This window comes from Streptomyces sp. NPDC018610 (genome assembly GCF_044391765.1).
In the GTDB taxonomy this organism is placed as follows: Bacteria; Actinomycetota; Actinomycetes; order Streptomycetales; family Streptomycetaceae; genus Streptomyces.
Genome location: NZ_JBISAL010000008.1, coordinates 1 through 57167, shown reverse-complemented (window position 1 = coordinate 57167; position 57167 = coordinate 1). Strand labels below are relative to the sequence as shown.

The window sequence follows — 57167 nt, the reverse complement described above, 5'->3', positions numbered from 1 at the left end:
TGGACTGTGTGCGATCAGGATGAGTTGACGGTGCGTCAGTATGCGGGGGTCCGTCAGAGCAGGGTGCGCTCCCCCACCGGTATCCCGAGGTCAAGGGTGTTGCCCGGCGGCGGGAAGGGGCAGACGAAGTGGTCGGCGAACGCGCACGGCGGCAGCACCGCGCGGTTGAAGTCGACCGTGGTGCGCCCCTCGGCGTCCGGCGCCCCGGGGTGCAGGAACCGGAAGCGGAAACCGCCGTGTCCGCTGGTGGCGTCGGCGAAGACCGCCCACAGCGTGCCGTCCGGCTGCTCGGCCACCTGGAGCGTCAGTTCCCGGTCCACGCGGGGTTCCCCCCGCTCGGGCGAGACCGGGCGCGGAAGGGTGAACGCCAACTCCCCGGCGAGGACGAGGCCGCGTTCCCGGCCGTCCGCGTTCGGCACACGCACGGTCCGGTCCTCGGCGTACCGGGTGAAGCGCCCCGGCACGGACCAGCGCGGATCGTGACCGGCGGCCGCGATGCCGCGGAACGCGCGGCGCGCCGGAGCGGCCGGATCGAAGTCCCGTACGCCCCAGAGGCCTTCGCGGACCAGCACCACCAGCCGGCGTTCGCCCAGCGCGACCCGGGCGTCCGCCGCCGGTCCGCTGTCGGCGCCGAGCCGCACCTCGCCGTCGAGGGGCCGGCCGTCGACGGTCATTCCGTCGGCGGCGGCGATCAGCACGACCTCGTCGCCGTCGGCCGTCCAGATCCCGGGGATGTCCGGAATTCGACCGTCCGGATAGTCCGCGAGCCAGTGGGTGCCGGTCAGCGCGAGCGGGCCGTAGGGCGCCGACACCGTCTCGGTGCGGTGCTCGTGCCACTGCTTCCACTGGTCGGATGCGTCCGTCATGTGATCAACCCTTCCATGTGCGGCCTGGTGGCCAAACCGAGGTACGAGCGCAGAGTGGCGCCCTCGTAACGGGTGCGGAACACGCCCCTGTCCTGGAGCAGCGGCACCACGCGGTCGACGAAGTCGTCCAGGCCGGCGCCCGGGACGGCGTACGGGACCAGGACGAACCCGTCGGCGGTGTCCCGCCGTACGAACGCGTCGAGTTCGGCGGCGACCGCCTCGGGCGTGCCGACGAAGGACAGCCGTCCCTCCGCGCCGGTGAGGGACGGCCGGCCCCCCGCGCCGGTGAGGGACGGCCGGCCCGCCCCGCCGACAGCGGCAGATCCGGCCGCCGCGGGGGCGACGGCGGGTCCGGCCACGTCCGCGCGGGCCCCGGCCGGCCGGGCCGGCGGTCGCTCCGCCCGCGCCTGCCCCGCGCAGCCGGGCGGCCGGCACGGGATCCGGCGCGGGGCCGCGAGCGGAGCCGGAACCGGGAACGGAGGCGGCCCGTGGGGCCCGGATCGAGACGGCCCTCTCCCGGGCCTCGGCGTCACTGTCGCCGAGGACGACGTTCACCTCCTGCAGGACCCTCAGGTCGCCGGGCTCGCGACCGTACCCGGCCGGCCGCCGCTTGGCGTCGGCGTAGAGCGCCCGCGCCTCCCGCGGCGACCGGGACCGGGTGACGACGACGTCGGCCGTCGAGGCGGCGAACTCCCGTTCCTCGTCCGAATCCCCCGCCTGGATGACGACCGGATGGCCCTGCGGCGGGCGCGGCACGGTGAACTCGCCCGCGATGTCGAAGTGCCGCCCCCGGTGCGCGAACGGCCGTGGCTCCCCCTCCGGCGTCCAGGAGTCCCGCAGTGCGCGCGCCGTTTCGACGAACTCGGCGGCCCGGGTGGACCGTCCGGCGCGGTCCGGGCCTGTGCCGGTCGGCCGGGGGCTCGCCGGCCAGGGCGTCGCAGGAGACGTTCCAGGCGGCCCGGCCGGCGCTGAGGTGGTCCAGGGTGGCGATCCGGCGGGCGAGTCCGTAGGGCTCGTCGAAGGCGGTGTCGACCGTGGCGGCGAGCCCGAGCCGCTCGGTGACGCCGGCGAGCGCGCTCACCGGCTCCGGGCGGCCGGCCGCGGCCGGGGCTGCGGTCCGCTCCCGGTACGGGCCTTCGGCGAGGAGGAAGTCGAACAGCCCGCGCTCGGCGGTGCGCGCGAGGACCTCGCAGCCGGAGAACCCGGTCCGGGATCCGGGCGGGGATCCCTGCGGGGTGCGGTGACCGGCGCCCGCCGCCGGGGCGGTGCCGGCGCTCACGCCGGGACAGCGCACGGCGAGGTGCGTCCGTCTGGGGGGCCGTACGGTCATGCCGCTCCCCCGGTCCGCGCGTAGCGGCTCGCGGGCCGGCCGAGTCCCAGGTGCTCGCGCAGGGTGCCGCCCGGATAGAAGGTGCGGAACAGGCCGCGGTGCTGCAGCAGGGCCACGGTGCCGTTGACCAGCCGCTCCAGGTCGCGGAACGGCTCGGCGGGCACCAGGTGGAAGCCGTCGACGGCGCCCGCGCGGTGCCAGGCGGCGATCAGCTCGGCGAGGTCGACGGGGCCGCCCCGGTACAGCGGGCCGCGCTCGCTGGGCCGCGGGCCGCCCCCGCCGTGGCCGCGCTCGGCCGCGTACTCGCCGTCGCCGAGGTCGACGACGAGCGACGCCAGGACCCGCAGTGTGCCGGGGTCTCGGCCGAACCCGGCTGCCGCGGCGCGCAGTTGGTCCCGCAGGGTGGCGGCCTGCGCCGGGCTCGCGGCACGCACGAGCACGACGTCGGCGTACCGCGCCGCCACGCTCCGGGCGTGGCCCTCGGTGGCGTCGACCACCCGCACGGGACGGCCCTGCGGGGGCCGGGGCACCGCCGAGGGGCACCGGACGGAGAGGGCGCCGCCGGTGGGACCGGCGTGGTGCGCCCGGCCGGCCGTGGCCGCGCCCCGGTTCCCGGCGCCGCCCTCCCGGCCGCCCTCCCGGCCGTCCTTCCGGCCGTCCCCCGGGCGTTCGACCGCCTCGGCGGTCGGGTTCCCGGCGCCGTCCGCCCGGCCGTCGTCCCCGCCGTCCCACAGACGTTCGGCCGTCTCGACGGTTTCCGCGGCCCGTCGCCACAACTCCTCGACAGAGGGCGCGGGTCCGCCCTGCCCGGTCGGAGCCGGCAGCCCGGGGAAGGGACGGCGGCCGAAGAGGCGGGCCTCGCCCTCGGTGGCCGACACCTCGATCCGCCAGCCCGCCCGGCCCCGGCTGACCCGGTCGAGGGTGGCCACGGCCGCCTGGACCTGGAACGGCTCGGTGTGCGTGGTGGTGACGGTGGGGACCAGGCCGACGCGGCGGGTGGCGGGCGCCGCCCGGGACAGGACGGTGAGCGCGTCGGGGCCGGGGCGCGCGAAGCCGTCTTCGAGGGTGACGAAGTCGAGTCTGCCGCTCTCGGCGAGCCGTGCCGCCTCGGCGTACGGGCCGGCGTCGTACGACCGCCGGCCGCCGATGTCGGCGGCCAGGTGCAGCAGCGCCCGGCCGTGGGATGAGGTCATCGCGGTAAATCCTTTCGGCGCCGGTCCACGGTCAGACGACCTTGGAGAGGAAGGCCCGGGTCCGCTCGTGCCGCGGGCGGTCGAGCACCGCGTCCGGCGGTCCCTGCTCGACGATCCGGCCGGCGTCCATGAACACCACCGTGTCGGCGACCTCGCGGGCGAAGCCGATCTCGTGGGTGACCACGATCATCGTGGTGCCCTGCCGGGCCAGGTCCCTGATGACGTCGAGGACCTCGCCGACCAGTTCGGGGTCGAGGGCGGAGGTGGGCTCGTCGAACAGCAGCAGCCTCGGTTCCAGGGCGAGGGCGCGGGCGATGGCGACGCGCTGCTGCTGGCCGCCGGAGAGCTGGGCCGGGTAGGCGTCCGCCTTGTCGGCGAGGCCCACCCGCTCCAGCAGCCGCCGCCCGGCCGCCGCCGCCTCGGCGCGGGGCCGCTTGCGCACGGCGACCGGCGCCTCGACGACGTTCTCCAGCGCGGTCAGGTGCGGGAAGAGGTTGAAGTTCTGGAAGACGAAGCCGATCCTGGTGCGCTGCTTGAGCACCTCGCGTTCGGGCAGTTCGTGGAGCCGGTCGCCGGAGCGCCGGTAGCCGATCAGCGTGCCGTCCACGCTGATCGCGCCCCGGTCCACCTTCTCCAGGTGGTTGACGGTGCGCAGCAGCGTCGACTTGCCCGAGCCGGAGGGCCCGAGGAGCACGGTGACCTGGCCGGTGCGGACCTGGAGGTCGATGCCCTTGAGGACTTCCGTGGAGCCGAAGCTCTTGTGGACCGACTTGATGTCGACCATGACGCTCATGGGGGGGTCCTTGACGTAGTGGTGGGCGGAGAGGGGCGTCAGGCGGCGTTCGCGTGCGGGGCGAGCGCCCGCAGGAACGTCAGCGCGGCCCGGGCGGTGGCGTCGTTCTGCCGGAACGCGGGGCCGCCGGTGCGCGGCCTGGTGAACGCTCCGGGCGTACGGGCGTCGGTGAACGGTCCGAGCGCGAAGCGCCGGGGGTGCGGCCGGCCGTCGCCGTCCAGGACGCGGCAGTCGGCGCGGTCCACGCGCAGCAGCCCGTCGGGGGACTCGGCGGCCCCGTCGGCGTGCAGCTCGCGCAGCAGCGGGTCACGGGCGCGCCGGACGGTGGGCTCGGGCAGCCGCGCCTCGACCAGCGCCCGCGCCTCGACGACGTGTCCGGGGACGGTGGGGCTGCTCGCGCGGAACACCCCGTCCTCGGCGGTGACGGTCATGTCCGCGCCGACGAACCTCAGGACGCCCGCCCGGGACAGGGCGAGCATCTGGCGCAGTCTGGGTCCGGGCGGGCCGGATGCGAGGGAGCTGAAGAAGCCGTGCCACCAGGGGCCGATGTCGCCGAGCTTGACCAACTGCCCGTAGACGGACAGCAGTCCGAGGAAGACGGCCAGGTCGGGGCTGTGCTCGGGATCGTGCCGGCGGCGCAGGTCGCTCTCGATCCGTTCGCGCAGCGCCCGCTGGAAGTCCTCGTGCGTGGCGTGGTGCTCACCGGCCAGCGGGCGGTCCAGGGCGGCGAGGTCGAGCCGGTCGGCGGGGTCGGGCACGGCGTCGGCGACGAGGGCGGCCCGTTCGGCCGGGCCGGCGCCCGCGTATCTCTCCTCGAAGTCGGCCCAGGCCATGGCCGTCCGCTCGGGGTGGGCGGTGAACAGCCGGTGGTAGTGGGCGTGTCCGAGCTCCTTCTCGACCAGCGGCCACACTCCCCCGGCCTCTCGGCCGCGATCGAGCAGGGGGGACCCCCCTCGCCGGAAGTCGTGGCCGTCGGGGCGGGCCGACAGCGCCTCGGTCTCGGCGGGGCCGAGGAAGCGGGGCAGCGGCGGGCGCTCGCCGGTGAGGCCGTAACCGATCTTGGAGTGGTACGGCACTCCGCGCCGCGAGCCGACGTACAGCACCGGCTCCTGCCCCGAGGGCAGGTAGACGTCCTGTGCGTGGCGGCCGCCGCGCCCCTCGGTGAGCAGCACCATCAGGTCGACGAAGGCGAGGCCGAAGCCGCGCACGAGGACGGGCTCACCGGCCTTCAGGGCGGACAGGTCGCTGTCGGCGGTGAAGTCGGGCGGCAGGTGGACGAGGCCGTGAGCGCGGGCATAGGCGCCCAACTCGGCCTGCTCCGAGTCGGGTTCGGCGTCGAGGTGGCCGAGGGTGAGGACGACGAGGTCGGCGAGGAGCGGGCGCGGTCGGCCCTCCAGCCACACCTGCTGGCGGCCCTCGCGCGGGCCGCCGACGCGCAGGGCGCGCCGCGGGTGGTGGTGCACGGTGATGCCGGGCGGCAGCGCGGCCACGGCGTCGTCGTACACCCAGCGCAGATAGGCGCCCTGGAGGCGGCGGTCGGCGAAGGTGCTCCCGGCCACGCCGGCCCACTCGTGCAGGGTGGGGCCCTCGCGCACCGGGCCGGCCATGTCCACGGTGTCGTCGGTGAACATGGTGACGTCCTCGGCGTGCGAGTTCATCCACAGCAGCGGCGACTGGGCGTCGCGCCAGATGCGGCCGGAGCCGGGCGGGTGCGGGTCGACCAGGTGGATGTCGAGGCCGGCACCGGCGTACAGCTCGGCCACGTTGGCGGCGATGCGCTCGATCAGACCGGTCCCCCGCGGCCCGGCCCCGACGACGACGAGCGAGGGCCTCATCGGGTGTGCTCCGCACCGCGCGCGTAGTGCCGCTCCACGTAGTGCTGGCCGACGCCGAGCACCGAGGTGACGACGGTGTACCAGAGGGTGGCGACCATCAGCAGCGGGATGACCTGGTAGGTCTGGTGGTAGATGAGCTGTGTGGAGTACAGCAGGTCCTGGACGGCGATGACGCTGACGATGGAGGTGCCCTTGAGGGTGCCGATCAGCATGTTCCCGGCGGGCGGCACGATGGAGCGCATCGCCTGGGGCAGGACGATCCGCCGCAGGCGCCGCCACCGGCTCAGGCCTAGCGCCTGCGCGGCCTCGATCTGGCCGTGGCCGACGGAGAGGATGCCGCCGCGCACCACTTCGGCGGCGTAGGCGGCCTCGTGCAGGGTGAGGCCGATGACCGCGACGGTGACCGGCCCGAACAGGTCGACGGTCCTCACGCCGAGGACGCGCGGGTACAGCGCCCCGATGTTGAACCACAACAGCAGCTGCACCAGGATCGGAATGGACCGGAAGAGCCAGACGTAGCCCCAGCCGACCGCGCGCAGCACGGGGTTGGCGGAGAGCCGGAAGACGGCGAGCAGGGTGCCCAGGGCGAAGCCGAGCGCCATCACCACGGCGGTCAGCCAGAGGGTGAGCCACAGTCCGCGCAGGACGGAGTCCGAGGTGAAGTAGTCGGCGACGACGTCCCATTGGAAGGCGTCGTTGCGGATGACGGAGGTCAGCGCGAGGCCGAGCAGGGCGAGGACGACGAAGGCGGCCGTCCACTGGCCGAGCCGGCGTCGCGGCACGATGAGCGGCACGTCCGCCGGTTCGGGTGTCCCGGGGGCGGTGGCCTTGACGAGGGTGAGGTCGGAGGAGGACATGCGAAGGCTCCGTGATGCGTCGGGTGGAACGCCGGTGATGCCTTCACACGAGCGCGCCGTCGCAACGGCGCGCGGTACGGCCGAGCCCCTCAGCAGGGCCGTTCACACGAGACTACGGCCCCGTTTCCCCCCACTGTCAAGGCTGTCCATCATGTGAGCCGTACGTCTCAAGTCGGTTGACGGGGAACCGGATGCCTGTTCCACTTGGCCCATGCATCCGCAGCAGTGGCTGGTCACGCGCTCCCACATCGACTTCGGTCGTGTGTGGTCCTCTTCCTGTTGAGCCGACCCGCCGCGCGCCGCTGTGAACACGGGCGCCTCCAGCGTCCCGCCTTTCCCACTCGGTGTCTCACCCGCTCCTGACGTCTCGTCCGTCTCCCGGTGCGACACCCGTTTCCCCGACGGCCCACCGTCTTCTTCGCGTTCCCGTCTTCTTCGCGCACCCGTCTTCTCCGACGCTCCACCGTCTTCTTCGCGTTCCCGCCTTCACACGCGCTCCCCTCCCCTCGCGCTTTCCGACGCCCTTTTCCCTTCCAGGAGACCGCACCCATGCGTACGTCCGCGCCGGCCCGCCGGCGGCACTTCCTCTCGTTCGCCCTGATCAGTTCCGCGGCACTGCTGCTCACCTCGTGCGGTTCCGGGTCGGGCGACGCCTCGGCCGGCGGCGGCGCGGGCACCGCGGCCAAGGCCGCCCGCATCCCGACGACGGACGTCGTCTCCGGCGTCCGCGAGGATCCGGCGGCGGCCGGGCTGCTGCCGGCCGGGGTGACCCACCTGACCATCGCCTACAGCGTCGGCGGCACCCCGCCGGGCACCACCTACCTCGCCGACGGCAAGACCCTCACCGGTCAGGACGTCGACTTCGCCGAGGCCGTCGCCAAGGTGCTCGGCATCCGTCTGGACAAGCAGGAGGCGAGCTTCGAGGCGATCCTGCCGGCCCTCGGCAGCGGCAAGTACGACCTCGGCGCGGGCAACTTCGGGGTGACCGACGAGCGGCGCAGGACGATCGACTTCGTCACCTACATCAACGACGGCCAGGGCTTCGCCGCCCGCGAGGACAGCAAGCTCGGCAGGATCACCGGGCTGAAGCAGCTGTGCGGCCTGGACATCGCGACCGGCGCGGGCACCACGTTCGAGGCGACGCTCGCACGGAACGCGCACGTCTGCACGGACGCGGGCGAGAAGGCGTACAAGGTGCAGACCTACAGCGAGTCCGGTGCGCTGTGGTCGTCGCTGCGGCAGGGCCGCAGCGACGTGGTGATGTCCACGATCAACGGTCTGCGGTACGCGGTGGCCCAGCAGCCGGGGCTCGAGTTCCTGGGTGAGTTCCACCGCCTCGACGTCGGCTTCGCCTTCAAGAAGGGCACGAAGCTGGCGCCGGCCTTCCGGGCCGCGGTGAACAAGCTGATCTCCGACGGGACGTACCGCAAGATCCTCGACAAGTGGGGCACGGCCGACTCGGCGATCAAGGAGTCGCGGATCTCCCCGCCGGAACTGAGGAACTGAGGACCCAGGTCACAGCCCGCAGTCGCAGCAGGAGCAGCACTCACAGCACTCGCAGCACTGGCACGCCTCGCAGCACGAGCAGTCGCAGTTCCCGCAGTCGCAACTGCTGCACGCCCCCTCGCGCTTCTTGCGCGACCACGGCCCCTCGAACTCGTCGGCGCAGCACACCTTACAGGTGCAGCACAGCCCGACGGCCGCCGCGCAGCCGGCCCAGAAGCCGCGCTTGCCGGGCTTCGGCGGTTCCCCGCCGAAGGGGCCGTGGCCCCGGGAGGGATCGTAGGGCCGCGCGGGGCCGTGCGGGTGCTGCGGGGCGTAAGGCCCTTGCGGCGGGCCGAAGGCGCCCTGCGGCGCGGTCGCCTCCCGCGGGGCGTGTCCGCAGGAGGCGGTGCCGAAGGCGCGGTCCACGGAGCGCGGAAGTTCGTGCGCGAGCAGCAGATGGGCGAGCCGCCCCTCGACGAACTCCACCTCGCGCAGGGCGAGCCGGATGCCGTGCGCGGCGTCGTCGGCGAGCCTTCGGGCCTCGGTGAGCGGGGTGCCGGTCGCGGTGAGCGGGTTCCATGCGCCCGAGGCGGCGTCGGCCGCGCGGTCCTCCACCGCGTCCAGGAGGTGCGCGAGCCGTCCGAAGAGGCGTCCGGCCTCGGCGAGCGGTGCGGCGTTGGCGGGCTTGCCGGCGAGGACGGCGGTGTGCGCGAAGGCAGCGGCGGTGGCGGTCTCGGTCGGCTCGGTGACGGTGAGGATCGGTGTGCCGGGGCCGGCCAGCGCCTCGATGCCGACCTGCCGGTCCACGGCGTCGACGAGGACGGCGGTGTCGAAGCCGACGTCGGCGCCGGTGCGGGCGCCTGCGCGTCCCCAGCCGTCGGCGACCCGGCGCGCGGCGAGCGCGACCGGCCGGCGGGCCAGCAGCCCGTCGCCGTCGGCGACGTGGTCGCGCACCTTGGCCGAGGCGAGCACCAGCGAGACGGCCGCCGCGAGCCGCGCGCCCTCGCCCTGGGCGACGGACGCGGTGCGCATCCCGCGCAGCGGGCACGGCCCCGCGGTACGCCGGCCACCGCCCTTGCCGCCGGTCTTCTCCGCCTGAGCCTCCGTCAGGACCGATATGAGGAGCCCGTCATAGTTCGTCACGACCCGGGCGAACTGTCCGTGATCACCGCGCAGCGCCAGGCACAGTCCGCACAGGTGCGCCATCCACTGGGCCTTGAGACCCTCACCCAGCCGGTGAGAACACGGCCTGACGATTCCGAACACGACGTTCCCCCGTGGTGTGTACGACGTTGAGCTGCCGCATCGTATCGGCCACGTCGTTCACCCGTACGCACCCCTGGTCACCCGAGTGCCATCGCGCCACATGGACAATCATATTTCACTCCCAGTCAGCAGCCGTGTAGGACACGACCCTTGGGGCACAAGGCTCTCGACGGATCGGGCTGTGCACCAGTACCGTCACAAACCCCCCGCGCGGCGTCTATCCACTTGGCGCACCGTCCGCATCATGGATGACCATAGGGATGCGGAAGTACGAAAGACCGCTGTGAGAGGAGGCGTCCATGGGATCGGTACGCAAGGCGAGTGCGTGGCTCGGCCTCGTCGACGACAACGAAGACGAGCGCTACTACGACGACGACTACTCCGAGGGTGCCGAGTCCGGGGACGCCTGGGTGACCGACCCGCGGGTGAAGGTCGCCACGGACACGGCCGAGGAGAAGGGCCGCCGGATCGGCACGGTGACGCCGGACAGCTTCCGCGACGCCCGTGCCATCGGCGAGCTGTTCCGCGACGGCGTGCCCGTCATCGTGAACCTGACGGCCATGGAGGCGGGCGACGCCAAGCGCGTGGTCGACTTCGCCGCCGGGCTGGTCTTCGGCCTGCGCGGCTCGATCGACCGGGTCTCCACCCGGGTCTTCCTGCTCTCCCCCGCCGACACCGAGATCGTCAGCGGGGACCCCGCGGCGTACCGGTCGGACGGTTTCTTCAACCAGAGCTGAGGCAGGGCCGCACGCCGGCCCTGCCCCGTCCGGGGCTCACCGGAAGGCGTCGAGACCGGTGAGCGCCTTGCCCAGCACGAGCTGGTGCATCTCGACGGTGCCCTCGTAGGTGAGCACCGACTCCAGGTTGGTCGCGTGCCGCATCACGGGGTACTCCAGGGAGATCCCGTTGGCGCCGAGGATCGTGCGCGCCGTGCGGCAGATCTCGATCGCCTCCCGCACGTTGTTGAGCTTGCCGAAGCTGACCTGCTCGGGACGCAGGCGGCCGGCGTCCATGCGCCGCCCCAGGTGATGGGCGAGCAGGATCCCCTTGTGCAGTTCCACCGCCATGTCGGCGAGCTTGGCCTGGGTGAGCTGGAAGCCGCCGATGGGCCTGCCGAACTGCTCACGCGACTTCGCGTACTCCACGGCGGCCTCGAAGCTCGCGCGGGCCGCGCCCATGGCACCCCACACGATGCCGTAGCGGGCGTGGGAGAGGCAGCTGAGCGGGCCGCGGAGCCCGGTGACCTCGGGCAGCACGGCGTCGGCGGGCAGCCGTACGTCGTCGAGGACGAGTTCGCTGGTGACGGAGGCGCGCAGCGACCACTTGTGCTTGATCTCGGGGGCGGAGAAGCCGGGCGTGTCGGTGGGGACGGCGAAGCCGCGGATGCCGTCCTCGGTCTGCGCCCACACCACGGCGACACCGGCCACGGAGCCGTTGGTGATCCACATCTTGCGGCCGCTCAGGACCCAGTCGCCGCCGTCCCGCTTGGCGTGGGTGCGCAGGGAGGCGGGGTCGGAGCCGTGGTCGGGCTCGGTCAGCCCGAAGCAGCCGATCACCTCGCCGGCCGCCATCGCGGGCAGCCACCGCTGCTTCTGCTCCTCGGAGCCGAAGCGGTGGATGGCGTACATGGCGAGCGAGCCCTGCACGGAGACCAGCGACCGGATCCCGGAGTCGGCGGCCTCCAGCTCCAGACAGGCCAGCCCGTACTGGACGGCGGAGGCGCCGGCGCAGCCGTAGCCGGTCAGCGACATCCCGAGCGCCCCGATCGCACCCAGCTCGCGGGCCAGCTCCCGGATGCCGGGCAGCTCGCCCCTCTCGTACCACTCGGCGACGTGCGGCAGCACGCGGTCGGCGGCCCAGGCGCGCACGGTGTCGCGGACGGCGAGGTCCTCCGGCTCCAGCAGGTCGTCGATCCCGAGCGGGTCGGCGGGGTCGAACGGGGGCAGCGACGATTTCGACGACGCCGGCATGGGCACCTCCGACTAGTAAACTAGCACCGCTAGTTAAACGACTCTGGCGCCGACGTTACGACGCGAGGTGCCCCACGTCCAGCGTCCCGGGGCGACGCGCGCCGTGCTCACGCCGAGACGCGGGGCCGCTCGACCTCCCGCTGGGCGGGCAGCTCGACCCCGCCGTCCTCGCCCTCGCACTGCATCACCCGCGGCAGGCGGCACGCGGCGACCGCGCCCAGCAGCAACAGCACGGCGCTCACCAGCAACGTCACGTGCAGCCCGTGCACGAAGGAGTCCCGGGCCGCGCGCCGCAGCGCCTCCCCCGGCGCCCCGCCGAGCCGTCCGGCGACCTCGTAGGCCTCCCCCAGGGAGTGCGACGCCGCCGCCGCGTCCCCGGCCGGCACGCCCGGCACCCGCGCGAGCCCCGGCGCGTACGCCGCGTTCATCACCGTCCCCAGCAGCGCGATGCCCATCCCCGCGCCGAGCTGGTACGAGGTCTCGCCGATCGCCGCTGCGCCACCCGCCCGGGCCGGCGGCGCCTCGCTCAGCATCGACTCGTACGCCCCGAACAGCGTCGTCTCCAGACCGAAGCCGAGCAGCACGAAACCGGACAGCAGCAGCCGTGAGTCGTCCTCGCCGCCCATCGCGGTCAGCACCAGCACCGCGGCGGCCGTCACGCAGAAGCCGGCGCACACCATCCGGCGCGGCCCGAACCGCCGCAGCATCCGCGCCCCCAGCAGCCCGGCCGCCATCGCGGCGAAGGTCAGCGGCAGCAGCCGCAGCCCCGTGCCGAGAGGCGACAGTCCGAGGACCAGCTGGAGGTACTGCGCCGCGATCAGCTCCAGACCGACCAGCGCCAGCATCGCCAGCACGATGCAGCCCACCGCCGTGCTGAACGCGGGCCGCGCGAACATCCCGAGGTCCACCAGCGGATGCGTCCTGCGCCGCTGCCGTCGCACGAACGTCACCAGCAGCACCGCCCCGACCAGCAGCGGGCCCAGGGTGAGCACGCTCAGCACGGGCTCGCCGCCGCCGAGCCGCTTCACGCCGAGCACCGCGCAGAACAGGCCGACCGCCGCCATCAGGGCGCCGGTCACGTCCCAGGGCCCGTCCCGGTCGCCGGTCGACTCGGGCAGCAGCAGCCGGCCCACCGGCAGGCTGACCAGCATCAGCGGGATGTTGACGAGGAAGACCGACCCCCACCAGAAGTGTTCGAGGAGGAAGCCGCCGAGCAGCGGTCCGACGGCCGCGCCGACCGCGGCGACCGCGCTCCAGACGCCGATGGCCAGCGCCCGTTCGCGCCGGTCGGGGAAGACCTGCCGCAGGATCGACAGCGTCGCCGGCATGATCATGGCGCCGCCGACGCCGAGCAGTGCCCGCGCGAGGATCAGGAGCTGCGGATTCGGCGCGAAGGCCGCCACGGCGGAGGCGACGCCGAAGATGCCGTAGCCCAGCAGCAGGATCCGTCTGCGGCCCACCCGGTCGCCCAGCGTGCCGAACAGGATCAGCAGCGAGGCGCAGACCAGCGGATAGGTGTCGACGATCCAGAGCAGTTCGATCGCGCCGGGCCTCAGGTCCTCGGTGACGGCGGGCACCGCCACGTGCAGGACGGTCGCGTCCACCGCGACCAGCAGCAGGCTGACGCAGAGCACGACCAGGACGACCCAGCGGTTCGCACCGGCCCCGGCCGTCCGACGGCGCAGCCGGGCGGAGACCGTGGTCGTCCCGGACATGTGCGTACCTCCCAGATGAGCCCTCGCGTCCGGCGGGCCCACGGGCGGGGACTCCCTGGCTCGGCCGGTGAGGAGCGGCTCCCCCGGCCCACGGCGCGGTGCGCGAGTGACACGTCAGCGTACGCGAGTCCTTCCCGGTCACACGTGGCCGACCTCTCACACTCCGGCGGAACCCGTGTGGCGTACGCCACGCCCCGTACCGGGGGACACGCCCCGGCCGGCGGGCCGGTTCCGGCCCCGGTCGATAATCGAGCCCGTGATCGATCAAGCGACGCGTGCCGCCCCGGCCCGGCCCTCGGCCCTGCGCCGGGCCGCCCCGGCCCTCCTCGGGTACGCGGCCGTGCGCGCCCTGGGCCTGCTGACCCTGGCCGTGTGGAGCGCCGCGCGCGGCAAGAGCGCGTACACGCTGCTCACCGCCCGCTGGGACTCCCTCTGGTACGCCAGGGTGGCCGGCGGCGGTTACGGCTACGAGGTACGACTCGCGAACGGTGACGTCCACTCCGACCTGGCCTTCTTCCCGCTGCTGCCGTGGCTGGAACGGCTGCTCGCCGCGGTGGCCCCGCTGTCGTACGCCGACGCGGGCTTCGTCGTGAGCCTGCTCGCCTCGCTCGCCGCCGCGTGGGGGATCTTCGCGGTGGCCGACCACGTGTACGGCCACCGGGACGAGCTGCCGGGGCCCGGGACCGGCGGCGGGCGGGCCGGGCTCTTCGCGGTGCTGCTGTGGGCGGCGCTGCCGGTCGGGATCGTGCAGTCGATGGCGTACAGCGAATCGCTGTTCACGGCGCTCGCCGCCTGGTCCCTCTACTGCGTGCTCACCGGACGTTGGGCGGGCGCGGGCGCGCTGGCGCTGGCGGCGGGACTGACCCGGCCGGTCGGACTGGCGGTGGTCGCCGCGGTGTGGACGGCGGCCGTCCTCTCTTTCGTGCGCAACCGGAGCACACCCCGGCCGCACGGCGCGCGGACCGGGCCGCACACCCCCGCGTCCGCCCCCCGCTCCCCCGTCCACCGCGTCCTCGGCATGCTGCTCGCCCCGCTCGGCGCCGCCGGGTACGTCCTGTGGGTCGGCCGACGCACCGGCGGGGGCCTCTTCGGCTACCTCGACGTGCAGGCCGGCTGGCGCAACGGCTTCGACGGCGGCTACGCCTTCGCCCGCTTCGTCGCCGACAAGCTCACCTCGTTCCCCTCGGCCCTGGCCGGGCTCGGCCTGATCGCCGGGGTCGGCCTGCTCGTGCGGCTGTACGTCGTCGGGGTGCGGCAGGGGCAGCCGGTGCCGCTGCTGGTGTATTCGGGGGCCATCACCGCGCTGGCGCTGTGCGCGTCGAGCTACTTCGGCTCCAAGCCGCGCCTGCTGCTGCCCGCCTTCCCGCTGCTGCTGCCGCTCGCGGCGGCCCTCGCCCGGACGCGGGCGGCCCGGGCGGCACTGCTGGTGAGCGGCGTCGCGCTCGCCTCGGCGCTCTACGGGGCGTTCTGGCTGAACGGCTCCGGCCCACCATGATCGACTTTCCCGGGCGGCGGCGGTCCCGCCCGACGGCCACCGCCGGGCGTCCGCCGTGTACGGGCGGTGAATTCGGCCCGAGCGTTCGGTCAACGCATTCATAAGCGCGCAATAAGGGTTTGCCGGAATGATCAAAGGAAATGCAGGCCGGCGGGCGCGAGGAATACCGAATCCGGGGAAATAAAGACCCGTTGAGAGCAATCCCACATCACATCGTCATCACAAACCACGTGATTCGTCAGGGAACAGACCTCACTCGCTGTAACGTCGATTAGGTGCGTACCGAAGGAACCGTCACCCGCCTGGACCGGGTGTTCGCCAGGCTGGACCGTGAGCCGCAACGGCCGGCGCACATCGACGTGCCGCGGATGAGCCGGCACCGGGTCGTGCTGTTCTCGGCGATCCTCGCCTTCTACCTGGCGATCGTCTGGGCCGTGGTGACCACTTCCTGGCTGGTCCGCCTCGACTGGCAGGTCATGTTCTTCCGGCCGTACCAGCAGTGGCCGCAGATCCACGCGTTCCTCGACTACTACGTGGTGCTGGGCCAGCGCGGTCCGACCGCGGTGATGATCGCCTCCTGGCTGGGCTGGCGCGCCTGGCGGCAGCACACCCTGCGCCCGCTGCTCGTCCTCGCCACCTCACTGATGCTGCTGAACGTCACGGTCGGCGCCGCCAAGTACGGCATGGGACGCCTCGGTCCGCACTACGCGACCGTCATCGGGTCCAACGAGATGTGGCGCGGCGGCGATATATTCCCCAGCGGCCACACCGCCAACGCGGTGATGACCTGGGGCATCCTGGCCTATCTGGCCTCGACCCCGAGAGCGCGCCGCTGGCTGTCGGCGCTGTCCGCGGTCACCGCGCTCGGCGTCGGCCTCACCACCGTCTACCTGGGCACCCACTGGCTGAGCGACGTGCTCCTCGGCTGGGCGGCAGGCCTGCTGAACCTGCTGGCGCTGCCGTGGTTCGAGCCGCTGATCGCCCGGACCGAGACCTGGCTCTTCGACCTGCGCGACCGCTGGCGCGCCCGGTACGGCCGCGCGGTGCCGGTGCCCGCGCCCGCCGTCCCCGCGGGCGCCCCGGGGATGCTCAAGCCGCGCGCCCCCGCACCGGAGGAGGCCCCGGCGACCAGAGAGGCGGTCGGCGCGGGCCGCGCGCCCCGGGCGCCGGCCTACCACCACGCCCCGGCCCCGCACACGACCCGGGCCGAGCGCACCCCGGTCACCCCGGCCGGCAGCCGCCGGCCGCCGCACTCCGACCGCGTCCCGCGCGGCACCACCTCCGCGGTCCGCCCCTGACGGGCGGGCCGTCGGCCGTTCAGCCCTTCCAGGCGCGGGCCACGCGGCCGCCCTCCACCTCGAAGTTGAGCCGCCCGAACCGGTACTCCATGGTGATGACCGTGCCCGGCGGCAGCGACCGCACGGTGGACCAGCCCCGCTCGCGCGCCAGCCGCTCGGCCTGCCCGGCCTCCAGGCCGACGTACCCTTCGGGACTGTCCTGCGGCTCCGCGGGCGGAGTGGGAATCGGTGCCATACGGCCACGCTAGGCCCTGGCCCGCGGTCGCGGAAGCCCATCCGCCGCCGCGCCCCACGCACCTTCACTGTCACATTTCTGTCACAGGACGACGCCCTTCGGCCGTGGCGAACTCCGTCCGTCGGCACAGCGCCGCGCCGGGCCTCGCGGGGCCATTCGAACGCAATTCCCCATGCTCGGCGCGGCCTCCGCCGGACCTCGGCACGACCGCGGGAAAACCCCGGCGGAAAGGGCGCGGGAATCGCTTCCGGGCCCGGTTCGCGGTCGAGTTCGGCCGGGCATTCACCGCCCGGACCCCACGGTTTCCGCACGACCCGGCAAATCCCGGCGCCGCACAGGAATTTCACCGTTCCGGCACAGAATCCCCTCCGCGCGCCGGGCCGTCCGGGCCGCCGCGGGCCAGCGCGGCGTCCAGCCGGTCCCGGGCGGCCCGGAGCGCCCCGGTCAGCTCGGCGGGCTCCAGCACCTCGAACGGGAGGCCCGTCATCAGCACGTGGACGACCATCGTGTCCAGGTCCGCCGCCCCCGTGCGCAGGATGCAGGCGTCCGGCCCGTCGGGCTCCAGCGTCCCGGCCGAGGGGGAGATCCGTCCGGCCGCCTCCTGCTGCGGCACCAGCAGCCGCACGACGGCACGCTCGGCGTACACGCGCGTGGAGACGCCCTCGGAGACGTAGGCGGCGAGGTCGTCGGCGGGCGGGGTGCGCGGGACGAACCGCGGGCCGTGCGGCGGCCTGGGGGTGATCCGGTCGACGCGGAAGGTGCGCCAGTCCTCGCGGTCGAGGTCCCAGGCGACGAGGTACCAGCGGTGCTCGGTGCACACCAGCCGGTGCGGTTCGACGATCCGCCGGCTCACGGCGCCGTCGTGGCCCCGGTAGGCGAAGCGCAGCCGCTCGGCGTCCCGGCACAGGTGGGCCAGCTCCGTCAGGACGGCGGGGTCGACCGCCGACGGCATGGGCTCGCGCAGCATCGGCACGGTGTAGGCGTTGAGGGCGCTCACCCGGCGGCGCAGCCGGCCCGGCAGCACCTGTTCGAGTTTGGCCAGCGCCCGCACGGAGGTCTCCCCGATGCCCTCGATGCCCTGCCCGGCCGCCGTGCGCAGCCCGACGGCGACGGCGACCGCCTCGTCGTCGTCCAGCACCAGCGGGGGCAGTTCGGCGCCCGCGCCCAGTTGGTAGCCGCCCCCGGTGCCGGGACTGGCGTTGACCGGGTAGCCGAGCTCGCGCAGCCGGTCCACGTCCCGGCGCACCGTGCGCGGGGTGACGCCGAGCCGTTCGGCCAGTTCGGCCCCGGACCACTCGCGGTGGGCCTGGAGCAGTGAGAGCAGACGCAGCAGTCGTGCCGAGGTCTCCAGCATGCGGCGAGTCTGCCAGGCCTCGCGGACAGCTTCTGTCCGCGAGGCGGTTTCCGTCCGCGAGCGGGCTCGCCGCCTCGAGGCGGCTTCCGGCCCGGGGCGGCGAGGCGGCGAACGCCGTGCCCCCGCCCGGTCGGCGGACCGGGCGGGGGCACGGCCGCGCTCCACGGGCGGGAGCGGTGGACCGGGCGGTCAGAGTGCCAGGCGCTGGCCCGGCACGATGAGGTCGGGGTCGCCGCCGATGACGGACGCGTTGGCGGCGTAGAGCCGCTGCCAGCTGCTCCCGTGCCGGGCGGCGATGCCGCTCAGCGTGTCACCGGCGCGCACGGTGTAGGCGCCGTGGGACGCGCTCGACGGCGTACCGCCCGTCCCGCGCGCCGGGGCGGCGTTGCGCTCGGTCCGGGCCTGCTCGTGGGCCGACTCGTAGGAACTGCGGGTCTTGTGGTCCTTGTTCGCCGACCCGCCGGTCCCGGCACCCGAGGACGAGCCGGAACCGGAGCCGGAACCTGAGCCGGCCGCCGGTGCGCCGCCGAAGGCCCCGGCGCGGGCCGAGCACACGGGCCACGCGCCCCAGCCCTGGGCCTGCTGGACCCGGGTGGCGACGGCGATCTGCTGGGCCCTGGAGGCCCGGTCGGCGGTGGGGGCGTAGGCCGTGCCGCCGTAGGCGCGCCAAGTCGAGGCGGCGAACTGCAGCCCGCCGTAGTAGCCGTTGCCGGTGTTGATGTGCCAGTTGCCGCCGCTCTCGCACCGGGCGATGCGGTCCCACACCCCGCCGTCCGCCGCGTGGGCGCCGCCGGCCGTCGCCAGCAGGCCGAGCGGGGCGAGCAGGGCCGCCCCGGCCAGGACGGCGGTGGTCCGCGCCCTACGGGCGCCGTGGTGCTGGGAGTCGGCGTGAGTATCGGCACATTCGGACATGTGGATCCCTCTCGGACGACCCGGGGTACCCCGTGGCGTGGGCGCTCCGCCGCGCGGGAACGCGGTCGAGGCGCCCGCCCCGTCCGCCGGGCGGGGTCGTGCTGGGCGGTGCTGGGCGGTGCGGTCGGCGGACGTACCCGGGCGGTGCTCGGTGCACACGGCGGAGGAATGTAGGGAGCGCGGCCCGCGCAGATCAACCAAAGGCCCGTTCCGGCAGGCCAGTTGCGGGTTACCAAAGGTATCGGCTTTTTTCGGCCACCCACTTCATTCGCTGATTTCCTGATTTGTCGACCAGCGGCACGGTATTCCTGTGACCCACTTCACCCGGCCAAGCCCCTTTACAGAACGACGAGTTGACGATGAGTGGCGGATTCCGCACCAGTGGTGACCGTGGGCGCAGGATGGTTCGATTCGGTTCGCCTGAGTGCGTGACTCCCGCCACAGATCGTCCGTTGTCTTCTTCATGAGCCGGGGGCCCTCCCGGTTCCTGGGCCGGGAGCCACCCGGTCCCGCCACGCACCGCATCCCGAGGGAGCCACCCGTGCCGCGCATGCTCGACGTCAGCGACGCCGTACGCGCCGAGATCGGCGACGAAGAGGCCGACCGGCTGCTCGCCGGAGACAACGCCCCGGGCAGTTACGACTGCACGTCCTGCCGCACCCCCGGCGACTCCGCGCAGGAGCGCACCAGCACCGTCCTGTTCGTCGGGGACGAGACCGCCGTCCTCGCCTTCGCCCACGCCACCTGCCTGCCCTCGCAGGTCGTCCAGGTCACCGAGGAGCAGCTGCGCGGCGCGGTCCGCTCCATCAACGCCGACACGGGCGCCCACGGCGGCGTACCGGCCCAGGGCGTGCCGCCGCAGGCCGCGCCCCAGCAGGTCCCGGCGCACGCCGCCGCCCCGGAACAGGCCGTGCTCGGGGTGACCAGCGGCCTGGTCCTGATCGCCGGGGAGCTGCACCCCGCGCTCGTGGTCGAGCCGACCGCGCCCATCGTGCGCCCGGGCACGACCGGCCCCGGCGACGAGTTCCTGCAGCTGCTCGTGGAGCAGGGCTACCAGCCGGCGCCCTCCCTCGACGCCGTGCCGCCCGTGCTGCACGGCTGGTCGGTGCTGCTCGCCATGGGGCAGTTGCACGCCGTCCTCCAGCCCGGGACGGACGGCGGCCGGCCGGTTGCCTGGTGGCAGGCGCACCAGCCGCTCCAGGTCACCGAGGGCTGGCGGGCCGCCGCCAACAAGCACCAGCAGGTGCTGCTCTACGCGGCGCCGGTCGGGTCCATCGGCCGCCAGCCGCGCGAGGACCTGCTGCGCGACGCCCTGGACAAGGCGGCGGTCCGCGGCAGGCTGGTCGCGGCCACGCTGCCGCTGGCCGGTACCTGAGCCCGCATCCCTTCCGGCCCGGGGTCGTTTGGACATACGTGCACGCATACGACGTTCCCCGCCGCCAGCCCTACCCGCCGATCCGGTCCGCCCGCTCCGCCCAGGATCCGCACGGCGGCCCCTCGGCCACGCCGATCTACGACGCGCTCTACGCCGAGTACGTCAAGACCTACCGCGCCCTGCCGGGTGACCGCAGCGGCGAGGAGGAGCTGGGTTTCGTCGCGTTCGGCAACCTGTCGCACGGCGCGGGCTCGAACGCGTACGTGGCCTACGGCGGAGGGGCGTACGGCGTCCGGCACGGCACGGGACAGCAGCAGGCGCAGTGGCAGCGCGTCGGGACGCTGGGACGGCAGGAGCCCGCGGCGCACCACGTCCCGGCGGCGCTCCCACCCGCCCCGCGCCGCGGCGACTGACCGTGGACGACGAGAGAGGGCGGCTCCCGCGGGAGGCCGGCCACCAACGGCTCCGGGCGACAACTGGTTGGCGGCCCCCAGCTCGCGCCCCCGGACCGAGCAGTGGTTTGGGGGGGGCGCGCCGGCCCCCCCCCGCGCGGGGGCCCCCCCCCCCCCCCCCGCGCGGGGCCGCCGCCGGGGGCCCCCCGCGGGGGGGGGCCCCCGGGGGCCCCCCCCCTCTCTCGTCGTCCGTGCTACTTCTTCTTGGCGCCGCGCTTCTCGCGCACCCGCACCGAGATATGGATCGGCGTGCCCTCGAAGCCGAACTCCTCGCGCAGCCGGCGCTCGATGAAGCGCCGGTAGCCGGCCTCGATGAAGCCGGAGGCGAACAGGACGAACCGCGGCGGCTTGGTGCCGGCCTGGGTGCCGAAGAGGATGCGCGGCTGCTTGCCGCCCCGGATCGGGTGCGGGTGGGCCGCGACCAGCTCGCCGAGGAAGGCGTTGAGGCGGCCGGTCGGCACCCGGGTCTCCCAGCCGGCCAGCGCCGTCTCGATCGCCGGGACCAGCTTCTCCATGTGCCGTCCGGTGCGCGCCGAGACGTTCACCCGCGGCGCCCACGCGATCTGCGCGAGGTCGGTCTCGATCTCCCGCTCCAGGTAGAAGCGGCGCTCCTCGTCGAGGGTGTCCCACTTGTTGTAGGCGACGACGAGCGCGCGGCCCGCCTCGACCGCCATGGTGATGATGCGCTGGTCCTGCACCGAGACGGACTCGGAGGCGTCGATCAGGACGACGGCCACCTCGGCCTTCTCCACGGCGGCGGCGGTGCGCAGCGAGGCGTAGTAGTCGGCGCCCTGCTGGAGGTGGACGCGCTTGCGGATGCCCGCGGTGTCCACGAACTTCCAGGTGATCCCGCCCAGCTCGATCAGCTCGTCGACCGGGTCGCGGGTGGTGCCGGCCAGTTCGTTGACGACGACCCGCTCCTCGCCCGCGACCTTGTTCAGCAGCGAGGACTTGCCGACGTTGGGGCGGCCGATCAGGGCCACCCGGCGCGGGCCGCCGACGCCCGTGCCGCCGAACGTCTCGCGCGGCGCCTCGGGCAGCACCTCCAGGACACGGTCCAGCATGTCGCCGGTGCCGCGGCCGTGCAGCGCCGAGACCGGGTGCGGCTCGCCGAGGCCCAGCGACCACAGGTAGGCGGCGTCGGCCTCGCCGCTGGGGCCGTCCACCTTGTTGGCGCACAGCACCACGGGCTTGCCGGCCTTGCGCAGCAGCCGGACGACCGCCTCGTCGGTGTCGGTGGCGCCGACCTTGGCGTCGACGACGAAGACGACCGCGTCGGCGGCTTCGATGGCGTACTCGGCCTGGACGGCCACGGAGGCGTCGATGCCAAGGACGTCCTGCTCCCAGCCGCCGGTGTCGACGACCTTGAAGCGGCGGCCCGCCCACTCGGCCTCGTAGGTGACGCGGTCGCGGGTGACGCCCGGCTTGTCCTCCACGACGGCCTCGCGGCGGCCGATGATCCGGTTCACCAGGGTCGACTTGCCGACATTGGGGCGGCCGACGACGGCGAGCACGGGCAGCGGGCCGTGTCCGGCCTCCTCGATGGCGCCCTCGACGTCCTCGACGTCGAAGCCCTCTTCCGCGGCGAGCTCCATGAACTCCGCGTACTCGGCGTCGCCGAGCGCCCCGTGCTCGTACTCGTGCGCGGCCGAGCCGTCGGGCTGGATGTCGTCGTTCATGAAGTCCGTACCTCGTAGTTCATCGTGGTGGTCGGTGGGGCACCGCCGGTTCGCGGTGATCCACTACTCAAGTGTCGCCTAGCGGCTGGTCAGCCGCCTGGCGTTTTCCAGGTGGGCGGTCAGCTGCTTCTGGATGCGCTCGGTGGCCTCGTCCAGCGCCCTGCGGGTGCGCCGCCCCGAGCCGTCGCCCGCCTGGAACGGGGCGCCGAAGACGACGTCCACGCGGGAGCGCAGCGGAGGCAGCGCCTTTACCAGTGTGCCGCCGCGCTCCGCGCTTCCCAGCACCGCCACCGGGACGACGGGCGCCCCGCTGCGGACCGCGAAGTAGGCGAGCCCGGCGCGCAGGGAGGCGAAGTCGCCCTCGCCCCGGGTGCCCTCCGGGAAGATGCCGAGGACACCGCCGGCGTCCAGGACGCCGAGGGCGCGGGTGATCGCCGTGCGGTCGGCGGAGTGGCGGTCCACCTCCAGCTGGCCGATGCCGGTCAGGAAGGAGCCGAGCGGGCCGACGAACGCCTCCTTCTTGATCAGGAAGTGCACCGGCCGGGGCGCCACGCCCATGACCATGGGGCCGTCGATGTTGTGCGAGTGGTTGACGGCGAGGATCACCGGGCCGTTCGCGGGCACCTTCCAGGCGCCCAGCACACGCGGGCGCCACAGCCCGTACATCAGGCCGACGCCGATCCGGCGGCCGACGTCGGCACCGCGCTCCGACGGGAGGCCCGCCGTGCGCTGCGGCGGAAGGCTCACTTCGCGGCCCGCTTCTCCTCGACGAGGGTGACGACGCACTCGATGACCTGGGCGAGGGTGAGGTCGGTGGTGTCCACCTCGACCGCGTCGCCGGCCTTGGCCAGCGGGGAGGTCTTGCGGCTGGAGTCGGCGGCGTCCCGCTTGATCAGGGCCTCGCGGGTGGCGTCGACGTCGGCGCCCTTGAGCTCGCCGCTGCGGCGGGCGGCCCGGGCCTCGGCGGAGGCGGTGAGGAAGATCTTCAGGTCGGCGTCGGGCAGCACGGTGGTGCCGATGTCGCGGCCCTCGACGACTATGCCGACCGGGGCGGAGGCGGCCAGCGAACGCTGGAGCTCGGTGATGGTGGTCCGCACCTCCGGCACGGCGCTGACCGCGCTGACCTTGGAGGTGACCTCCTGGGTGCGGATCGGGCCGGCCACGTCCACGCCGTCGACGGTGATCGTCGGGTGGGCCGGGTCGGTGCCGGAGACGATCTCGGGCTTGCCGGCCACGGCGGCGATCGCGGTCGGATCGTCGATGTCGATGCCGTTGGTCACCATCCACCAGGTGATCGCCCGGTACTGGGCGCCGGTGTCCAGGTAGCTCAGGCCGAGCTGGGCGGCGACGGCCTTGGACGTGCTCGACTTGCCCGTGCCGGAGGGGCCGTCGATGGCGACAATCACGGGCTGGGCGGTCCGGGCGGCGCCGTTTTCCACAGCGGGGCACCTTCCTGGTGAAGGGTGGTGGTCGGATGTGCGGGACGCGAGGTCCCCGTCGTCGTGTCCGGGGGGCGTCCCGCACAAGGTTACTGGCTCCCCGGAGCCCTCCTGACGGGCGAGTGCCCGCGGCCTCGGACCCGCCCGGCCCCGCCGACCGGGCGGCGCGGACGAACGGCGGCCCCGCCGCCGAGGGAGTGCCCGGGCGACGGGGGGCGGCTCGTCTACTGGCGGACCGCCCAGCCGCGCTCGCGCAGGGCGGCGGTGAGGACCGGCACCGCCTTCGGCTCGACCATCAGCTGCACCAGACCGGCCTGCCGACCCGTCGCGTGCTCGATGCGGACGTCCTCGATGTTGACCCCCGCCATCCCGGCGTCGGCGAAGATGCGGGCCAGCTGTCCGGGCTGGTCGTCGATGAGGACGACGACGGCCTCGTACGCCCGCGGCGCGGCCCCGTGCTTGCCGGGCACCCGGACCTGGCCGGCGTTCCCCCGGCGCAGCACGTCCTCGATGCCGGCGCCGCCCGCGCGGCGCTCGGCCTCGTCGGCGGACTGCAGCGCGCGCAGCGACCGCACCGCCTCGTCCAGGTCGGCGGCGACGTCGGAGAGCAGGTCGGCGACCGGGCCGGGGTTCGCGGAGAGGATGTCGATCCACATGCCCGGGTCGGAGGCGGCGATCCGGGTGACGTCCCGGATGCCCTGCCCGCACAGCCGTACGGCGGATTCCTCGGCGTGCTCCAGGCGTGCGGCGACCATGCTGGAGACCAGGTGGGGCATGTGGGAGACGAGGGCGACCGCGCGGTCGTGGGCGTCGGCGTCCATGACGACCGGCACCGCGCGGCAGTGCGACACCAGTTCCAGCGCCAGGTTCAGCACCTCGGTGTCGGTGTCGCGGGTCGGGGTGAGCACCCACGGGCGGCCCTCGAAGAGGTCGGCGGTCGCGGCCAGCGGGCCGGACTTCTCCCGGCCCGACATGGGGTGGGTGCCGATGTAGCCGGTCAGGTCCAGGCCCAGCGCCTGGAGTTCGCGGCGCGGTCCGCCCTTGACGCTGGCCACGTCCAGGTAGCCGCGGGCCACGCCCCGGCGCATGGCGTCGGCGAGGACGTCCGCCACGTACGCGGGCGGCGCGGCCACGACGACGAGGTCCACCGGCCCCTCCGGGGCCTCGTCCGTGCCCGCGCCGAGGGCGGCCGCCGTACGGGCCTGCCCGGGATCGTGGTCGGCCAGGTGCACGGTCACACCGCGCCCGGCCAGGGCCAGGGCGGCGGAGGTGCCGATGAGCCCGGTGCCGATGACGAGTGCGGTCCTCACTGGGCGATGTCCTTGCGCAGGGCGGCCGCCGCGCCGAGGTAGACGTGGGCGATCTCGGAGCGCGGCCGGTCGGACTCGATGTGCGCGAGGACGCGGACCACGCGGGGCATGGCGCCCTCGATGTCCAGCTCCTGGGCGCAGATCAGCGGCACGTCGACGATGCCGAGCCGGCGGGCCGCGACCGCCGGGAAGTCGCTGTGCAGATCGGGGGTGGCCGTGAACCAGATGCTGATCAGGTCGTCGGCGCCCAGCCCGTTCCGCTCCAGGACGGCGGTGAGCAGGGCCTCCACCTGTTCGCTCATGTGGCCGGCCTCGTCCCGCTCCAGCTGGACGGCTCCCCGGACCGCTCGTACCGCCACGGCGCTGCTCCTTGCTGACGTGTCTGTGCTGACGTGTGCGTCGGACTTGGGCGTCCAGCCTAGTCAGCCCCGGTGCGGGCGGTGCGCGCCGCCCGCCCGCTGAGACGTGCGAGGCAAAGGACGAGAAAAATACGATCCGCGGCACTCGCCCGATTTGCTTCTCCTTGGGGCTTATCGATGGGAGGATACTGCCCGCTCCACTCGGAGCGATCTTCCTCCTCGGCACCCCTCGGAGCGACGGCATGACTCAGGGATCGACGGGATCGTCCCGGCGCACGGTTCTCGCGACGGGCGCTGTGGCGCTCGTCGCCGGTTGCAGCGACTCGAACTCGGCCGACACCGGCTCGTCCGAGCTGTCCCCCGCCGCCTCGGCGCCGGCCTCCTCGGCCGCCGCGGCCGGGTCCTCCTCGCCGAGCGCCATGGCGCAGGAACTCACCAGCACGAGCGACATCCCGGTGGGCGGCGGGAAGGTCTTCGCCGAGCACAAGATCGTCGTCACCCAGCCGAAGAAGGGCGAGTTCAAGGCGTTCTCCGCCGTCTGCACGCACCAGGGCTGCACGGTGGCCAAGGTCGCGGACGGCACCATCGACTGCCCCTGCCACGGCAGCATGTTCCATGTCGCCGACGGCTCGGTGGCCCGGGGACCGGCGGCCCATCCGCTGGCCCCGAAGAAGATCGAGGTGTCGGGAAATTCCATCCGCCTGACGTGAGGTCGCGCGTACGCTCCGGGTCATGCAGCCCGAGGACCTGGTACGCGACCACACGATCTACGCCTGTGTCATGGGCTCGCGGGCCTTCGGACTGGCGACGGACGACAGCGACACGGACCGCCGGGGGGTGTTCGTCGCCCCCACCCCGCTCTACTGGCGTTTCGAGAAGCCGCCGACGCACGTGGACGGCCCGCTGCCCGAACAGTTCAGCTGGGAGCTGGAACGCTTCTGCGAGCTGGCCCTGCGCGCCAACCCCAACATTCTGGAGTGCCTGCACTCCCCGCTCGTGGAGTACGCCGACGACACGGGCCGTGAGCTGCTCGCCCTGCGGCAGGCGTTCCTGTCCCGCCGCGCGCACGAGAGTTTCACGGGCTACGCGCTCGCCCAGCGCCGCAAGCTCGACGCCGACCTGCGCACGCACGGCGTCCCGCGCTGGAAGCACGCCATGCACCTGCTGCGCCTGCTCACCGGCGCCCGCGACCTCCTGCGCACCGGACGCCTCACCGTCGATGTCGGCGAGGAGCGCGAACGCCTGCTGGCGGTCAAGCGCGGCGAGATCCCCTGGCCCCGGATCGAGACCTGGATGGCGCGCCTGGCGGCCGAGGCCGAGGAGGCCGCCCGCCGCACGCCGCTGCCCGGGGAACCCGACCTGCGCCGCGTGGCGGACTTCCTGCACCGCGTCCGCCGCGCCTCGGCCTGCCGCGAGCCCCTGGGAACCACGGATCCGGTGGAAGCCGGCAGTCCCCAGGGGGCCGGGCTCTAGAGGTCGACCTCCTGCATCAGCATGCCGACCTCGGTGTTGGACAGGCGGCGCAGCCAGCCGGACTTCTGGTCGCCCAGGGTGATGGGGCCGAAGGCGGTGCGGACCAGCTTGTCGACGGGGAAGCCGGCCTCGGCGAGCATGCGGCGCACGATGTGCTTGCGGCCCTCGTGAAGGGTGACCTCGACGAGGTAGTTCTTGCCGGTCTGCTCGACCACCCGGAAGTGGTCCGCGCGCGCGTAACCGTCCTCCAGCTGGATGCCGTCCTTCAGGCGCTTGCCCAGGTCGCGCGGGATCGGGCCGACGATGTGCGCGAGGTAGGTCTTGCGCACGCCGTACTTGGGGTGCGTGAGGCGGTGCGCCAGCTCACCGTGGTTGGTGAGCAGGATGACGCCCTCGGTCTCGGTGTCGAGCCGGCCCACGTGGAACAGGCGCGTCTCCCGGTTGGTGACGTAGTCGCCGAGGCACTGGCGGCCCTCCGGGTCCTCCATGGTGGAGACGACGCCGGCGGGCTTGTTCAGCGAGAAGAACTGGTACGACTGCGTGGCCACGGTCAGGCCGTCGACCTTGACCTCGTCCTTCTCCGGGTCGACCCGCTTGCCCTGCTCCAGCACGATCTCGCCGTTGACCTCGACACGGGCCTGCTCGATCAGCTCCTCGCAGGCGCGCCGCGAACCGTAGCCGGCGCGGGCGAGCACCTTCTGCAGCCGCTCGCCCTCCTGCTCGGCGCCCGGGAAGGTCTTGGGCGGCTTGATGTCCTTCTTGCCGGCGTAGCGCTCGCGGTTGCGCTCCTCGGCCCGCGCCTCGTACTCGCGCGAGCGCGCCGGGGCCGTGCGGCCGCCGCGCTGCTGGCCCTGCTTGGGGCCGCCCTTGGCGCCGCCGCGGGCCGCGCCGCCGCGGCCCGCCTTCGGGCCGTCCTTCGTGGCGCCGGGGCCCACGTCGTAGCGGCGCTCCTCGGGACGGGGCTTGCGGGGGCGGCCCTGCCCCTGCTTGTCGTCCCTGTCGTTGCCGGCGCCGCGGTGGTTGCCGCGCCCGCCGTGTCCGCCGTTCCTGCCGCTGCTTCGCATCAAATGTCCGTCTGGTCGTCTGCGTCGTCGTACCCCCGGACGGTCGCCCGGGGACCCGGGCCGTCATCGGGGGCGTCCGGGTCGAACGACGGCACCCCTTCCTGGGTCTCGGCCTCGATCGCCTCCGCCTCCGGGAGGAAGGGCGCGAGCTCCGGGAGCTCGTCCAGACCGCGCAGGCCCATCCGCTCCAGGAAGTAGTTCGTCGTCGTGTACAGGATCGCACCTGTTTCGGGTTCCGTGCCCGCCTCCTGGACCAGCCCGCGCTGGAGCAGGGTCCGCATCACGCCGTCGCAGTTGACTCCGCGCACGGCGGAGACCCGGCTGCGGCTGACCGGCTGCCGGTAGGCGACCACGGCCAGGGTCTCCAGCGCGGCCTGGGTGAGCCGGGCCTGCTGGCCGTCCAGGACGAAGGTCTCCACGGCCGCCGCGTACTCGGGGCGGGTGTAGAAGCGCCAGCCCCCGGCGACCGTCCGCAGCTCGAAGCCGCGTCCCTGCACGGTGTACTCGTCGGCCAGCTCGCGCAGCGCGTCCGCGATCTGCCGCCGGGGCCGCTGGAGGGTCTTGGCGAGCTGCTCCTCGGTCGCGGGCTCGTCCACGACCATGAGGACGGCCTCCAGGGCGGGCTTGAGGTCGAGATCGGCGACGGCACGCAGGCCGGCCGGGACCTCGGCGGTCTCCTCGCTCACGGCTTCCTCTCCTTGTCGGGCTCCTCGGGCTGCTCGGGCGGCCGGTCGAACTCGTCGGTGACCATCGGCGCGTTCTCGCCGTCTCCGCCGGTCCACCGCACGGTGAGCTCGCCGAGGGCCGTCTCCTGCTCCAGGGCGACGGCCTTCTCCCGGTACAGCTCCAGCAGGGCGAGGAAGCGGGCGACGACGGTCAGGGTGTCGTCGGTGTCCTCGACCAGGGTGCGGAAGCCGGCCTCGCCGAGCTCGCGCAGCCGGGCGACGACGATCGCGGCCTGTTCCTGCACGCTGACCAGGGGCGCGTGGATGTGGTCGACGTACACCTGCGGCTTGGGCCTGGGCTGCATCGCCTTGACGGCGAGCCTGGCGAAGCCCTCCGGGCCGATGCTGATGACCACCTCGGGCAGCAGTTCGGCGTGGTGGGGTTCGAGTCCGACGGTACGGGGGTACCGGCGCGCCTCCTCGTCCAGCCGGGCGTTGAAGATGTCGGCGATCTGCTTGTACGCCCGGTACTGGAGCAGCCGCGCGAAGAGCAGGTCGCGGGCCTCCAGCAGGGCGAGGTCGGCCTCGTCCTCCACCTCGGCGGCGGGCAGCAGCCGGGCCGCCTTCAGGTCGAGCAGCGTGGCGGCCACGACCAGGAACTCGGTCGTCTCGTCGAGGTCCCAGTCCGGGCCCATGGCCCGGATGTGCGCCATGAACTCGTCGGTCACCTTCGACAACGCGACCTCGGTGACGTCGAGCTTGTGCTTGGCGATCAGCTGGAGCAGCAGGTCGAAGGGGCCCTCGAAGTTCGAGAGCCGCACCTTGAAGACACCGCCGTCAGCGCCGTCCTCGTCGGCCTCGGTCCCCGTCCCGGCCCCGGACCCGCCACCGGCTCCGCCCTGCGCGGCCGCCGCCGCGGCGGCGGCCGGGGCCGCACCGGACACCGGGACGGGCCGGGACGCGGTGTCCGACCGGGACGCCGTGCGCGGGCGGAGCACCGGAGCCGTCAGCGACTCGTCCACCGGCTCGTCGGGCGTCGCGGGCGCCCCGGGCCGCGCGGTCTCGTCGGGCGTCACGGAGACGGGCGTCACGCGGACCTGGGACCGCGCCGGCCCCTTCGAGACGCCGGGCACGCGGGACGGCGCCGGCTCGTCGGGCGCCTCGGGCCGCGTGGCGTCGTCGGGTGTCGCGGAGGCCTCAGGGGCCTCGGGCCGGGCCGGGTCTTCCGGGGCGGCGGGCTCCTGGGGCCGGGGCGGCTCGGCGGCCGAGGGCGCCTGGGGCGGCGTCGGGGCGGCGGACGGAGCGGGCCCCGGAGCGCTCGCTCCCGGTCCCCTGCCCAGCACACGTCTGCGGCCGGGGCCGGCCGGGGGAACGTCGTTCGAGGTCATGACCTCCGCAGGCTACCGCTACCGCCCGCGCAGCCGTCGTACGAGGATGCTGGCGTCCCCGCGGGTCTCCAGATCGGCGAGGACGACCGCCACCGCCTCGCGGACGATGCGCCCGCGGTCGACGGCCAGTCCGTGCTCGCCGCGCAGCACCAGGCGGGCGTGCTCCAGGTCCATGAGTTCCTCGGCGGACACATAGACCGTGATCTTCTCGTCGTGCCGCTCGCGCCCGCTGGGCCGCCGGGCCGCCGCCCGGCCGCGCTTGCGCGGCTGCGGCTGGGCCTGCGCGGGAACGGAACCCTCCGGTGCGCCCGGGCGCCGCCCGGAGCGCTCCGGGGCGGACTCCGTGGCGCCGCGGCTGCGGGACTCGCCGGCCCCGGCCGGGTCCGCGTCGGCCGCGACGTGCTCCGCGCCCGCGCCGTCGCCGCCCTGCGCGGGCACCGACTGCGGGGCGTCCTCCGCCGGGGCGGAGGAGGGATCGCTCTCCCCCGCGGGAGCGGGCACCCTGGCCTCGCCGCCGGCCTGGCGCCGGGGAGTGGACGCCTGGAGCGCCGTCCCCCCTGTCGTACGGAACAGTTCGTCGGCCCCGGGCAGACTCACTCGGCGTGACACCGGGCGAGCACCTCCCTGGCGAGCTGGCGGTAGGCGGCGGCGCCGACGGAGTTGGAGGCGTAGGTGGTGATCGGCTCGCCGGCGACCGTGGTCTCCGGGAAGCGGACCGTACGCCCGATGACCGTGTGGTACACGTGGTCGTCGAACGCCTCCACGACGCGTGCGAGCACCTCACGGCTGTGCACGGTGCGCGAGTCGTACATCGTGGCGAGGATCCCGTCGAGCTCCAGCTCCGGGTTGAGGCGCTCCTGGACCTTCTCGATGGTCTCGGTGAGCAGCGCGACACCGCGCAGCGCGAAGAACTCGCACTCCAGCGGCACGATCACCTTGTGCGCGGCCGTGAGGGCGTTGACGGTGAGCAGGCCGAGCGAGGGCTGGCAGTCGATGACGATGTAGTCGTAGTCGTCCATCAGCGGCTTCAGGGCGCGCTGCAGCGTCGACTCGCGCGCGACCTCGGAGACCAGCTGGACCTCGGCGGCCGACAGGTCGATGTTGCTGGGCAGCAGGTCCATGTTGGGGACCGCCGTCTTCAGCAGGACCTCGTCCGCGGACATGCCCCGCTCCATGAGCAGGTTGTAGACGGTGAGGTCGAGCTCCATCGGGTTGACGCCGAGACCGACCGACAGCGCGCCCTGCGGGTCGAAGTCCACGAGCAGCACCCGGCGGCCGTACTCCGCGAGCGCGGCGCCCAGGTTGATGGTCGACGTCGTCTTGCCGACGCCGCCCTTCTGGTTGCACATCGCGATGATCTTCGCGGGGCCGTGATCGGTCAGCGGGCCCGGGATCGGGAAGTACGGCAGCGGGCGTCCGGTCGGGCCGACGCGCTCACGGCGCTGGCGGGCCGCGTCGGGCGCGAGCGTGGCCGCGTACTCGGGGTCGGGCTCGTACTCGGCGTCGGGGTCGTAGAAGTGCCCCTCGGGCAGTTCGTCGTAGTCGGCGAAGTGGTTGTGGGGCGCGCCACTTCCGTCGCCGGCCATGGCGTTCACGTGATGGCCATCCATGCTCTGGTGTCCTGGCTGGGTCACCCCTGGGAACCGGTGACCCTGGTGGGCTGCGAAGGTGCGCACAGCGACGGAGCCGACAGCCTCGAGCCCCGTGGAGTTCTGGCTCCGCGCAGGCATTCCTGGTTGACCACCCCCGGGAGTAAATGTCGACTCATTCACAAGTCGTCTTACCTCCTTGGTGACCAGGGAACTTCTAGACAGGTCAGCGTGGCACCATGCCGACGATTGGCGACTCTATGGCGTGTCGGGCGTCCGCAGCAACACAATCCGCCGGACCCGGCCCGATGTGTCGGCAATGGAACATCCCCCTGTCAAGGGCGTACAACCGTCGCACAGCAGGTTTCACCGGTGCGTGAATCGGTCGAATGGTTGCGTTCGAGGCGAGTTGGCCGAGTGCGGCGAAGTGACCATACACACACCCGGCCGGACCTTGTCGGGCAAGGTCCGGCCGGGTGTGTGGGGTTGACGACACGTGTTGACGTATCGCCTTTTGCCCGTGGGCGACTTGACGACCGGGGCGGCCGGCCGGTCAGCCGAGCAGGGTCTCCAGCTCGACGTGCTCCAGGTTGTGCGCCTCGGCGACCTCGCGGTAAACGACCTTGCCGTCATGGGTGTTGAGGCCCTTGGCCAGTGCGGCGTCGCGGCGCAGCGCCTCCACCCAGCCGTTGTTGGCGAGCGAGACGATGTACGGCAGCGTGGCGTTGGTCAGCGCGTAGGTGGAGGTGTTGGGCACCGCGCCGGGCATGTTGGCCACGCAGTAGAAGACCGAGTCGTGGACCTTGAAGGTCGGCTCGGCGTGCGTGGTGGGGTGGGAGTCCTCGAAGCAGCCGCCCTGGTCGATCGCGATGTCGACAAGGACACTTCCGGCCTTCATCCGGGACACCAGCTCGTTGGTGACCAGCTTGGGCGCCTTGGCGCCCGGGATGAGAACGGCGCCGACGACGAGGTCGGCCTCCAGGCAGGCCTTCTCCAGCTCGAAGGCGTTGGAGACGACGGTCTGGATCTTCGTGCCGAAGATCTTGTCGGCTTCCTTGAGCTTGTTGATGTCCTTGTCGAGCAGGGTCACGTGGAAGCCCAGGCCGATGGCGATCTGCGCGGCGTTCCAGCCGGAGACGCCGCCGCCGATGATGACGGCCTTGCCGGCGGGCACGCCCGGGACGCCGCCCGGCAGCACACCGCGGCCGCCGTTGGCGGCCATCAGCTGGTAGGCGCCGACCTGCGGGGCGAGACGGCCGGCCACCTCGGACATCGGGGCGAGCAGCGGCAGGGCGCGGTTCGGCAGCTCGACGGTCTCGTAGGCGATCGCCGTGGTGCCGGACTCCAGGAGGGCGTCCGTGCACTCCTTGGAGGCGGCCAGGTGCAGGTAGGTGAAGAGGATCTGGTCCTTGCGGAGGCGGTGATACTCCTCGGCGACCGGCTCCTTGACCTTCAGCAGCAGGTCGGCGGAGGCCCAGACCTCGTCGGCCGTCTCCAGGATCTCGGCGCCGGCGGCCAGGTACTCCGCGTCCGGGATCGAGGAGCCGACGCCGGCGTTCCGCTCGACGACGACCTGGTGGCCGTTGCGCACCAGCTCGTGCACGCCGGCGGGGGTGATGGCCACCCGGAACTCGTTGTTCTTGACCTCGCGGGGGATGCCGACCTTCACGTCGATCACGGTCCTTGGCTCAGGGAATGTGGGGCAATACAAGACGTACCCCGGCATGCGTGGGCATACCAGGAGACACCGCAGGAGAACGAGCGGCAGAGCCAGTTTAATGAAGGTGTTCTCGCTGTCTAGCCTTTCATTGCATCAATCTTCAGGAGATGCGCTGCGGATTTCGCAGGCATCAGCGCCCTGTTCCTGTGATGTGCCGTCCTGGCCGTCCTCCGCCGTCGATCCGTCGGCGGGCCCGGGCGGCCGGATTTCGCCCGTGAGCATGCGTTCGGCCGCCCCCCGGTGCAGGCCCGCGGCGGCCGGATCGCCGAGTCGTTCCAGCGTGTCGGCGAGCCTGAGTTGGAGCGCCGCCTGGAGCCGGACGTCCTCGGCGCGGCGGGCCAGCTCGACGGCCTCCTGGCAGGTGCGCAGGCAGTCGGCGGGCCGTCCCGCGTACTCCTGGACGCGCGCCAGTTCGCTCAACGCCCTTGCGTGGGCGGCCACATCGCCCGCCTTGCGGTACACGGCGACGGCCGCCCGCCAGTTGCGCAGCGCCTCGCCGTAGCGGCCCGCGTAGGTGTGGGCGGTGGCGATCCGGCCGTACAGCCGGGCGGCGTCCTCGCGTTCGCCGCGCGCCAGGCGCTGGGCCAGGGCGCGGCCGAACCAGTCGGCGGCCCGGTCGTGGTCGCCCAGCTCCTGGTGGGCGCCGCCTACGGATTCCATCGCGCGGCCGGTCGCGTACGGGTCGTTCGCCGCGCGTCCGGCGTCCAGCGCCGCCCGGTAGCGGGCCAGGGCGTCGGCGGTCCGGCCGGTGCGGGCGTCGAGGTCGGCGAGGTTGAGCAGGGCGGCGGCCTGCTCCCGGGGCAGGTGCCGGCGCCGTGCCACGTCGAGGACCAGGCGGTGGATGCCGTACAGGTCGCCGGCGGCCGCCTGGGTGCCGAGGTGGGCGGCCATGGCCCGCACCAGCTGGGCCATCAGCCGGCGGGCGAGGGTGTCCAGCTCCCCGTCGGCGACCGCGAGCCGGGCGGCGGCGAGCAGGGCGGGCCGGCGGGCGCGCAGCCAGTCCTCGGCGGCCCGGGGGGTGGGGAAGCGCACGCCGGGCGGCAGCGTCTTGAGCCGTTCCCGGGTCTCGGGGCTGTCGGTCTCGGTGATCGCACGGCAGGACTGCAGCAGCCGCACCGTCCGCTCCAGCATCCTGGCCCGGGCCAGCTGGAGTTCGGCGGGGCGCTCGCGGCGCTCGGCGAGGGCCAGCAGCCCCGGGTGCAGACAGCCGGGCACCCGGTAGGACGGCAGCGGGCAGGGCACGGTCCGCAGCAGGCCGAGGGCGGCGAAGTCGTCGAGCAGGTCGCGGGCGGTCTCCAGCGAGCAGCCGGCGAGCGCCGAGGCGGTCTGCGGGTCGACATGGCCGGCCGGGGCGAGGGCGAGCAGCCGCAGCACACGGGCCGCGGAACCGGGCAGCGAGTCGTGGACGAGGCGCAGGACGCGGTCGAGCGGGGCGCCGTCGTCGGGTTCGGCGTGCAGTTGCTTGGCGAGGTCGGAGACGGCCGCCTTGGGGCGGGCGGCGAGCCAGCCGCCGGCCAGGGCGAGCGCGGCGGGCTGGCCCTGGCAGACCTCCACGAGGGACTCGGCGGCGCGCGGGTCGACGGTGATGCGCACCGGGTCGATGCGCCGGGCCAGCAGCTCCACCCCGGACTTGGTGTCCAGGCCGCCCAGGGTGCAGGGGCGCACGTCGGCGATGCCGGTGAGCGGCCCCCGGGAGACGGCGACGAGCAGGCAGTCGGCGTTGTCCGGCAGCAGCGGGTCGACCTGCTCGGCGCCGGCCGCGTCGTCGAGCAGGAGCAGCGCTCGGCGCTCGGCGAGGGCGTCGCGCAGCGTGGCGGTCAGGTCGTCCTCGGCGGCGCCGGGCGGTACGGGCAGGCCGAGGGCGTCCAGCAGCTCGCCGGCGGCGCGCTCGACCGGTACGGGGGCGCCGTCGGGCTCGGTGAGCCGGGCGCGCAGCACGCCGTCCGGGTACCGGTCGGCGACCTGCCGCACCAGCTCCTCGGCGAGCGCGGTGCGTCCGGAGCCGGGCCGGCCCGCGATGAGGAGCACGCGCGCGCGGGGGGCCTTGCGCCCGGAGATGGTGTCGAGGCCGGTGCGCTCGATGTCCGCGCGCAGCTCCTTCAGCTCGCGTGTGCGGCCCAGGAAGAGGCTCTTCGTGGCCGCCGGTGACCGGTCGTCGCCCGACAGGTTCACGCCGCCTGCGTCCACCGCCTGATCCGTCACGGGCCACACTCCCGTCCCACCGCACGCGCGAGCCCGCCGGGTCTCCGGAGCGGGCGTCCTCAGAGCCTAGTTCACGCTCTGCGACGTCCCGGGACGAGCGGGGCGGGCACATCGCCCGATCGGATCAAGCGATGGTCACACCGGAAGGGGCGAGTTCGGTTCAGGACGCGAAGGGCCGCGCCGGCCAGGGCGCCTCGGCCGGGCGCAGGGCGTCCGGACCGTCGCCCTCGCGCGCCGCGACGAGGGAGAGCACGCCCACCACGAGGCAGTTGTTGTGCAGGTCGCCCGCGAGGACGCCCCGGACGAGCTCGTCGACCGGCACCCGGGCGAGCTCCATGTCGGTCTCCTCGTGCTCGGCGGCGAAGCGCTCGCCCTCCGCCTCCGACAGGTCGCGGGCCAGGAAGATCCGTACCGCCTCGTCGCAGCCGCCGGGGGTGGTGTAGACGTCGGTCAGCACCCGCCAGTCCTCCGCCTTGACGTGCGCCTCCTCGTACAGCTCGCGCTGGGCGGCGTGCAGCGGATTCTCGCCGGGCACGTCGAGCAGGCCGGCCGGGATCTCCCACAGCCGCTCCCGCACGGGGTGGCGGTACTGGCGGATGACCAGGACCCGGTCCTCGGCGTCCAGGGCGAGGACGGCCACCGAGCCGGGGTGGACCTGGTAGTCGCGGCGGGCCACGGAGCCGTCGGGCATGACCACCTCGTCGGTGCGCACCGAGGTCTTGTTGCCGGTGAACGGCGTCTCGCTGCCCCGGATCTCCCACTCCTCCGGGGTGTCCTTGATCGTCATGCCCTGTCCTTCCCACACGCGCCGCACGCGTGCATCCCCACGTGCTCAGGCGGTCGGTCCACCCGTACGGGACGTGCGGGGGCCTTCCGCCGCCTACGGAAACCGGGGTGCCCACCTCGAAGGCGCGCACCCCGGCCACCGTACAGCCGAGCGGGTTACTCGGAGATCTTCCGCTCGACCGCGGCCTTCACCAGGCCCGCGAACAGCGGGTGCGGGCGGGTCGGCCGCGAGCGCAGCTCCGGGTGCGCCTGGGTGGCGACCAGGTAGGGGTGGACGTCACGCGGGTACTCGACGTACTCGACGAGCTTGCCGTCCGGGGAGGTGCCGGAGAAGACGATGCCCGCCTTCTTCTCCAGCTCGGCGCGGTAGGCGTTGTTCACCTCGTAGCGGTGACGGTGGCGCTCCTCGATGTACTCCTTGCCGTCGTACACCTCGCGCACGATGGAGCCCTCGGCCAGCTTGGCCGGGTACATGCCGAGCCGCATGGTGCCGCCCATGTCGCCCTCGCCGGCGACGATGTCGAGCTGCTCGGCCATGGTGGAGATCACCGGGTGGGCCGTGGCCGGGTCGAACTCGGTGGAGTTGGCGTCGGAGACGTCGGCCAGGTTGCGCGCGGCCTCGATCACGATGCACTGCAGGCCCAGGCACAGGCCCAGCAACGGGATCTTGTTCTCGCGGGCGTAGCGGATCGCGCCGACCTTGCCGAGCACACCGCGGTCGCCGAAGCCGCCGGGGATGCAGATGCCGTCGACGTCACCGAGCTGCGCCTTGGCGCCGGCCGGGGTCTTGCAGTCGTCGGAGGTGACCCACTTGATCTTCACCCGGGCCCTGTTGGCGAAACCGCCGGCGCGCAGCGCCTCGGTCACCGACAGATAGGCGTCGGGCAGGTCGATGTACTTGCCGACCAGGGCGAGGGTGATCTCGTGGTCGGGGTTGTGGACGCGGTCGAGCAGGTCGTCCCAGGTCGTCCAGTCCACGTCGCGGAAGGGCAGGTCGAGCTTGCGCACGACGTAGGCGTCCAGGCCCTCGCCGTGGATGACCTTCGGGATGTCGTAGATCGAGCGGGCGTCGGGGCAGGCGACCACGGCGGCCTCGTCGACGTCGCACATCAGCGAGATCTTCCGCTTGATCGCGGTGGGCACCTCGCGGTCGCAGCGCAGCACGATCGCGTCCGGCTGGATGCCGATGTTGCGCAGCGCGGCCACCGAGTGCTGGGTCGGCTTGGTCTTCAGCTCGCCGGACGGGCCGATGTAGGGCAGCAGCGAGATGTGCACCACGAACACGTTGTCCCGGCCGACCTCGTGGCGGACCTGGCGGACGGTCTCCAGGAACGGCAGCGACTCGATGTCGCCGACCGTGCCGCCGACCTCGGTGATGACGACGTCCACCTCGTCGGTGGCCATGCGCCGGATGCGGTGCTTGATCTCGTTGGTGATGTGCGGGATGACCTGCACGGTGTCGCCGAGGTACTCGCCGCGACGCTCCTTGGCGATCACGGTGGAGTAGACCTGGCCGGTGGTGACGTTGGCCGAGCCGTCCAGATCGCGGTCGAGGAACCGCTCGTAGTGGCCGATGTCCAGGTCGGTCTCGGCGCCGTCGTTGGTGACGAACACCTCACCGTGCTGGAAGGGGTTCATCGTGCCCGGGTCGACGTTCAGGTACGGGTCGAGCTTCTGCATGACGACGCGCAGGCCACGGGCCTTGAGCAGCATGCCCAGGCTGGAGGCGGTGAGGCCCTTGCCGAGCGAGGAGGCGACACCCCCGGTGACGAAGATGTGCTTGGTCGTCGTGGCTGTGCTGTTTCGGAAAGCAGCGGGCGGCATGGCCAAGAGGGGGCTCCCGTGGTCGCGGATTGTCGTGCGGTACGGCGGGCCGGCCCGGGGAACCCGGGTTTTCCGGCTGAGGCGCCGTCGCTGCGGTTCGGGGGTTTCGTGCCCACCGGTCCACGGGCTACCAGGGTATCAGCGCCGGACGGGGACGGCCCCCGGGCACCCTCCGCGCACGGGCGGACAGCGGTGCGTGGCGGTCACGGGTCCCTCACCCGGTGCTCACCCGTTCGGCGCAGTCAGGTTGCCCGGAGCGGCACGCGGATCATCTGCGTGCGTCGTATCCTGCTCGGACACTCGCTGCCGAGCGCGGCCGGCAAGACGGCACCACCCCCGCCCGTACACACCGGAAAACGAGAGCTCGTCAGTGCGCCGAGCAATGGTTTGAGCAAAGATTGTCGTTCTGCCTCACGGCCGTCCGGCGGTTTGCCTCACCGCCCGGCGCCGCATTACAACGACCTTCCCCTGACCTCACCAAGCGACAGCCCCCTTCTTGCGGGGTGACGTGGCCGTTCGACTGGAGTTGCACGTGGCCGGGCGCATCGAAGACTACGCACTCATCGGAGACATGCAGACCGCTGCCCTGGTCTGCCGGGACGGCACGGTGGACTGGCTGTGCCTGCCCCGCTTCGACTCGCACGCCATCTTCGCCGGTCTGCTGGGCACCGAGGAGCACGGCTTCTGGCGGCTCGGCCCCGCCTATCCGGACGACGCGGAACCGCCCGCGGCGACCCGGCGCGGCTACCGCGGCGACTCGCTCATCCTGGAATCGGAGTGGGACACCCCCCGGGGCACGGTCCGCGTGACCGATTTCATGCCCCCGCGCGACGGCGCCCCCCAGGTGATCCGCATCGTCGAGGGCGTGACCGGCCGGGTCCCGATGCGCTCGACGCTGCGCATGCGGTTCTCCTACGGCCGGATCGTGCCGTGGGTGCACCGGCACGAGTCGCGGACGGTGGCCGTCGCCGGCCCGGACTCCGTGTGGTTCGACACACCGGCCGACACCTACGGCGAGTCGCTGACCACGTACGCGGACTTCACCGTCGCTCCCGGTGACCGGATCGCGTTCACCATCTCCTGGCAGCCCTCGCACAAGGAGCCGCCGCCGCTGCCGGAGCCGGAGCAGTCGCTGGAGGCGACGGAGGACTTCTGGCGCGAGTGGGTCGGGCACTGTACGTACCACGGCCCCTACCGCGAGGCCGTGGTCCGCTCCCTGATCACGCTGAAGGCCCTGACGTACGCCCCCACCGGCGGCATCGTCGCGGCCCCGACCACCTCCCTGCCCGAGGACATCGGCGGCGTGCGCAACTGGGACTACCGCTACACCTGGCTGCGCGACGCGGCGATCACCCTGTCCTCGCTGCTGCGCACCGGCTACCGCGAGGAGGCCCGCGCCTGGCGCGAGTGGCTGCTGCGCGCCGTCGCCGGCGACCCGGAGAACCTCCAGATCATGTACGGCATCGCCGGCGAGCGCGAGCTCGGCGAGGCGGAGCTGGACTGGCTGCCCGGCTACGAGAACTCCGCCCCGGTGCGGGTGGGCAACGGCGCCGCGCACCAGCTCCAGCTGGACGTCTACGGCGAGGTCACCGAGGCGCTGCACCTGGCCCACATGACCGGCCTGGCCCGCAACGACTACGCCTCCCTGCTCCAGCTGAAGCTGATCCGCTACCTGGAGAAGCACTGGCAGGAGCCGGACGAGGGCATCTGGGAGGTGCGCGGGCCGCGCCGCCACTTCGTGCACTCCAAGGTCATGGCGTGGGTCGCGGTGGACCGCACGATCAAGCTGATGGAGTCCGGCGACGTCGACGGCCCGCTGGAGCGCTTCAAGGAGCTGCGCGAGGAGATCCACCGGGACGTGTGCGAGAAGGGCTACGACAAGGAACGCAACACCTTCACGCAGTCCTACGGCTCCCGTGAGCTGGACGCGTCCTTGCTGCTGATCCCGCAGATGGGCTTCCTGCCGCCGGACGACAAGCGGGTCATCGGCACCATCGAGGCGATCCAGCGCGAGCTGTCCACCACCGACGGCTTCATCCTGCGTTACCCCACCGACGGCGACCACGCGGGCGTGGACGGTCTGCCCGGCGACGAGGGCGCGTTCCTCGCCTGCTCGTTCTGGATGGCCGACGACCTGGCGATGATCGGCCGTGTCGACGAGGCGAGGAAGCTCTTCGAGAAGCTGCTCTCGCTCCGCAACGACCTGGGCCTGCTGGCCGAGGAGTGGGACCCGCGCCTGCAACGCCAGGTCGGCAACTTCCCCCAGGCCTTCAGCCACGTCCCCCTGATCGACACGGCCCTCCGCCTGACAGCCAGCGGCGCCTACGGCGGCTGACCCACCCCGACTCCGCCCCGCAGCCACACCCGCACAGCTGCGGGCAGCCGCCCCACCGGCGACGACCCGCGTAACTGCGGGCAGTCGTGCCGCTGGGGCGACGGGGCCCCTGCTCCTTCAGAGCTTGGGGAGGGTGGGCGCAGCGCACCCTCCCGGCGGGGCAAGCACGATCCACCCGACGGCCACCCCCGCCTCGGGGCGCCGAGCGACTCCGGTCCCCCGAACCCCGGGCACCCCAGGCTCCACGCCCTCGACCTGCCGGCCCGGCGAAGCCCCACACCCTCGACCTGCCGGCCCCCCGAAGCTCCACGCCCCACCGATTCCAAGTCTCCCGAGCCCCAGGCACCCGAGACTCCGGTCCCCCGAGTCTCCCCGGCCCCCGAACTTGCAGGTAGCGTCCGCTTCCATGGACCCTCGACCCGACACCGAGGGCGCCGGCATCACCGTCCAGCGCGCCCTCGAACTCCCCGGCCTCCGCAGCGGCCTGCCCGAAGTCATGGCCGGCGCGGACCGCCTGGGCCGCACCGTCCGCTGGGTGCACGCCGGCGAGGTCCCCAACATCGCCTCCCTCCTCAAGGGCGGCGAACTCCTCCTCACCACCGGCTACGGCCTCGGCACCCGCCCCGCCGACCAGCGCGCCTTCGTCCGCACCCTCGCCGAACGCGGCATCGCCGCCCTCGTCGTCGAGCTGGGCCCCCGCTTCACCCGCCTGCCCGCCACCCTCGTCGACACCGCCCGCACCGCCGGCCTCCCGCTCGTCCAGCTGCACCGCGAGGTGCCGTTCGTGACGGTGACCGAGGAGATCCACACGGAGATCGTCAACGGCCACTACGCGCTGCTGCAGCGCGCCGAGGAGGTGCACCGCCGCTGCACCGAGGCCCTGCTCGGCGGCGGCGGGGCCCCCCAGGTGCTCGCCGTCCTCGCCGGCTCCGCCGGCAACCCGGTCTTCCTGGAGACACCCGACGGCCGGCTGCTGTACGCGGCCGGCTCCGGCCCCGAGGGCGCCGATCCGCTCCAGGTCTGGGAGGGACTGCGCGGCCAGCACAAGGACGCCCCGCCGCCGGCCGGCTCGGTCCTGGTGGACGTGCCCGGCGGCGGACCGGGCACCGGCTCGGTCCGTGCCCGGCTCGTGCTGCTGCCGGTGCGCGGCCCGCTCGCCCCCGTGCACCGGATGGCCGCCGAGCGCGCCGCCGGGATCCTGGCCGTGGTGCTGATGCAGGCCCGGCAGGAGGAAGAACTGGCGGCGCGCGGACGCGGCGACTTCCTCACCGACCTCGCCGAGGGCCGGATCGCCGCCGAGGACGCCCCGGCGCAGGCCCGCGTCCTCGGTTTCAAGCCGGGTGCGAGTCCGCTGCTGCCCGTGGTCATGCGGCTCGGCGACACGCTGGCGCCGGGCGGCGGCTGGGCGGTGCTGGCGCGCGCGGTCGCCGAGGAGCTGGCCGCGGTGGGGGTGCCGGTGCTGCTGGGCGTGCGTCCGGTCGAGGGCCGGGTGCCGCTGCTGGTCGGGCTGCGTTCGGAGGCGGAGCGGGCGGCGGTCGCGGACCGGGTGGCGGTGGCGCTGCGGGCCGGGGCGCAGCGCGCGGGGATGCACCGGCCGGGCGCGCAGCCCCCGGTGGTGGTGGTCGGCGTGGCGGGCGGCTGGGCGGCGGCCTCGGCGGGGCTGCGGCACGCGGCCGAGACGGCGACGGCGGCGCAGGGGCTGCCGGAGCGGCCCTGGTACGACGCCCGCCGGCTGGACATCGACCTGCTGCTGTGGCGGTTGCGCGACCACCCCGATCTGGCGGCCTTCGTGGACCGTGCGATCGGTCCGCTGCGCGATCACGACAACCGGTCGAAGCCGCCGCTGCTGCCCACCCTGCAGACGTATCTGGCGCACGCGGGCCGCAAGGCCGAGACCGCCCGCGAGCTGCACCTGAACCGGCAGACGCTCTACAACCGGCTCGCCCGTATCGGGGAGTTGCTGGGCACCGACCTCGACGACCCGCAGACGGTGCTGGCCCTCAGCCTCGCCCTGCGCGCCCGCAGACACGTGCCCTGAGTCCCACGGCCCGCCCGTCGGCGGCCGCGCGTCGGCTGCGGCGCGATCCTCCGGACCGTCACAGACCGTTGCCCAGCCGCTGGCCGAGTGGTCGGGGCTGGGTCAACTCATCGTAGATGCTGAGTACTTGGGCGACGGTCTCGTCCTCGGTGGGCCAGGTGGCCGCCTGTCGGGTCCCCCGTTCCCGCAGCTCGCGACGGCGTGCGGGGTCGCCGAGCAGCCGCAGGACGGCCGCGGCGAACGCCTCCGGGTCGCGGTGCGGGACGAGTTCGGCGGCGTCGCCGACGAGTTCGGCGATGCCGCCGGTGCGCGCGGCGACCAGCGGCACGCGCGCGTTGAGGGCCTCCTGGGCGAGCACGGAGCGGGCCTCCCCGCTGCCGGGCAGCAGGGCCAGGTCGGCGGCGGCGAGGAGTTCGCCGACGTCGGCGCGCCGTCCGATCAGCCGGACCGGCAGGCCCTCGTCCTCGATGCGCCGCTGCAGCGCCGGCCGCAGCGGCCCCTCGCCCGCGATCACGACCAGCGGCAGGGGTTCGGCGCTCCGCCAGGCGCGGGCGGCGTCCAGCAGCAGTTCGTGGCCGCGGTGCGGGTCCAGGGAGGCGACGGTGATGAGCAACGGCCTGCCGGTGGCCCCGAGTTCGGCGCGCACCTTGGGGCACGGGCGGTCCGGGTGCGCGTGGGCGGAGGGCGGGCGGGGCACGGCGACCGCGGCGAGCCGGGCGTCCCGCGCCCCCCGGTGGCGTGCCCGGTCCACCAGCTCGGAGGTGGTGCCGAGCACGACGGTGGCGGCCTTGACCACGCGCCGCTCCAGCATCCGCAGCAGGTGCGCCCGGGGGCCTTCGGCGTGAGCGTGGTTGTGCCACGTGACGACGAGCGGGGTGGGGCGTCCACTGAGCGCGAGCGCCGCCCGGAAGGAGGCGTGCAGTCCGTGGGCGTGCACCAGGTCGGCGCCCGCGCAGGCGGTGCGCAGCGCGGCCACCGACACCGGGTCGCTGCTGCGCGGCACATGGAGGTGCTCGGCGCCGGCCGCGGTGAATCCGTAGGCGCGGTCGATCGGCTCGGGGGCGCACACCGTGACCCGTACGCCCCTGGCGACCAGCCCCGCGGCCAGCGACCGCACGTGCGCGCTGCTGCCGGCGTTGCCGCCGCCGAGCACCTGCACGGTGCGCAGCGGCGGCTGACCGTGCGTTACGTGGCTGGTCACGGGGCTCACGCGGCCGGGGCTCCTGGTTTCGGCGTCGGATGGTTCGGCGTCGGCCGGTCGTGCGACCGGTGCCGGGTGGTCCGTCACCGGAGGGTCCGGCGCCGGGCGCTCACAGGGCAACGTATCGAAGATCGTGCGGAAGGTGCCGGGCCGAGGACCGGACCGCGCGCACCCGCTCCGTGTGCCGCCCCCGCCCCAAGGATGCCAGTACGTACGGGTGTTCCGGGCCCATCGGGTGGTGGCGAGCGTGTGGTGACGGGCCGACACGGTGTATCGGGTCACCCACATGAGTGAAAGCGAGGTGTGCTGGGGGCGCGTGCGCCGGCGCGTCAGAGGGAGCGGGCGAACTCGCTCACCCGGTCGCCGTACGCGGCGGCGGCCGCCGCCGCGACGGCGTGGGCGAGCAGCCCGGCGCGCCCGTTGCACACGACGGCCGCGGCGCCGAGGGCCGCGCCCAGGGCGTGCGCCCCGGTGTCACCGAGCATCGTCCGCTCCCCCAGATCGTCGGGCAGGGCCGCAAGGGCGGCCCCGACGGCGACGGCGGACAGTTCGGCCCCGGGTCCGCGCCGCAGCAGGCCGGGCGCGGCGAGCGCGAGGACCGCAGCGGCGGCGCGCCCGGGCCGTACGTCCACGAGGTTGACGGCGTGCGCGGCGCCGGCGACCACCACGCCCGCGAGCACCTTGTCGACGGGCCGTTCCTTCAGCAGCGCGCCGGTGAGCAGCCCGGCGGCGCCGATCCCGAACAGCTTGACCGCGCCGCTGGTGACCTCGCCGTCGCGCAGGGCCGTGAGGTGGGCGCGGAACCCGCGCCGCGGGTCGCCGGCCCCGGCGACGTCGTCGTAGGCGCCGCAGGCACCGGCGGCGAGCACCGCGAGGGCGGCGGCGGGCCGTACCCGTCCGGCGGCGCAGGCCGCCCCCAGCGCGGTGGCGGGCCCGGCGTACAGCCCGACGGACCGGCCCGCGTGGTTGGTCCGCTCCCAGCGCCGCCGGCCGCCGGGCGCCGTGGTCCGCAGCGCGGCGGCGAAGGTCCGGGTGAGGCCGGCGGACAGGGCGAGGAAGGCGGCGGGACGGAAGATCATCCCGCCACCCTACGTACGTCTACAGATCGGCGCGCGCGGTGGCGAGCAGTTCCTCGGCGTGGGCGCGGGCCGTCTCGGAGTCCTCCTGGCCGGCCAGCATCCGGGACAGTTCCCGGATCCGCTCCTCACCCTCCAGCACCTTCACGCCCGAACGGGTGACCGACCCGTCGTTGGTCTTCTCCACCAGCAGCTGCCGGTCGGCGAAGGCGGCCACCTGCGGCAGGTGGGTGACGACGACGACCTGCGCCGTCCTCGCCAGCTTGGCGAGCCGCCGCCCGATCTCCACGGCCGCCTTGCCGCCGACGCCGGCGTCGACCTCGTCGAAGAGGTACGTCGGCACCGGGTCCGTGCCCGCGAAGACGACCTCGACGGCGAGCATCACGCGCGACAGCTCACCGCCGGAGGCGCCCTTGGCGATCGGGCGGGGCGGCGCGCCCGGATGCGGGGCGAGCAGCAGTTCGACCTCGTCGACGCCGGACGGCCCGTAGGCGACGGTCCGCCCGCCGACCTCCACGCCCTCCGGGTCCTCGGTCTGGCGGATGTCGAAGGACACGCGCGCGTGCGGCATGGCGAGCGAGGCCAGTTCGGAGGTCACCGCGGCGGCGAACCGCTCGGCGGCCTCGGTGCGGGCGTCCGTCAGCGCCTGCGCCAGACCGCTGAGTTCGGCGCGCAGGGCGTCCCGCTCGGCGATCAGCTCCCCGGTCCGCTCGTCGTCGGAGTCGAGTTCGGTCAGCCGGACGGCGCCGCGCTCGGCCCAAGCGAGCACGGCGTCGACGCCCTTGTCGTACTCGCCGTACTTGCGGATCAGCGCGGTCAGCGCGGCCCGCCGCTCCTCCACGGCCGCCAGCCGCAGCGGGTCGGCGTCCAGGTCGTCGGCGTACCCGGCCAGCTCGCCGGCCACGTCGCCGAGCAGGATCCCGATCTCACCGATCCGGTCGGCGAGCGCGGACAGCTCCGGGTCGTGCGCCCTCACGGCCTCCACGGCCCGCTGGGCGCCCGCGACGAGGGTGGCCGCGTCGATGCCCTCGGGATCCTCCGGGTCGCCCGCCAGAGCGGCGTGCGCGGCCGTCGCGGCGGACGACAGCGCCTCGGCGTGTCCCAGCCGCTCGGCCTCCTCGGCCAGCTCGACGTCCTCCCCGGCGCGCGGCTCGACGGCGGCGATCTCCTCCAGGCCGTAGCGGAGCAGGTCGGCCTCCTGGGCCCGCTCCCGCCCGCGCGTGGTGATCTCCTCGAGCTCGGCGGCCACGGCCCGCAGCCGCCGGTAGGCCCCGGCGTACTTGGCCAGCGGCACGGCGACCGCGTCTCCCGCGTACCGGTCCAGCGCCTGCCGCTGCCGGGTGAGCTTGAGCAGGCCCTGCTGATCGGTCTGCCCGTGCACGGCCACCAGGTCGTCGGCGAGCTCGGCGAGCAGCCCCACGGGCACGCTGCGCCCGCCCAGGTGCGCCCGCGAGCGCCCCTCGGCGGAAACGGTACGGCTGATCAGCAGCGCCCCGTCGTCCAGCTCGGCGCCGGCCTCCTCGGCCCGTACGACGGCGGCGGCGCCCGGCGGCACGGCCACCCGGCCCTCCACGACCGCCTTGCCGGCCCCGATCCGCACGAGCGCCGGGTCCGCGCGCCCGCCCAGCAGCAGCCCCAGGCTGGTCACCACCATGGTCTTGCCCGCACCCGTCTCACCCGTGACGGCGGTGAAGCCGGGCGACAGCTCGACGACAGCGTCGTCGATCACCCCGAGTGACCGTATCCGCATCTCCTCCAACACGACGTCGACCATACGAGGTTTTGGCCGCCTCGTGCGACGCCGCCCCGCCCGATGGGGCGGAGCCGGGGCGGTCACCCGCTCCCGGCCCGCTCGTCGACAAAGTGGGCGCCGGTGCCGTGCACGGCGCCCCGGGGGGTCTCGCACCGGTGTACGCGTGCGCCCGACGACACGGCGAGGTCCGGCACGGCGCCCGGCACGGCCGCCCCGGCCCCGGCGACGGCGACGGCGGCCGGACCCGGCCTGATCCGAACGAGAGGCCCCAGGGCGTGTTTCGAAAGCGGCGTCGTCCGCCCGGAGGGCGGGGCTCGCGGCGTCCGGTGGTGGGGGCCCCTCGCACGCCGTTCAGGCAGTGGGAGAGCGTCGCAAGGCGAGGGTCGCCCGCGTGCCGGGCGTACGCGGACGATCCCGACAACGCGGCGTGGGGGTACCCCCGGCCGAAGGCCGGGGGTGGCGCCGTGCCAGGCGTCGCGAGCCGGACGGGACGTTCGCGACCCGCGCTAGTGGGGCGCCCCGCGCCAGCCGGAGACGGGCAGGGCGAACTTGGCGACCAGGCGGTCGGTGAACGAGGCGTGGTGCAGCCGGGCCAGCCGCACCGGCACGGCGCCGCGCCGTACCTCCACCCGCGCGCCCGGCGGCAGCTCCACGGTGCGCCGCCCGTCGCACCACAGCACACCGGGCGGGACGTGCGGCAGCACCTCCACGGCCAGCACCGAGTCCGGCGAGGTGACCAGCGGCTTGGCGAACAGCGCGTGCGCGCTGATCGGCACCATCAGCAGCGCCTCCACCTCGGGCCACACCACCGGTCCGCCGGCCGAGAAGGCGTAGGCCGTGGAGCCGGTCGGGGTGGCGCAGACGATGCCGTCGCAGCCGAAGCCGGTGACCGGCCGCCCGTCGATCTCCAGCACGACCTCCAGCATCCGCTCGGCGGACACCTTCTGCACGGCCGCCTCGTTCAGCGCCCAGTCGGTGTGCACGATGTCGCCGTTGCGGTGCACGACCACGTCCACGGTCATGCGCTCCTCGACCTCGTAGGCCCGGGACACCACCCGGTCCACGACCTTGTCCAGGTCGTCGCGCTCGGCCTCGGCGAGGAACCCGACACGCCCGAGGTTCACCCCGAGCATCGGCACGCCGGAGGCGCGGGCGAACTCGGCGCCGCGCAGCAGCGTGCCGTCACCGCCGAGCACGATCAGCAGCTCGCACCCGTCCAGGCACTGCGGAGTGGCCTCGGCGACCAGCTCCACCTCGCCCGGCAGCGGCAGGTCGCACGCCTCCGCCTCCAGTACGCGCACGCCGATCCCGGAGCGCAGCAGCCCCTTGACCACCAGTTCGGCACTGCGCACGGCGGCCGGCCGCCCGGTGTGCGCCAGCAGGAAAACGGTACGCGCCCGGGTCTGTGTCCGAGCCTGAGTCTGTGTCAACGCGGCCCCTCCGCCACTGCACGGTCAACATCGGCCGGGTCCAGGGCGGGCGCCCCGGCACGCAGCCACAGAAAGTACTCGACGTTGCCGGAGGGACCGGGCAGCGGGCTGGCGGTGACGCCCTTCACCCCGAGCCCGAGTTCCCACGCCCTGCCCGCAACGCCCCGCACGGCCTCCGCCCGCAGCTGCGGACTCCGTACGACACCCCCGCTGCCCAGCCGCTCCTTCCCCACCTCGAACTGCGGCTTGACCATCATCACCAGATCGGCGTCCGGCCCCACGCACCGCACCAGGGCGGGCAGCACCAGACCGAGCGGGATGAAGGACAGGTCCCCGACGACAAGGTCCACAGGTTCTCCGTCGATCGCCTCGAGCGTCAACTCCCGTACGTTCGTACGGTCCTTTACGGTGACGCGTTCATCCTGCCGGAGCGACCAGGCGAGTTGTCCGTATCCGACGTCGACGGCGACGACGTGCGCGGCGCCCGCGCGCAGCAGCACGTCGGTGAAGCCGCCGGTGGACGCGCCGGCGTCCAGCGCCCGGCGCCCCTGGACGACGAGCCCCTCGGGCACGAAGGCCTCGAGCGCGCCGGCCAGCTTGTGGCCGCCCCGGGAGACGTAGTCGGGGTCGCTGTCGTCGGCCGTGACGACGATGGCGGCGGCCGTCTCCACCTGGGTGGCGGGCTTGGTCGCGACGGTCTTGCCGACGGAGACCCGCCCGGCGGCGATCAGCTGGCCGGCGTGTTCGCGCGAGCGCGCCAGCTTGCGGCGGACCAGCTCCGCGTCGAGACGGCGACGTGCGACTCCTGCCACGTTCTGTTCAGCTCCTGTGTCGGTACGGCGGTGGGGGCGCCGGAGGTCCCGGGCGGGCGTCGAGCGCGGTGAGCGCGTCGCGCAGGCCCCCGTGTACATCCTCGTACACCGCCACGTGCCCGTCGGTGGCGAGGTGGTCGGCGTCACCGAGCCGCTTGAGGGCCGCGTCGACGCCGGCGTCGCCGGTGGGGGTGCGCGGGACGTCCAGCGGGGCGGGGGCGGCGGGGCCCGGGTCGGGCGCCGGGCCGCCCTCCTCCCCGGTCGCCGCTCGCGTCGGGACCTCCGTCCCGGTCACAGAGTCGCTCATGCCCAGACGCTACCGCGAAGCCCTGGGGTACCGTCGGTCGCGATGGCCACGATCGAGGAGTGCCGTGCGGCACTCGAGAAACTCTCGGACAGCATGGCGAACGCCGACGGGGACGTCCGCGACGCGGCGGCACTCGACCGGTCGGTGAGCTGCCACATCACGGACCTCGACGTCACCTTCGCCGGCCGCCTCACCGGCGGCCGCATCGACGTGCGCGACACCGTGCCGGGGCCGCCGCCCGAGAAGGCCCAGATACGCCTCGCCATGTCCGGCGACGACCTGGTCGCGCTGGTGGGCGGCGAGCTGAACTTCGCCACGGCCTGGGGTTCGGGCCGGGTGCGGCTGGAGGCGGGCCTGCTGGACCTGTTCCGGCTCAGGAAGCTTCTGTAGCGGCGGCGGACGCCTCCGTCGCCGGAGCCTTCCCGGCGGTCTGCGCGGCCGTGGCCCTCCCGGCGTCCGACCGTGCCTTGCGCGCCGCCGGCACCACCAGCGGCGTCCCCGTCTCGGGGTCCTCGATGACCTGGCAGCGCAGCCCGAAGACCTCCTCCACCAGTTCGGCGGTGACGATGTCGTTCGGCGCGCCCTGGGCGATGACCCGGCCCTCGCGCAGGGCGATGAGATGGGTGGCGTAGCGAGCGGCGTGGTTGAGGTCGTGCAGCACGGCCACCAGCGTGCGCCCCTGCTCCTCGTGCAGTTCCGCGCACAGGTCCAGGACGTCGATCTGGTGCTGGATGTCCAGGTACGTCGTCGGCTCGTCGAGCAGGAGCAGCGGCGTCTGCTGGGCGAGCGCCATGGCGATCCACACGCGCTGGCGCTGGCCGCCGGACAGTTCGTCGACGTAGCGCTCGGCGAGCGGGGCGGTGCCGGTGCGCTCCATGGACTCCCGCACGACCCGCTCGTCCTCGGCGGACCACTGCCGCAGGATGCCCTGGTGCGGGTAGCGGCCCCGGCCCACCAGGTCGCCGACGGTGATGCCGTCGGGCGCGATCGAGGACTGCGGCAGCAGTCCGAGCGTGCGGGCGACCTTCTTGGCCGGCATCGACTGGATGACCTGCCCGTCGAGCAGCACCCGGCCCTCGCTGGGCTTGAGCATCCTCGACAGCGCCCGCAGCAGGGTGGACTTGCCGCACGCGTTGGGGCCGACGATCACCGTGAAGGAGTTGTCGGGTATCTCCACCGACAGCTGTTCGGCGATCACCCGTCGGTCGTAGGCGAGGGTGACGTTCTCGGCGGAGAGGCGGTTCACGGTGCTCCTCGGATCGTTCGCTGCGGTGGCGCGGGCGCCCGTCTTCGGCGTCTTGGTGCCGCGGGCGCTCATATACGGCCCTTCTTGCGCTCGGTGACCAGCAGCCACAGCAGGTAGACGCCGCCGAGCGCGCCGGTGACCACGCCGACGGGCAGCTGGTCGGCGCCGAACGCGCGCTGCGAGGCCCAGTCGGCGACGACCAGCAGGGCGGCTCCCATGCACAGCGAGGGCAGGAGGTTGGGGCCGGGCGAGCGGGTCAGGCGCCGGGCCAGCTGAGGCGCGGTCAGGGCGACGAAGGAGACGGGGCCGGCGGCGGCCGTGGCGGCGGCGGTGAGCAGCACGGCGGAGCCCATCAGCAGCAGGCGCACCCGCTCGACGCGCACCCCGAGGGCGTAGGACATGTCGTCGCCCATCTCCAGCATCCGCAGCCCCCGGGCGTTGGCGAGGACCAGCGGCAGCAGCACCGCGCACAGGACGAGCAGCGGCCACACCTGGGTCCAGTCGCGCCCGTTGAGCGAGCCGGTCATCCAGACGACGGCGCGGGCCGCGTCGACGAAGTCGGCCTTGGTGATGAGGTAGCCGTTGACGGCGGTGACGACCGCGTTGACGCCGATGCCGACCAGGACCAGCCGGTATCCGTGCACGCCCTGCTTCCAGGCCAGGAAGTAGATCGCGAGTCCCGTGACCAGGCCGCCGGCGAGCGCGCCGAGGGTGACGGCGGTGGCGCCGCCGGAGAACAGGACGATGACGACCAGCGCGCCGGCCGTGGCCCCCTGCGAGAGGCCGAGCACGTCCGGGCTGCCCAGCGGATTGCGCGAGACGGACTGGAACAGCGCGCCGCCCAGGCCCAGGCAGGCGCCGACCAGCAGTCCGACCAGGACGCGCGGCAGCCGCAGTTCGCGGACGATGAACTCCTGCCCCGGATCGCCCTGCCCGACGAGCGTCCTCAGCACGTCGGGGGCGGAGATCGGGAAGTCGCCGGTGCCGATCAGCACGACGCCCGCGGTGAGCGCGGCCAGCAGCAGCACGACGACGACGGTGAACGCCCGCACGTCGAGGCGGAAGGACAGCCCGCCCGGGGCGCGGACGGCGCGTGCGGTGCGAGAGGGGTGCGCGGTCTTCACAGCTGGGTCGTCCTCCGCCGCCGTACGAGCAGGATGAACACCGGGCCGCCGATGATCGCGGTGACGACCCCGACCTGGACCTCGGCGGGCCGGGCGACGACCCGTCCGACGACATCGGCGCCCAGCAGCAGCACCGGCGACAGGACGGTGGCGTAGGGGAGGATCCAGCGCAGGTCGGGGCCGGTGAAGGAGCGCACGATGTGCGGGACCATCAGCCCGACGAAGACGATCGGCCCGCACGCGGCGGTCGCCGCCCCGCACAGCACGGTCGCGGCGAGCATCGCGAGCGCCCGGGTGCGGTTCAGGTTCGCGCCGAGGGCGCGGGCGGTGTCGTCGCCCATCGCCATGGCGTTGAGCGGGCGGGCCAGCAGCAGCGCGAGGAGCGTGCCGGCCAGCAGGAACGGCAGCACCTGCACGATGGTGGAGTTCGTGGCGGAGGCCAGGGAGCCGACCGTCCAGAAGCGCATCCGGCCCAGCGCCGCGTCGTCCATGATCATCACAGCTTGGACGTAGCCGTAGAGGGCGGCGCCGATCGCGGTGCCGGCCAGCGCGAGCCGTACGGGGGTGGCGCCCCGGCTGCCGCCGAGGAACCACACCAGCGCGCCCACCGCCGCCGCGCCGAGGAAGGCGAACCAGACGTACCCGCTCAGGCTGGTCACGCCGAAGTACGTGATGGCGGTGACGACGGCGGCCGACGCCCCCGCGTTGATGCCGAGGACGCCGGGATCGGCCAGCGGATTGCGGGTCAGCGCCTGCAGCACGGCCCCGGACAGCCCGAGGGCGGCTCCCACGAGCAGCCCGAGGACCGTGCGCGAGAGCCGCTCGCCGACCACCACGTCGCCGTACGTCCCCGAGTCCTGGAACAGGCCGTGCCAGACCTGGGTCAAGGACAGCTCCTTGGCCCCGACCACGATGCTCACCAGCGCCACGAGCACCAGGGCCGCGATGGAGAGGACGAGCCCGGCGGCTCGCGTCCCGCGGCGGGTCGGGGGTGCGGCGGCCGCTGCCGCGCGCTCTTCGGGAGGACTGTCGACCAACACCCGGTTAGGTTAGCCTACCCTCCTCAACCCATCGATGCCGCGTCCCCAGACCGAGGGAACGCCCCGGGTGGTCCGAAGTCCATGCGTCGTGGGGTCCACCGCCCGGTCCCCGCCGCGAGCGCACGACCGGCCGGCGTCCCGGGCGGCTCACAGTCCCAGTCGTGCCAGCGCCTTCCCCCCGTCCAGCTCGCAGGCGCTCTCGCCGCCCGCCGTCCACGCCGCCGCGCACAGCGCCCGCAGCCCGTCCAGCGCGGCCCCGTCGCCGCCGAGCTCCAGCCGGTCCGCGCCCGCCGTCGCCGTCCACCCGCCGCACCGGAAACCATCACCCTCCCGGGTGATCTCCGGCTGCCCGGTGAGCAGCCCGCGCAGATCCGCGTCCACGAACGTCGGACGGTGCTGCGGCGGCGCGGCCAGGAGCTGTGCCCCGTCCGTCACACCGGTCAGCACGAGCAGCGAGTCCACCCCGCCGTTGAACGCGCCCTCGATGTCGGTGTCCAGCCGGTCCCCGACCACCAGGGGATGCTTCGCGCCGGTGCGCAGGATCGTCTCGCGGTGCATGGGCGGCAACGGCTTGCCCGCCACCTGCGGCTCGGCCCCGGTCGCGATGCGGACGACCTCCACCGCCGCGCCGTTGCCCGGAGCGATGCCCCGCGCGCTCGGGATGGTCAGGTCGGTGTTGGAGGCGAACCACGGCACCCCGCGACGGATCGCGTAGCAGGCCTCCGCGAACCTCCCCCACTGCAGTTCCGGCCCGCCGTAGCCCTGCACCACCGCTGCCGGGTCGTCGTCGGCCGACTCCACCGGCACGAGCCCGCGCTCGCGCAGCGCCACCCGCAGCCCCTCCCCGCCGATCAGCAGGACCCGCGCACCGGAGGGCACGGAATCCGCGATCAGCCGGGCCACCGCCTGCGCCGAGGTCACCACGTCCGCCGCCTGGGCCGCTATGCCCAGCTCGGTCAGGTGCGCGGCCACCGTGTCCGGGGTGCGCAGCGCGTTGTTGGTGACGTACGCCAGATGCATGCCGCCCGCGCGGGCGGTCGCCAGCGAGTCGACCGCGTGCGCGATCGCGTCACCCCCCGCGTACACCACCCCGTCCAGATCGAGAAGGGCCGTGTCGTACGCCTCGCTCAGGGCCTGCCCACTGCCCTCGGGCCTCGTCCTGACGCCCTGGCTCATTCCGCATCGCTCCTCTTGAAACCGGCTTTCCTCCGATCATCCCCCATGCCGCTGACACACGTACGATGCCGGGATGAACACAGCAGGTCACACACCGGCAACATCACGCCGAGGCCTGGAACTCACCCCGTTCCGAGGCCTGCGCTACGACCCCGACCGGGTCGGCAGCCTGGCCGCCGTGACGTCCCCGCCCTACGACGTCGTCGTACGCCCCGACGGCCTGCACCACCTCCAGTCCGCCGATCCGTACAACATCGTCCGGCTGATCCTCCCCCAGGCCGGCACCCCCACCGCCCGCAACGAGCAGGCCGCCGACACCCTGCGCCGCTGGCTGGCCGAGGGCGTCCTGACCACCGACCCCGAACCGGGCCTGTACGTCTACGAGCAGCGTGACGGCGACGGCATGCTGCAACGCGGGCTGATCGGCGCGCTGCGGGTCACGGACCCGGCCGAGGGCGTGGTGCTTCCGCACGAGGACGTGATGCCGCACATCGTCGCGGACCGCGCCGCCCTGATGCGGGCCACCAGCGCCAACCTCGAACCGCTGCTGCTCACCTACCGCGGCAACGGCTCGACGGCGGCCACGACGGTGGTCGTCGAACGGGCGGCCGAGCGGCCCCCGCTGCTCGCGACGACCACCGAGGACGGCTTCAGCCACCGTCTGTGGGCGGTCACCGACCTCGAGGACGTGACGGCGGTGCAGGAGGACCTGGTCCAGCACCAGGCCCTGATCGCCGACGGCCACCACCGCTGGGCGACCTACCGGCGGCTGCGCGCGGAGCACGGCTCCCCCAGCGCCTGGGACTACGGCCTGGTCCTGCTGGTGGACACCGCCCGCTACCCCCTGCGGGTCCGCGCCATCCACCGTCTGCTGCACGGCCTGCCGGTCACCGAAGCGCTGCCGGCGCTGGACGGCCTGTTCCGGGTACGGCGGCTGGACGCACCTCTGGCGGACGCCCTGGCGGCGCTCGCGGACGCGGCGTGCGCGAGCAACGCCTTCCTGCTGGCCGGCGACGGCTCCTTCCACCTCGTGGACCGCCCGGACCCCGCCCTGCTGGCCCGCACGGTGCCCGCCGACCGGCCGGCCGCCTGGCGCACCCTGGACGCGACGGTCCTGCACGCCACACTCCTGGAACACGTCTGGCACATCCCCGAGGACGACCCGGCCCGCATCGCCTACATCCACGACACGGCCGCCACCGTGCGCAAGGCGGAGCGCGACGGCGGCACGGCCGTCCTGATGCATCCGGTCCGCGAGGAGGTCGTGCGGGATCTGGCCCGCCAGGGCGTCACCATGCCCCGCAAGTCGACGTCCTTCGGCCCGAAGCCGGCGTCGGGACTGGTGCTGCGCGCGCTGGATCCGTGAGGCCGTGAGACATGAGAAGGGGCGGACCCGTTCGGATCCGCCCCTTCTCATGTCTCATGCCTTCCGACCGGACTCAGTCCTTGTCGTCCTCGACCTCGTCCTCGGCCTCGACCCCGGCCTCGCTGCCCGGCGCGGCGGCGGAGGGGCCTTCGGCCCCGTCCTTCGCGTCGTCGCCCTCGGTCTCGTCGAGCGCGTCGGTGAACTCGACGCCGTCCAGTTCGGCCAGCCGGTCCGAGGCGTCGGTGCTGCCGTCCCGGTCGGCCTCGACGGCCTTGGCGAACCACTCCCGCGCCTCCGCCTCGCGGCCCACGGCCAGCAGGGCGTCGGCGTAGGCGTAGCGCAGCCGCGCGGTCCAGGCCTGGACGGAGTTGGAGGCCAGCTCGGGGCTCTGCAGGGTCACGATGGCCGCGTCCAGCTGCCCCATGTCGCGCCGGGCGCCGGCCGCGACCAGCCGCATCTCCACCTGCCCGGCCTTGTCGAGCTTGTGCACCTCCGGCGCGCCGGCCATGTCGAGCGCCTTCTCGGGCCGCCCGAGACCGCGCTCGCAGTCGGCCATGACGGGCCACAGGTCGACGTTGCCGGTCATCCGGCGGGCGGCCCGGAACTCGGCGAGCGCCTCGCTGTACTTCTGGCTCGCGTACGCGGCGAAGCCGGCCGCCTCGCGCACGGCGGCGACACGGGACGCCAGCCGCAGCGCGACCCTGGAGTAGCCGTAGGCGCCCTCGGGGTCCTCGTCGATGAGCCGGGCGACCATCACCAGGTTCCTGGCGACGTCGTCGGCGAGCGTCTTGGGCAGGCTCTGGAGCTCCTGCCGGACGTCCTTGTCGATCTCCTCCCCGGTGACCTCCTCCGGGATCGGCAGCCGCTTGATCGGCTCGCGGTCACGGTCCCGCTCGTCGCGGAACCGGCCGCCGCCGCGCTCGTCGTCGCGGCGGAAGCCACGGCGGTCGTCCCTGCGGTCGTCCCGCCGGTCGTCACGGCCACGGAAACCGCCGGGACGGCCGCCACGGTCGTCGCGGCGGGGCCCACGCCCGCCACGGTCGTCACGGCCGCGGAAGCCCCCGCGCTCGCCCCGGTCACCCCGGTCGCTCCGCTCGCCCCGGCCGCGCTGGTCGTCGCGACGGTCGTCACGGCGGAAGGCCGGACGGTCGTCGTCACGGCGGAAGGCCGGACGGTCGTCGTCACGACGGAACGCCGGACGGTCGTCGTCACGACGGAACGCCGGACGGCTGTCGTCACGACGGAAGCCGCCACGGTCGCCGCCACGGTGATCATCGCGACGGTCGTCGCGGCGGTCGTCGCGGCGGTATGCCGGACGGTCGTCGTCGCGGCGAGGGGCGGGGCGGTCGTTGTCGCGGCGGAAGCCGCCACGGTCGCGGTCGTCACGGCGGCCATGTCCGCCGTAGCCCCCGCGGTCGCCCTCACGACGGTCGTCCCGCCGGTCGTCACGGCGATCGTCACGGCGGAAACCGCCACGGTCACCGCGGTCGCCACGCTCGCCGCCACGACGGTCGTCACCACGGCGGTCATCACGACGCCCGTAACCACGGTCGTCGTCACGACGACCGAAGCCACCACGCTCGTCATCACGTCGGCCGTAGCCACGACGGTCGTCCCTGCGGTCGTCCCGCCGGTCATCACGGCGGTACGAGGGCCGGTCGTCACGGCGGTCGTCGCGGCGAGGGGCCGGACGGTCGTCGTTACGACGGTAGGAAGGGCGGTCGTCGTCGCGGCGGGGAGCGGGGCGGTCGTTGTCGCGGCGGAAGCCGCCACGGTCGCGGTCGTCACGGCGGCCATGTCCGCCGTAGCCCCCGCGGTCGCCCTCACGACGGTCGTCCCGCCGGTCGTCACGGCGATCGTCACGGCGATCGTCACGGCGGAAACCGCCACGGTCACCGCGGTCGCCACGCTCGCCGCCACGACGGTCGTCACCACGGCGGTCATCACGACGGAAGCCGCCACGGTCGTCATCACGCCGGCCGAAGCCGCCACGGTCGTTGGAGCGACGCGGGCCTCCGCGGTAGCCGCTGCGGTCACCGCGGTCACCACTGTCCCGGCGGCGCTGATCGCGCTCGGGACGCTCGTCGGGAGAGTTGGTGGACATCGGTGACTCCTGTCTTCGGTACCGCAAAGTCGTTCTCGCGCAGCCGGGTACCCGGTACGCCTGGAAAAAAGAAAAGGACCCCTGGTCCCAGCTGAACGCTGGTGACCAGGGGTCCTCCAAAGATTGTTCGGCGGCGTCCTACTCTCCCACAGGGTCCCCCCTGCAGTACCATCGGCGCTGTAAGGCTTAGCTTCCGGGTTCGAAATGTAACCGGGCGTTTCCCTCACGCT

General features: G+C 73.8%; 49 protein-coding genes, 1 rRNA gene and 1 pseudogene. 12 read left to right on the top strand and 39 right to left on the bottom strand.

Features of this window, described 5'->3' with window-relative positions:
- Nucleotides 1-53: 53 nt before the first annotated feature.
- From ACH5A8_RS21020 to ACH5A8_RS20990, 7 genes and pseudogenes are all read right to left on the bottom strand, one after another.
- Nucleotides 54-866, bottom strand: a complete 813-nt coding sequence (locus ACH5A8_RS21020) for a DUF1684 domain-containing protein (RefSeq protein WP_399004061.1) — start codon at nucleotides 864-866, stop codon at nucleotides 54-56.
- Nucleotides 863-1225, bottom strand: a complete 363-nt coding sequence (locus ACH5A8_RS21015; protein WP_399004059.1) for a hypothetical protein — start codon at nucleotides 1223-1225, stop codon at nucleotides 863-865. The genes ACH5A8_RS21020 and ACH5A8_RS21015 overlap by 4 nt, the downstream gene beginning before the upstream one ends.
- Before the next feature lie 193 nt (nucleotides 1226-1418).
- Nucleotides 1419-1706: pseudogene (locus ACH5A8_RS21010) on the bottom strand (LLM class flavin-dependent oxidoreductase); the annotation flags it as partial.
- A gap of 486 nt (nucleotides 1707-2192) precedes the next feature.
- Entirely contained in the window at nucleotides 2193-3389 is a 1197-nt protein-coding gene (locus ACH5A8_RS21005; protein WP_399004057.1) for an LLM class flavin-dependent oxidoreductase, read from the bottom strand.
- Nucleotides 3390-3420: 31 nt separating this feature from the next.
- Nucleotides 3421-4182 (bottom strand): amino acid ABC transporter ATP-binding protein, encoded by a 762-nt coding sequence (locus ACH5A8_RS21000; RefSeq protein ID WP_399004055.1) that lies wholly within the window; start codon nucleotides 4180-4182, stop codon nucleotides 3421-3423.
- Nucleotides 4183-4220: 38 nt separating this feature from the next.
- On the bottom strand, nucleotides 4221-6017 hold the full coding sequence (locus tag ACH5A8_RS20995; protein ID WP_399004053.1) for an FAD/NAD(P)-binding protein: 1797 nt from the start codon (nucleotides 6015-6017) through the stop codon (nucleotides 4221-4223).
- Nucleotides 6014-6874, bottom strand: coding sequence for an amino acid ABC transporter permease (locus ACH5A8_RS20990; RefSeq protein WP_399004051.1), 861 nt, complete (start codon nucleotides 6872-6874; stop codon nucleotides 6014-6016). Before ACH5A8_RS20990 ends, ACH5A8_RS20995 begins: the two co-directional genes overlap by 4 nt.
- Before the next feature lie 549 nt (nucleotides 6875-7423).
- Between ACH5A8_RS20990 and ACH5A8_RS20985 the strand changes: the two genes are divergently transcribed.
- Nucleotides 7424-8380, top strand: coding sequence for an ABC transporter substrate-binding protein (locus ACH5A8_RS20985; RefSeq protein ID WP_399004049.1), 957 nt, complete (start codon nucleotides 7424-7426; stop codon nucleotides 8378-8380).
- A gap of 9 nt (nucleotides 8381-8389) precedes the next feature.
- Here ACH5A8_RS20985 and ACH5A8_RS20980 read toward each other — a convergent pair whose 3' ends face one another.
- Entirely contained in the window at nucleotides 8390-9625 is a 1236-nt protein-coding gene (locus tag ACH5A8_RS20980; RefSeq protein WP_399004047.1) for a DUF5685 family protein, read from the bottom strand.
- Between the two features lie 299 nt (nucleotides 9626-9924).
- Between ACH5A8_RS20980 and ACH5A8_RS20975 the strand changes: the two genes are divergently transcribed.
- Complete coding sequence (locus ACH5A8_RS20975) at nucleotides 9925-10362, top strand: cell division protein SepF (RefSeq protein WP_399004045.1); 438 nt, start codon at nucleotides 9925-9927, stop codon at nucleotides 10360-10362.
- A 36-nt stretch (nucleotides 10363-10398) separates the two neighbouring features.
- Here the strand turns inward: ACH5A8_RS20975 and ACH5A8_RS20970 are convergent, their stop codons facing one another.
- Complete coding sequence (locus tag ACH5A8_RS20970; RefSeq protein ID WP_399004043.1) at nucleotides 10399-11595, bottom strand: acyl-CoA dehydrogenase family protein; 1197 nt, start codon at nucleotides 11593-11595, stop codon at nucleotides 10399-10401.
- Between the two features lie 107 nt (nucleotides 11596-11702).
- On the bottom strand, nucleotides 11703-13310 hold the full coding sequence (locus ACH5A8_RS20965) for an MFS transporter (RefSeq protein WP_399004041.1): 1608 nt from the start codon (nucleotides 13308-13310) through the stop codon (nucleotides 11703-11705).
- A gap of 256 nt (nucleotides 13311-13566) precedes the next feature.
- On the opposite strand from ACH5A8_RS20965, the gene ACH5A8_RS20960 reads away from it, so the two are divergent.
- A complete protein-coding gene (locus tag ACH5A8_RS20960) occupies nucleotides 13567-14805 on the top strand; it encodes a hypothetical protein (RefSeq protein WP_399004039.1) in 1239 nt (412 codons plus the stop codon).
- 275 nt (nucleotides 14806-15080) lie between these two features.
- Nucleotides 15081-16103, top strand: a complete 1023-nt coding sequence (locus ACH5A8_RS20955) for a phosphatase PAP2 family protein (protein ID WP_399004037.1) — start codon at nucleotides 15081-15083, stop codon at nucleotides 16101-16103.
- Nucleotides 16104-16122: 19 nt separating this feature from the next.
- Here ACH5A8_RS20955 and ACH5A8_RS20950 read toward each other — a convergent pair whose 3' ends face one another.
- From ACH5A8_RS20950 to ACH5A8_RS20940, 3 genes are all read right to left on the bottom strand, one after another.
- Nucleotides 16123-16338 carry an I78 family peptidase inhibitor gene (locus ACH5A8_RS20950; protein WP_399004035.1) on the bottom strand — a complete coding sequence of 72 codons (216 nt, stop codon included), beginning with the start codon at nucleotides 16336-16338 and terminating at the stop codon, nucleotides 16123-16125.
- A gap of 343 nt (nucleotides 16339-16681) precedes the next feature.
- Complete coding sequence (locus ACH5A8_RS20945) at nucleotides 16682-17692, bottom strand: helix-turn-helix transcriptional regulator (protein ID WP_399004033.1); 1011 nt, start codon at nucleotides 17690-17692, stop codon at nucleotides 16682-16684.
- 189 nt (nucleotides 17693-17881) lie between these two features.
- Nucleotides 17882-18604: a transglycosylase family protein gene (locus ACH5A8_RS20940; protein WP_399004031.1), complete on the bottom strand. Its 723-nt coding sequence runs from the start codon at nucleotides 18602-18604 to the stop codon at nucleotides 17882-17884.
- 541 nt (nucleotides 18605-19145) lie between these two features.
- Here ACH5A8_RS20940 and ACH5A8_RS20935 point away from each other — a divergent pair.
- On the top strand, nucleotides 19146-19979 hold the full coding sequence (locus ACH5A8_RS20935) for a hypothetical protein (RefSeq protein ID WP_399004029.1): 834 nt from the start codon (nucleotides 19146-19148) through the stop codon (nucleotides 19977-19979).
- A gap of 38 nt (nucleotides 19980-20017) precedes the next feature.
- The gene (locus tag ACH5A8_RS20930) at nucleotides 20018-20392 is read left to right on the top strand and encodes a hypothetical protein (RefSeq protein WP_399004027.1); all 375 of its coding nucleotides are present in this window, start codon (nucleotides 20018-20020) and stop codon (nucleotides 20390-20392) included.
- Between the two features lie 233 nt (nucleotides 20393-20625).
- On the opposite strand, the gene der is transcribed toward ACH5A8_RS20930, so the two are convergent.
- The 5 genes from der to aroH form a co-directional block, all read right to left on the bottom strand.
- On the bottom strand, nucleotides 20626-22110 hold the full coding sequence (gene der / locus ACH5A8_RS20925; protein ID WP_399004025.1) for a ribosome biogenesis GTPase Der: 1485 nt from the start codon (nucleotides 22108-22110) through the stop codon (nucleotides 20626-20628).
- Nucleotides 22111-22188: 78 nt separating this feature from the next.
- A complete protein-coding gene (locus ACH5A8_RS20920) occupies nucleotides 22189-22896 on the bottom strand; it encodes a lysophospholipid acyltransferase family protein (RefSeq protein ID WP_399004023.1) in 708 nt (235 codons plus the stop codon).
- Complete coding sequence (cmk, locus tag ACH5A8_RS20915; RefSeq protein ID WP_399004021.1) at nucleotides 22854-23549, bottom strand: (d)CMP kinase; 696 nt, start codon at nucleotides 23547-23549, stop codon at nucleotides 22854-22856. The genes ACH5A8_RS20920 and cmk overlap by 43 nt, the downstream gene beginning before the upstream one ends.
- Nucleotides 23550-23773: 224 nt before the next feature.
- A complete protein-coding gene (locus tag ACH5A8_RS20910; protein ID WP_399004019.1) occupies nucleotides 23774-24859 on the bottom strand; it encodes a prephenate dehydrogenase in 1086 nt (361 codons plus the stop codon).
- The gene (gene aroH / locus ACH5A8_RS20905) at nucleotides 24856-25218 is read right to left on the bottom strand and encodes a chorismate mutase (RefSeq protein ID WP_399004017.1); all 363 of its coding nucleotides are present in this window, start codon (nucleotides 25216-25218) and stop codon (nucleotides 24856-24858) included. The genes ACH5A8_RS20910 and aroH overlap by 4 nt, the downstream gene beginning before the upstream one ends.
- 242 nt (nucleotides 25219-25460) lie before the next feature.
- Here aroH and ACH5A8_RS20900 point away from each other — a divergent pair, with 242 nt between their 5' ends.
- Entirely contained in the window at nucleotides 25461-25928 is a 468-nt protein-coding gene (locus tag ACH5A8_RS20900; protein ID WP_399004015.1) for a Rieske (2Fe-2S) protein, read from the top strand.
- Between the two features lie 22 nt (nucleotides 25929-25950).
- Complete coding sequence (locus tag ACH5A8_RS20895) at nucleotides 25951-26691, top strand: DNA polymerase beta superfamily protein (protein ID WP_399004013.1); 741 nt, start codon at nucleotides 25951-25953, stop codon at nucleotides 26689-26691.
- Here the strand turns inward: ACH5A8_RS20895 and ACH5A8_RS20890 are convergent.
- From ACH5A8_RS20890 to ACH5A8_RS20850, 9 genes are all read right to left on the bottom strand, one after another.
- On the bottom strand, nucleotides 26688-27755 hold the full coding sequence (locus ACH5A8_RS20890; protein ID WP_365534770.1) for a pseudouridine synthase: 1068 nt from the start codon (nucleotides 27753-27755) through the stop codon (nucleotides 26688-26690). The two genes, ACH5A8_RS20895 and ACH5A8_RS20890, sit on opposite strands and share 4 nt — an antisense overlap.
- Nucleotides 27755-28441, bottom strand: coding sequence for an SMC-Scp complex subunit ScpB (gene scpB, locus ACH5A8_RS20885; protein ID WP_399004011.1), 687 nt, complete (start codon nucleotides 28439-28441; stop codon nucleotides 27755-27757). Before scpB ends, ACH5A8_RS20890 begins: the two co-directional genes overlap by 1 nt.
- Complete coding sequence (locus ACH5A8_RS20880; protein WP_399004009.1) at nucleotides 28438-29808, bottom strand: segregation/condensation protein A; 1371 nt, start codon at nucleotides 29806-29808, stop codon at nucleotides 28438-28440. The genes scpB and ACH5A8_RS20880 overlap by 4 nt, the downstream gene beginning before the upstream one ends.
- A gap of 18 nt (nucleotides 29809-29826) precedes the next feature.
- Complete coding sequence (locus tag ACH5A8_RS20875) at nucleotides 29827-30417, bottom strand: hypothetical protein (protein ID WP_399004007.1); 591 nt, start codon at nucleotides 30415-30417, stop codon at nucleotides 29827-29829.
- Nucleotides 30402-31538: a ParA family protein gene (locus ACH5A8_RS20870; protein ID WP_399004005.1), complete on the bottom strand. Its 1137-nt coding sequence runs from the start codon at nucleotides 31536-31538 to the stop codon at nucleotides 30402-30404. The genes ACH5A8_RS20875 and ACH5A8_RS20870 overlap by 16 nt, the downstream gene beginning before the upstream one ends.
- A gap of 412 nt (nucleotides 31539-31950) precedes the next feature.
- Nucleotides 31951-33075, bottom strand: a complete 1125-nt coding sequence (gene ald / locus ACH5A8_RS20865; protein ID WP_399004003.1) for an alanine dehydrogenase — start codon at nucleotides 33073-33075, stop codon at nucleotides 31951-31953.
- A gap of 135 nt (nucleotides 33076-33210) precedes the next feature.
- A complete protein-coding gene (locus ACH5A8_RS20860) occupies nucleotides 33211-35319 on the bottom strand; it encodes a tetratricopeptide repeat protein (protein WP_399004001.1) in 2109 nt (702 codons plus the stop codon).
- A gap of 160 nt (nucleotides 35320-35479) precedes the next feature.
- On the bottom strand, nucleotides 35480-36106 hold the full coding sequence (locus tag ACH5A8_RS20855; RefSeq protein WP_399003999.1) for an NUDIX domain-containing protein: 627 nt from the start codon (nucleotides 36104-36106) through the stop codon (nucleotides 35480-35482).
- Between the two features lie 155 nt (nucleotides 36107-36261).
- Complete coding sequence (locus tag ACH5A8_RS20850) at nucleotides 36262-37929, bottom strand: CTP synthase (protein ID WP_399003997.1); 1668 nt, start codon at nucleotides 37927-37929, stop codon at nucleotides 36262-36264.
- 532 nt (nucleotides 37930-38461) lie between these two features.
- On the opposite strand from ACH5A8_RS20850, the gene ACH5A8_RS20845 reads away from it, so the two are divergent.
- Nucleotides 38462-40264, top strand: a complete 1803-nt coding sequence (locus tag ACH5A8_RS20845; protein ID WP_399004612.1) for a glycoside hydrolase family 15 protein — start codon at nucleotides 38462-38464, stop codon at nucleotides 40262-40264.
- Nucleotides 40265-40670: 406 nt separating this feature from the next.
- Nucleotides 40671-42302, top strand: coding sequence for a PucR family transcriptional regulator (locus ACH5A8_RS20840; RefSeq protein ID WP_399003995.1), 1632 nt, complete (start codon nucleotides 40671-40673; stop codon nucleotides 42300-42302).
- 58 nt (nucleotides 42303-42360) lie between these two features.
- Here ACH5A8_RS20840 and ACH5A8_RS20835 read toward each other — a convergent pair whose 3' ends face one another.
- From ACH5A8_RS20835 to ACH5A8_RS20810, 6 genes are all read right to left on the bottom strand, one after another.
- On the bottom strand, nucleotides 42361-43512 hold the full coding sequence (locus ACH5A8_RS20835; RefSeq protein ID WP_399003993.1) for a glycosyltransferase family 4 protein: 1152 nt from the start codon (nucleotides 43510-43512) through the stop codon (nucleotides 42361-42363).
- A 320-nt stretch (nucleotides 43513-43832) separates the two neighbouring features.
- On the bottom strand, nucleotides 43833-44582 hold the full coding sequence (locus tag ACH5A8_RS20830; protein ID WP_399003991.1) for a hypothetical protein: 750 nt from the start codon (nucleotides 44580-44582) through the stop codon (nucleotides 43833-43835).
- A gap of 19 nt (nucleotides 44583-44601) precedes the next feature.
- Entirely contained in the window at nucleotides 44602-46353 is a 1752-nt protein-coding gene (recN, locus tag ACH5A8_RS20825; protein ID WP_399003989.1) for a DNA repair protein RecN, read from the bottom strand.
- A 485-nt stretch (nucleotides 46354-46838) separates the two neighbouring features.
- The gene (locus ACH5A8_RS20820) at nucleotides 46839-47762 is read right to left on the bottom strand and encodes an NAD kinase (RefSeq protein WP_365534801.1); all 924 of its coding nucleotides are present in this window, start codon (nucleotides 47760-47762) and stop codon (nucleotides 46839-46841) included.
- On the bottom strand, nucleotides 47759-48574 hold the full coding sequence (locus ACH5A8_RS20815; RefSeq protein ID WP_399003987.1) for a hemolysin: 816 nt from the start codon (nucleotides 48572-48574) through the stop codon (nucleotides 47759-47761). The genes ACH5A8_RS20820 and ACH5A8_RS20815 overlap by 4 nt, the downstream gene beginning before the upstream one ends.
- Before the next feature lie 7 nt (nucleotides 48575-48581).
- Nucleotides 48582-48881 carry a hypothetical protein gene (locus tag ACH5A8_RS20810; RefSeq protein ID WP_399003985.1) on the bottom strand — a complete coding sequence of 100 codons (300 nt, stop codon included), beginning with the start codon at nucleotides 48879-48881 and terminating at the stop codon, nucleotides 48582-48584.
- 42 nt (nucleotides 48882-48923) lie between these two features.
- Here ACH5A8_RS20810 and ACH5A8_RS20805 point away from each other — a divergent pair, with 42 nt between their 5' ends.
- Nucleotides 48924-49271 (top strand): SCP2 sterol-binding domain-containing protein, encoded by a 348-nt coding sequence (locus ACH5A8_RS20805; RefSeq protein WP_399003983.1) that lies wholly within the window; start codon nucleotides 48924-48926, stop codon nucleotides 49269-49271.
- Here the strand turns inward: ACH5A8_RS20805 and ACH5A8_RS20800 are convergent.
- The 4 genes from ACH5A8_RS20800 to ACH5A8_RS20785 form a co-directional block, all read right to left on the bottom strand.
- Entirely contained in the window at nucleotides 49255-50199 is a 945-nt protein-coding gene (locus ACH5A8_RS20800) for an ABC transporter ATP-binding protein (RefSeq protein ID WP_399003981.1), read from the bottom strand. The two genes, ACH5A8_RS20805 and ACH5A8_RS20800, sit on opposite strands and share 17 nt — an antisense overlap.
- The gene (locus ACH5A8_RS20795; protein WP_399003979.1) at nucleotides 50196-51251 is read right to left on the bottom strand and encodes a FecCD family ABC transporter permease; all 1056 of its coding nucleotides are present in this window, start codon (nucleotides 51249-51251) and stop codon (nucleotides 50196-50198) included. The genes ACH5A8_RS20800 and ACH5A8_RS20795 overlap by 4 nt, the downstream gene beginning before the upstream one ends.
- The gene (locus ACH5A8_RS20790) at nucleotides 51248-52291 is read right to left on the bottom strand and encodes a FecCD family ABC transporter permease (RefSeq protein ID WP_399003977.1); all 1044 of its coding nucleotides are present in this window, start codon (nucleotides 52289-52291) and stop codon (nucleotides 51248-51250) included. Before ACH5A8_RS20790 ends, ACH5A8_RS20795 begins: the two co-directional genes overlap by 4 nt.
- A gap of 147 nt (nucleotides 52292-52438) precedes the next feature.
- A complete protein-coding gene (locus ACH5A8_RS20785) occupies nucleotides 52439-53467 on the bottom strand; it encodes an HAD-IIA family hydrolase (RefSeq protein WP_399003975.1) in 1029 nt (342 codons plus the stop codon).
- Nucleotides 53468-53540: 73 nt separating this feature from the next.
- Between ACH5A8_RS20785 and ACH5A8_RS20780 the strand changes: the two genes are divergently transcribed.
- Nucleotides 53541-54833 carry a DUF1015 domain-containing protein gene (locus tag ACH5A8_RS20780; protein ID WP_399003973.1) on the top strand — a complete coding sequence of 431 codons (1293 nt, stop codon included), beginning with the start codon at nucleotides 53541-53543 and terminating at the stop codon, nucleotides 54831-54833.
- Between the two features lie 73 nt (nucleotides 54834-54906).
- On the opposite strand, the gene ACH5A8_RS20775 is transcribed toward ACH5A8_RS20780, so the two are convergent.
- Both ACH5A8_RS20775 and rrf read right to left on the bottom strand, forming a co-directional pair.
- Entirely contained in the window at nucleotides 54907-55695 is a 789-nt protein-coding gene (locus ACH5A8_RS20775; RefSeq protein ID WP_399004610.1) for a hypothetical protein, read from the bottom strand.
- Between the two features lie 1367 nt (nucleotides 55696-57062).
- Nucleotides 57063-57167 (bottom strand): 5S ribosomal RNA (rrf, locus tag ACH5A8_RS20770); the annotation flags it as partial.

Coding starts and splice junctions, on each gene's coding strand:
- ACH5A8_RS21020 (WP_399004061.1), bottom strand. CDS start 866: ATGACGGACGCATCCGACCAGTGGAAGCAGTGGCACGAGCACCGCACC.
- ACH5A8_RS21005 (WP_399004057.1), bottom strand. CDS start 3,389: ATGACCTCATCCCACGGCCGGGCGCTGCTGCACCTGGCCGCCGACATC.
- ACH5A8_RS21000 (WP_399004055.1), bottom strand. CDS start 4,182: ATGAGCGTCATGGTCGACATCAAGTCGGTCCACAAGAGCTTCGGCTCC.
- ACH5A8_RS20995 (WP_399004053.1), bottom strand. CDS start 6,017: ATGAGGCCCTCGCTCGTCGTCGTCGGGGCCGGGCCGCGGGGGACCGGT.
- ACH5A8_RS20990 (WP_399004051.1), bottom strand. CDS start 6,874: ATGTCCTCCTCCGACCTCACCCTCGTCAAGGCCACCGCCCCCGGGACA.
- ACH5A8_RS20985 (WP_399004049.1), top strand. CDS start 7,424: ATGCGTACGTCCGCGCCGGCCCGCCGGCGGCACTTCCTCTCGTTCGCC.
- ACH5A8_RS20975 (WP_399004045.1), top strand. CDS start 9,925: ATGGGATCGGTACGCAAGGCGAGTGCGTGGCTCGGCCTCGTCGACGAC.
- ACH5A8_RS20970 (WP_399004043.1), bottom strand. CDS start 11,595: ATGCCGGCGTCGTCGAAATCGTCGCTGCCCCCGTTCGACCCCGCCGAC.
- ACH5A8_RS20965 (WP_399004041.1), bottom strand. CDS start 13,310: ATGTCCGGGACGACCACGGTCTCCGCCCGGCTGCGCCGTCGGACGGCC.
- ACH5A8_RS20950 (WP_399004035.1), bottom strand. CDS start 16,338: ATGGCACCGATTCCCACTCCGCCCGCGGAGCCGCAGGACAGTCCCGAA.
- ACH5A8_RS20945 (WP_399004033.1), bottom strand. CDS start 17,692: ATGCTGGAGACCTCGGCACGACTGCTGCGTCTGCTCTCACTGCTCCAG.
- ACH5A8_RS20940 (WP_399004031.1), bottom strand. CDS start 18,604: ATGTCCGAATGTGCCGATACTCACGCCGACTCCCAGCACCACGGCGCC.
- der (WP_399004025.1), bottom strand. CDS start 22,110: ATGAACGACGACATCCAGCCCGACGGCTCGGCCGCGCACGAGTACGAG.
- ACH5A8_RS20900 (WP_399004015.1), top strand. CDS start 25,461: ATGACTCAGGGATCGACGGGATCGTCCCGGCGCACGGTTCTCGCGACG.
- ACH5A8_RS20895 (WP_399004013.1), top strand. CDS start 25,951: ATGCAGCCCGAGGACCTGGTACGCGACCACACGATCTACGCCTGTGTC.
- ACH5A8_RS20890 (WP_365534770.1), bottom strand. CDS start 27,755: ATGCGAAGCAGCGGCAGGAACGGCGGACACGGCGGGCGCGGCAACCAC.
- ACH5A8_RS20880 (WP_399004009.1), bottom strand. CDS start 29,808: ATGACCTCGAACGACGTTCCCCCGGCCGGCCCCGGCCGCAGACGTGTG.
- ACH5A8_RS20870 (WP_399004005.1), bottom strand. CDS start 31,538: ATGCCTGCGCGGAGCCAGAACTCCACGGGGCTCGAGGCTGTCGGCTCC.
- ACH5A8_RS20855 (WP_399003999.1), bottom strand. CDS start 36,106: ATGACGATCAAGGACACCCCGGAGGAGTGGGAGATCCGGGGCAGCGAG.
- ACH5A8_RS20850 (WP_399003997.1), bottom strand. CDS start 37,929: ATGCCGCCCGCTGCTTTCCGAAACAGCACAGCCACGACGACCAAGCAC.
- ACH5A8_RS20840 (WP_399003995.1), top strand. CDS start 40,671: ATGGACCCTCGACCCGACACCGAGGGCGCCGGCATCACCGTCCAGCGC.
- ACH5A8_RS20830 (WP_399003991.1), bottom strand. CDS start 44,582: ATGATCTTCCGTCCCGCCGCCTTCCTCGCCCTGTCCGCCGGCCTCACC.
- recN (WP_399003989.1), bottom strand. CDS start 46,353: ATGGTCGACGTCGTGTTGGAGGAGATGCGGATACGGTCACTCGGGGTG.
- ACH5A8_RS20810 (WP_399003985.1), bottom strand. CDS start 48,881: ATGAGCGACTCTGTGACCGGGACGGAGGTCCCGACGCGAGCGGCGACC.
- ACH5A8_RS20805 (WP_399003983.1), top strand. CDS start 48,924: ATGGCCACGATCGAGGAGTGCCGTGCGGCACTCGAGAAACTCTCGGAC.
- ACH5A8_RS20800 (WP_399003981.1), bottom strand. CDS start 50,199: ATGAGCGCCCGCGGCACCAAGACGCCGAAGACGGGCGCCCGCGCCACC.
- ACH5A8_RS20785 (WP_399003975.1), bottom strand. CDS start 53,467: ATGAGCCAGGGCGTCAGGACGAGGCCCGAGGGCAGTGGGCAGGCCCTG.
- ACH5A8_RS20780 (WP_399003973.1), top strand. CDS start 53,541: ATGAACACAGCAGGTCACACACCGGCAACATCACGCCGAGGCCTGGAA.